This window comes from Lacticaseibacillus jixiensis (assembly GCF_042847315.1).
Classification (GTDB): Bacteria; Bacillota; Bacilli; order Lactobacillales; family Lactobacillaceae; genus Lacticaseibacillus; species Lacticaseibacillus jixiensis.
The window spans coordinates 1-57,671 of sequence record NZ_BAAFPR010000016.1 but is presented as its reverse complement, the minus strand read 5'-3'; the positions used below and the strand labels follow the sequence as shown (position 1 = coordinate 57,671).

The 57,671-nt window shown below is 50.6% G+C and carries 48 protein-coding genes (1 of these 48 running past the window's edge); 12 read left to right on the top strand and 36 right to left on the bottom strand.

Translation table 11 applies throughout. The features are described from left to right. On the bottom strand, window positions 1-93 hold the 5' portion of the coding sequence (locus tag ACGG90_RS10480) for a lectin-like domain-containing protein (RefSeq protein ID WP_390409204.1). 2,190 nt of this gene lie to the left of the window's left edge; the window shows 93 of its 2,283 coding nt (coding positions 1-93); its start codon is at window positions 91-93; its stop codon lies beyond the left edge, outside the window. A gap of 569 nt (window positions 94-662) precedes the next feature. On the opposite strand from ACGG90_RS10480, the gene ACGG90_RS10475 reads away from it, so the two are divergent. Continuing rightward, the gene (locus tag ACGG90_RS10475) at window positions 663-1,079 is read left to right on the top strand and encodes a hypothetical protein (RefSeq protein ID WP_390409202.1); all 417 of its coding nucleotides are present in this window, start codon (window positions 663-665) and stop codon (window positions 1,077-1,079) included. Window positions 1,080-1,242: 163 nt separating this feature from the next. After that, on the top strand, window positions 1,243-1,902 hold the full coding sequence (locus tag ACGG90_RS10470) for a hypothetical protein (RefSeq protein ID WP_390409200.1): 660 nt from the start codon (window positions 1,243-1,245) through the stop codon (window positions 1,900-1,902). A 58-nt stretch (window positions 1,903-1,960) separates the two neighbouring features. Here the strand turns inward: ACGG90_RS10470 and ACGG90_RS10465 are convergent, their stop codons facing one another. From ACGG90_RS10465 to ACGG90_RS10440, 6 genes are all read right to left on the bottom strand, one after another. Continuing rightward, window positions 1,961-2,527: a TetR/AcrR family transcriptional regulator gene (locus tag ACGG90_RS10465; RefSeq protein WP_390409198.1), complete on the bottom strand. Its 567-nt coding sequence runs from the start codon at window positions 2,525-2,527 to the stop codon at window positions 1,961-1,963. Between the two features lie 774 nt (window positions 2,528-3,301). Next, complete coding sequence (locus ACGG90_RS10460; protein WP_390409196.1) at window positions 3,302-4,333, bottom strand: glycoside hydrolase family 43 protein; 1,032 nt, start codon at window positions 4,331-4,333, stop codon at window positions 3,302-3,304. Further along, the gene (locus tag ACGG90_RS10455; RefSeq protein WP_390409194.1) at window positions 4,330-6,159 is read right to left on the bottom strand and encodes a glycoside hydrolase family 2 protein; all 1,830 of its coding nucleotides are present in this window, start codon (window positions 6,157-6,159) and stop codon (window positions 4,330-4,332) included. Before ACGG90_RS10455 ends, ACGG90_RS10460 begins: the two co-directional genes overlap by 4 nt. Before the next feature lie 45 nt (window positions 6,160-6,204). Next, window positions 6,205-7,038, bottom strand: a complete 834-nt coding sequence (locus ACGG90_RS10450; protein ID WP_390409192.1) for a carbohydrate ABC transporter permease — start codon at window positions 7,036-7,038, stop codon at window positions 6,205-6,207. 13 nt (window positions 7,039-7,051) lie between these two features. Continuing rightward, window positions 7,052-7,930 (bottom strand): carbohydrate ABC transporter permease, encoded by an 879-nt coding sequence (locus ACGG90_RS10445; protein ID WP_390409191.1) that lies wholly within the window; start codon window positions 7,928-7,930, stop codon window positions 7,052-7,054. Between the two features lie 69 nt (window positions 7,931-7,999). Further along, the gene (locus ACGG90_RS10440) at window positions 8,000-9,253 is read right to left on the bottom strand and encodes an extracellular solute-binding protein (protein ID WP_390409189.1); all 1,254 of its coding nucleotides are present in this window, start codon (window positions 9,251-9,253) and stop codon (window positions 8,000-8,002) included. Window positions 9,254-9,473: 220 nt separating this feature from the next. On the opposite strand from ACGG90_RS10440, the gene ACGG90_RS10435 reads away from it, so the two are divergent. Both ACGG90_RS10435 and ACGG90_RS10430 read left to right on the top strand, forming a co-directional pair. Next, window positions 9,474-10,394, top strand: a complete 921-nt coding sequence (locus tag ACGG90_RS10435) for an ArsR/SmtB family transcription factor (RefSeq protein WP_390409187.1) — start codon at window positions 9,474-9,476, stop codon at window positions 10,392-10,394. 104 nt (window positions 10,395-10,498) lie between these two features. Further along, the gene (locus ACGG90_RS10430) at window positions 10,499-10,846 is read left to right on the top strand and encodes a cupin domain-containing protein (protein ID WP_390409185.1); all 348 of its coding nucleotides are present in this window, start codon (window positions 10,499-10,501) and stop codon (window positions 10,844-10,846) included. Between the two features lie 87 nt (window positions 10,847-10,933). Here ACGG90_RS10430 and ACGG90_RS10425 read toward each other — a convergent pair whose 3' ends face one another. Further along, on the bottom strand, window positions 10,934-11,563 hold the full coding sequence (locus tag ACGG90_RS10425) for a hypothetical protein (RefSeq protein ID WP_390409183.1): 630 nt from the start codon (window positions 11,561-11,563) through the stop codon (window positions 10,934-10,936). Window positions 11,564-11,682: 119 nt separating this feature from the next. Here ACGG90_RS10425 and ACGG90_RS10420 point away from each other — a divergent pair, with 119 nt between their 5' ends. Then, entirely contained in the window at window positions 11,683-12,684 is a 1,002-nt protein-coding gene (locus ACGG90_RS10420) for a hydroxyacid dehydrogenase (protein WP_390409181.1), read from the top strand. Between the two features lie 533 nt (window positions 12,685-13,217). On the opposite strand, the gene ACGG90_RS10415 is transcribed toward ACGG90_RS10420, so the two are convergent. Continuing rightward, entirely contained in the window at window positions 13,218-13,619 is a 402-nt protein-coding gene (locus tag ACGG90_RS10415) for a PTS sugar transporter subunit IIA (protein WP_390409179.1), read from the bottom strand. A gap of 242 nt (window positions 13,620-13,861) precedes the next feature. Between ACGG90_RS10415 and ACGG90_RS10410 the strand changes: the two genes are divergently transcribed. From ACGG90_RS10410 to ACGG90_RS10385, 6 genes are all read left to right on the top strand, one after another. Further along, a complete protein-coding gene (locus ACGG90_RS10410; RefSeq protein WP_390409177.1) occupies window positions 13,862-14,566 on the top strand; it encodes a GntR family transcriptional regulator in 705 nt (234 codons plus the stop codon). Between the two features lie 88 nt (window positions 14,567-14,654). Continuing rightward, window positions 14,655-15,428: a PTS mannose/fructose/sorbose/N-acetylgalactosamine transporter subunit IIC gene (locus ACGG90_RS10405; protein ID WP_390409175.1), complete on the top strand. Its 774-nt coding sequence runs from the start codon at window positions 14,655-14,657 to the stop codon at window positions 15,426-15,428. Beyond that, the gene (locus tag ACGG90_RS10400) at window positions 15,421-16,221 is read left to right on the top strand and encodes a PTS system mannose/fructose/sorbose family transporter subunit IID (RefSeq protein ID WP_390409174.1); all 801 of its coding nucleotides are present in this window, start codon (window positions 15,421-15,423) and stop codon (window positions 16,219-16,221) included. The genes ACGG90_RS10405 and ACGG90_RS10400 overlap by 8 nt, the downstream gene beginning before the upstream one ends. 157 nt (window positions 16,222-16,378) lie before the next feature. Continuing rightward, the gene (locus ACGG90_RS10395; protein WP_390409172.1) at window positions 16,379-16,855 is read left to right on the top strand and encodes a PTS system mannose/fructose/N-acetylgalactosamine-transporter subunit IIB; all 477 of its coding nucleotides are present in this window, start codon (window positions 16,379-16,381) and stop codon (window positions 16,853-16,855) included. A 12-nt stretch (window positions 16,856-16,867) separates the two neighbouring features. Next, the gene (locus tag ACGG90_RS10390) at window positions 16,868-18,031 is read left to right on the top strand and encodes a glycoside hydrolase family 88 protein (protein ID WP_390409170.1); all 1,164 of its coding nucleotides are present in this window, start codon (window positions 16,868-16,870) and stop codon (window positions 18,029-18,031) included. A gap of 57 nt (window positions 18,032-18,088) precedes the next feature. Next, window positions 18,089-19,873 carry a glycoside hydrolase family 35 protein gene (locus ACGG90_RS10385; protein ID WP_390409210.1) on the top strand — a complete coding sequence of 595 codons (1,785 nt, stop codon included), beginning with the start codon at window positions 18,089-18,091 and terminating at the stop codon, window positions 19,871-19,873. A gap of 171 nt (window positions 19,874-20,044) precedes the next feature. Here ACGG90_RS10385 and ACGG90_RS10380 read toward each other — a convergent pair whose 3' ends face one another. The 18 genes from ACGG90_RS10380 to ACGG90_RS10295 all read right to left on the bottom strand — a co-directional run bounded on the left by ACGG90_RS10380 (window position 20,045) and on the right by ACGG90_RS10295 (window position 45,581). Continuing rightward, window positions 20,045-21,028 carry a GDSL-type esterase/lipase family protein gene (locus ACGG90_RS10380; RefSeq protein WP_390409208.1) on the bottom strand — a complete coding sequence of 328 codons (984 nt, stop codon included), beginning with the start codon at window positions 21,026-21,028 and terminating at the stop codon, window positions 20,045-20,047. Continuing rightward, a complete protein-coding gene (locus ACGG90_RS10375; protein ID WP_390409168.1) occupies window positions 21,028-22,041 on the bottom strand; it encodes an alpha/beta hydrolase family protein in 1,014 nt (337 codons plus the stop codon). Before ACGG90_RS10375 ends, ACGG90_RS10380 begins: the two co-directional genes overlap by 1 nt. Then, window positions 22,038-22,973: an ROK family protein gene (locus ACGG90_RS10370; protein WP_390409167.1), complete on the bottom strand. Its 936-nt coding sequence runs from the start codon at window positions 22,971-22,973 to the stop codon at window positions 22,038-22,040. The genes ACGG90_RS10375 and ACGG90_RS10370 overlap by 4 nt, the downstream gene beginning before the upstream one ends. Continuing rightward, window positions 22,960-24,747, bottom strand: a complete 1,788-nt coding sequence (locus ACGG90_RS10365; RefSeq protein ID WP_390409165.1) for an FAD-dependent oxidoreductase — start codon at window positions 24,745-24,747, stop codon at window positions 22,960-22,962. The genes ACGG90_RS10370 and ACGG90_RS10365 overlap by 14 nt, the downstream gene beginning before the upstream one ends. Then, window positions 24,744-25,505 carry a DUF4886 domain-containing protein gene (locus tag ACGG90_RS10360; protein ID WP_390409163.1) on the bottom strand — a complete coding sequence of 254 codons (762 nt, stop codon included), beginning with the start codon at window positions 25,503-25,505 and terminating at the stop codon, window positions 24,744-24,746. Before ACGG90_RS10360 ends, ACGG90_RS10365 begins: the two co-directional genes overlap by 4 nt. 13 nt (window positions 25,506-25,518) lie before the next feature. Next, the gene (locus ACGG90_RS10355; RefSeq protein ID WP_390409161.1) at window positions 25,519-27,654 is read right to left on the bottom strand and encodes a glycoside hydrolase family 3 N-terminal domain-containing protein; all 2,136 of its coding nucleotides are present in this window, start codon (window positions 27,652-27,654) and stop codon (window positions 25,519-25,521) included. Continuing rightward, entirely contained in the window at window positions 27,654-29,066 is a 1,413-nt protein-coding gene (locus ACGG90_RS10350) for a family 1 glycosylhydrolase (protein ID WP_390409159.1), read from the bottom strand. The genes ACGG90_RS10355 and ACGG90_RS10350 overlap by 1 nt, the downstream gene beginning before the upstream one ends. A 1-nt stretch (window position 29,067) precedes the next feature. Next, the gene (locus tag ACGG90_RS10345; RefSeq protein ID WP_390409158.1) at window positions 29,068-30,183 is read right to left on the bottom strand and encodes a glycoside hydrolase family 88 protein; all 1,116 of its coding nucleotides are present in this window, start codon (window positions 30,181-30,183) and stop codon (window positions 29,068-29,070) included. Continuing rightward, window positions 30,176-32,335, bottom strand: coding sequence for an alpha-galactosidase (locus tag ACGG90_RS10340; protein WP_390409156.1), 2,160 nt, complete (start codon window positions 32,333-32,335; stop codon window positions 30,176-30,178). The genes ACGG90_RS10345 and ACGG90_RS10340 overlap by 8 nt, the downstream gene beginning before the upstream one ends. A 3-nt stretch (window positions 32,336-32,338) precedes the next feature. Then, window positions 32,339-34,006 (bottom strand): hypothetical protein, encoded by a 1,668-nt coding sequence (locus ACGG90_RS10335; protein WP_390409154.1) that lies wholly within the window; start codon window positions 34,004-34,006, stop codon window positions 32,339-32,341. An 82-nt stretch (window positions 34,007-34,088) separates the two neighbouring features. After that, window positions 34,089-34,715, bottom strand: coding sequence for a DUF624 domain-containing protein (locus tag ACGG90_RS10330; RefSeq protein ID WP_390409153.1), 627 nt, complete (start codon window positions 34,713-34,715; stop codon window positions 34,089-34,091). A gap of 4 nt (window positions 34,716-34,719) precedes the next feature. After that, on the bottom strand, window positions 34,720-35,610 hold the full coding sequence (locus ACGG90_RS10325) for a carbohydrate ABC transporter permease (protein WP_390409151.1): 891 nt from the start codon (window positions 35,608-35,610) through the stop codon (window positions 34,720-34,722). A gap of 12 nt (window positions 35,611-35,622) precedes the next feature. Continuing rightward, complete coding sequence (locus tag ACGG90_RS10320; RefSeq protein ID WP_390409150.1) at window positions 35,623-36,579, bottom strand: ABC transporter permease; 957 nt, start codon at window positions 36,577-36,579, stop codon at window positions 35,623-35,625. A 96-nt stretch (window positions 36,580-36,675) separates the two neighbouring features. Beyond that, window positions 36,676-38,229 (bottom strand): hypothetical protein, encoded by a 1,554-nt coding sequence (locus ACGG90_RS10315; RefSeq protein WP_390409149.1) that lies wholly within the window; start codon window positions 38,227-38,229, stop codon window positions 36,676-36,678. Window positions 38,230-38,359: 130 nt separating this feature from the next. After that, on the bottom strand, window positions 38,360-39,622 hold the full coding sequence (locus tag ACGG90_RS10310; protein ID WP_390409147.1) for a response regulator transcription factor: 1,263 nt from the start codon (window positions 39,620-39,622) through the stop codon (window positions 38,360-38,362). Between the two features lie 16 nt (window positions 39,623-39,638). Next, entirely contained in the window at window positions 39,639-41,378 is a 1,740-nt protein-coding gene (locus ACGG90_RS10305; RefSeq protein ID WP_390409146.1) for a sensor histidine kinase, read from the bottom strand. 86 nt (window positions 41,379-41,464) lie between these two features. Next, window positions 41,465-43,474: a beta-galactosidase gene (locus tag ACGG90_RS10300; RefSeq protein WP_390409144.1), complete on the bottom strand. Its 2,010-nt coding sequence runs from the start codon at window positions 43,472-43,474 to the stop codon at window positions 41,465-41,467. Window positions 43,475-43,490: 16 nt separating this feature from the next. Beyond that, on the bottom strand, window positions 43,491-45,581 hold the full coding sequence (locus ACGG90_RS10295; protein WP_390409143.1) for a heparinase II/III family protein: 2,091 nt from the start codon (window positions 45,579-45,581) through the stop codon (window positions 43,491-43,493). A 416-nt stretch (window positions 45,582-45,997) separates the two neighbouring features. Between ACGG90_RS10295 and ACGG90_RS10290 the strand changes: the two genes are divergently transcribed. Then, on the top strand, window positions 45,998-47,479 hold the full coding sequence (locus ACGG90_RS10290; RefSeq protein WP_390409141.1) for a DUF4185 domain-containing protein: 1,482 nt from the start codon (window positions 45,998-46,000) through the stop codon (window positions 47,477-47,479). A gap of 81 nt (window positions 47,480-47,560) precedes the next feature. Here the strand turns inward: ACGG90_RS10290 and ACGG90_RS10285 are convergent, their stop codons facing one another. The 9 genes from ACGG90_RS10285 to ACGG90_RS10245 form a co-directional block, all read right to left on the bottom strand. Further along, the gene (locus tag ACGG90_RS10285; protein WP_390409139.1) at window positions 47,561-48,169 is read right to left on the bottom strand and encodes a hypothetical protein; all 609 of its coding nucleotides are present in this window, start codon (window positions 48,167-48,169) and stop codon (window positions 47,561-47,563) included. Between the two features lie 93 nt (window positions 48,170-48,262). Continuing rightward, complete coding sequence (locus ACGG90_RS10280; protein WP_390409137.1) at window positions 48,263-49,954, bottom strand: phospho-sugar mutase; 1,692 nt, start codon at window positions 49,952-49,954, stop codon at window positions 48,263-48,265. Between the two features lie 17 nt (window positions 49,955-49,971). Next, window positions 49,972-50,838, bottom strand: coding sequence for a glycoside hydrolase family 43 protein (locus ACGG90_RS10275; protein ID WP_390409135.1), 867 nt, complete (start codon window positions 50,836-50,838; stop codon window positions 49,972-49,974). Between the two features lie 2 nt (window positions 50,839-50,840). After that, window positions 50,841-51,887, bottom strand: coding sequence for a Gfo/Idh/MocA family protein (locus tag ACGG90_RS10270; protein ID WP_390409133.1), 1,047 nt, complete (start codon window positions 51,885-51,887; stop codon window positions 50,841-50,843). A 12-nt stretch (window positions 51,888-51,899) separates the two neighbouring features. Next, complete coding sequence (locus ACGG90_RS10265) at window positions 51,900-53,060, bottom strand: Gfo/Idh/MocA family protein (RefSeq protein WP_390409131.1); 1,161 nt, start codon at window positions 53,058-53,060, stop codon at window positions 51,900-51,902. Beyond that, on the bottom strand, window positions 53,061-53,936 hold the full coding sequence (locus ACGG90_RS10260; protein WP_390409130.1) for a sugar phosphate isomerase/epimerase family protein: 876 nt from the start codon (window positions 53,934-53,936) through the stop codon (window positions 53,061-53,063). A gap of 23 nt (window positions 53,937-53,959) precedes the next feature. Beyond that, complete coding sequence (locus tag ACGG90_RS10255) at window positions 53,960-54,547, bottom strand: SGNH/GDSL hydrolase family protein (RefSeq protein ID WP_390409128.1); 588 nt, start codon at window positions 54,545-54,547, stop codon at window positions 53,960-53,962. Window positions 54,548-54,565: 18 nt separating this feature from the next. Then, complete coding sequence (locus ACGG90_RS10250) at window positions 54,566-56,704, bottom strand: GH92 family glycosyl hydrolase (RefSeq protein ID WP_390409126.1); 2,139 nt, start codon at window positions 56,702-56,704, stop codon at window positions 54,566-54,568. A gap of 88 nt (window positions 56,705-56,792) precedes the next feature. Next, on the bottom strand, window positions 56,793-57,350 hold the full coding sequence (locus ACGG90_RS10245; RefSeq protein WP_390409124.1) for a DUF1861 family protein: 558 nt from the start codon (window positions 57,348-57,350) through the stop codon (window positions 56,793-56,795). Between the last annotated feature and the right edge of the window lie 321 nt (window positions 57,351-57,671).

The window sequence follows — 57,671 nt, the reverse complement described above, 5'->3', positions numbered from 1 at the left end:
CGTATGCCGCAACTGCCTGTCACGGCAGTTTAGCGGTGCATCTGCTCGACTCGCTGGCGTCGAAGCGTCTTTTCGTCTTTGCCGTTCTTCCATTGATATCTCCTCACCCGATTCAACTGGGGATAACGCATGTAGATTACGCAACCCCGCATAATACGGCAACACATTTTCTGTAACCCATGTGGAAAGTCACACAAGCTGGCGTAATTGGCCGCTTTGCTCGATCATGTGTCATCCCCTGATCACGGCTAACCATGCTTTACCGTGATTGGGATTTCTGCCCAATTATAGGGAATAATCCCAGTGAGTACTGAAACGCTTCACCCAAGCTGTACAATATTGGACAACTGGGCTAGACCTGTCCAACAGTTTAGCCATGATGCAGCCGCCATGGCCTTGACGGCTTCGAGTTCGGCTGGAAATTTGAGACGTCAATGACCATTTTTCATTGCGGCTCCACCATTTGCGCGGTATACTCAGCCTTAGATATCTGCAAATATTGTTCAAAAAATGACCGGCCGGTCTTCAGATTAGCTTATTGCCAATATGCGAATTGCATATATGGAACACTAACGATTCGTTAGCGCTAAGCCATCTGATTACCGACCGGTCTTTTTGCATGCAAAAAGAGCGATCACCCATATTGATTAGGAGCAGTAACAATGGATAACGCACAACCCACCGCCACTCGGCTTCATAGTTATATCGCCAGCATCAAACGCCATCACTATTCGCCATTGTTCACCCCAGTCCAGCTCATCAACCTCTTGGGCTTTGCCTTGATCATCTTCATGACGCCTGCTTTCACCAACCCCACAAGCGAACTGGGCTTGTTTATCGGCTTAGTCATCGTGGTCATGCTGGACGGCTTGTTCTACCCGCTGGCGATCCAAGCTGTAGTCAATCACCCAACTTTATCGCAATTGGTGCTGCCTAAGCATTTTGTCCAGGCGCTGCATCATATTGAACAGGCTGGAAAAGCCTGGCGCATCGCTTACTACGATTCGCCGCAAATCAGTTGTACTTTCGCTGATCCAACGGCGCAGTTTAACAATGATCAGGCAATGGCTGATCACTGAGTGGGGATCTTGTGGCGAGGCGCTTTTCGCGTTGTGCTTTGTCATGTCAGCTGGCTTGTCGGCTTGATCGTCTTCTGCTTTGGGGACAGAAGCAATCTGGAATTCTAAGGCAAACTTCGGCCCATTGCAGCGTCAAATCATGTTACTTCTGGAGGAGTTCATTATGCGTATTTATCGCGGCTTAACCACACTACTCGTTATCGCTGGATCAGCCTTGATGCTGGCCGCTTGCGGCAATCATCAGTCTTCAAGCAGCGCCGCAAGCACTAAATCAGCCAGCGTCGCCAAATCCAGCACCAAAGCTTCCAAAGCCAAAACCAGTTCTGCAGCAGCGGCTAAGGCGGCCTCATCATCAAAGGCCAAAGCTGCTGCCGAATCTAAAGCGGCAGCAGCCAGTGCCGCAAAGGCCAGCTCACAAGCGGCAGTCCAAGCCGCCTCATCGTCCAAAGCCAAAGCCGCTGCCGACTCATCCAAGGCTCAAGCCGCCAGCACTGAAGCAGCTAACCGAGCTTACGCGCTGAAACATCCCATCAACGAATATGACGAAGCATACGCGACGCTTGTGAAAGCCAACCTGCCTACGCCTGACGGTTGGCCTAAGTTTGACGCCAACCGGCAAGATGGCTCTCATATCGTTGTGATAGATTCAGACCAATCCGGAATCGATGTCTTCCAATTCTACCCACAAGCCGACCAAACCGTGAAGATCGACTGTTCCTACGTTACCCAACCGATTAGCGGCAAAGATTATGCAACGTATCCCATCAACAAAACCGTCACGATCAAGCGCGTCGGCGATCCGGGTAACGGCTATCATTACTAGTTAAAACCACAAGCGGCCACCACCTCACGAAACCTCGTGAAGCGGTGGCCGCTTGTGGTTATTGAACAGGGACAGTTTGCAAGGCCCGCAACGCCAAGAAGAATTCGTTGAGCTGTTGATACGTGACGCGCGGATCAAGATCGTTGTTAATGGTCCCCATTAAGAAACTATATGCCAATGATGCAAGATGCGCTGAAACGTCATCGGCATGCGACAACATCACACTGCGCTGATCAAGTTGACGCTTGAAGCTTCTGGCGAACTGCTGCTTCGCCAGCTGTTCGAAATCGACTTCCGGCGTGTGGATCTTAGTCAACAGCCGTAAGTGCTGGATGATCGGCTGATACTCTGGCGGAAACGGCTCGGCAAGGTGCGCCAAGTGCCCGCCTTGCGCACGCTGCATCAACAATTGATCCAGTGGCAGCAAATTGGCTTCGATCATCTTTCTGGCCAAATCATATTTATCCGTGTAATGGTTATAGAACGTCGCTTTGCCGATTTCGGCGCGCTGGGCTAACCGCGCAACGCATAGCGCAGCAAAGGGCTTTTCTGCGATTTCTTCAAAGAACGCCTCTTGAATCGCCCGGCGCGTTTTCTGAATCCTTAGATCTGTATCTTCTGCCATTTTCCCCACTCCTAAAGCACTGATTTTCCCCAATTAAAAATATATACTTTTCTCGAATCTGGTTAATTTTTATATTGTAATCTCTTATAAGTATTACAATGATTGAATATTGTCCCCCAAGAAAATATTCGCATTAATTATAACCATACCATAACTGACAAATCCACCTCAGCTGTCTAATATTAGACGATTTCTGTAAACTGTCTTATAACAATTGGCCAAAAAACTCACCTGCCATGACCAGGTGAGTTAGCCACCGCCGCTGCCGCCGCTATTTCCGGCCTTGGGGAGACGAGAAGTCAGCAGCGACAACGACAGTGGAATTTCAAAAAGGGAGTGGGGCAAGGACCCGCAATCAGATCCTTGTGTCAATATATCCTGCTTAGCAACTGATCGGGTAATCAGTTGCCGCCATCAATATTTACGTCTAATTATATAGCCCCCGCCGCGCAAGTATCGTGACGCTTCACCCAAGTTGTCAATTACTAGACTATCGGGCTGGACCTGTCCATGATCCATTTTGATCAAGCGCCAAATTCGCCGAAAGTAACACAAAAATGCCCGTGATTTCAGAGGACACTTCCCTGAAATCACAGGCACCATCAATATTCGTTTGATGATATGGTACCTACTACTGTTTCACGTGAAACAGTAGTAACCTTTTTAGCACATTTTGATACACCGCTCATCCTGCCACGGTAAAAGTCGGCACTTGCGAGGTTTCAGTAATTAAACCGACCAGCAATTGGTAAGCACCAGCGTCAAACACTTGAACTATTTGAATTCCAACTGTTTGCCAGGTGCCACTGGCTTGCCAAACTGCGGCATGCCAAATTGATTAAAGTCGAAGGGCTGCAGGCGGATGTTGCGGTCCCACCCGCTGCCTTGCTTGCGTGCGGCATGATAAACGAGATAATCTTGACCGCTTTGACTCTTGATGAAACCACAATGTCCCGGCCCAAAGACTTGGCTCGTTGCACTAAATACCGGCTCTTTGGTGTGCTTTTGCCAAGCCGCCGGATCAAGCGGATCTTTGCCAGTTAATTCCAGTTGGCCTAAACAATAATCATCCGTCCAACTGCCGCTGGCCGAATATATCACAAACGTCCGGCCGCTGTGTTGCAAGATCTGCGGCGCCTCGTTCACATGCGGTTCACCATGGCGCTCCCAAGGCTGATCTGGTGCAGAAATCAAGCGGCGTTCACCAACCAGTGCAGTGGGGCTTTTCATCTTGGCCAAGTAGAGATTCTGTGCGACGTTTGTCCGCCCAGCCCAGCCAGACCAAACGAAATACTGCTGGCCATGCAGCGTCAACACCGTGCCGTCGATCGCCCAATGATCATCTGGTGTGCTGAGCTTGCCGGCAAACTTGAACTTGCCGGCAAGCGGATCATCTCGATCAGTGCCACCGGCCAGCACAAACATCCGGTGGTTGGCATTGTCGCCATCATCAGCAGCGTAGTAGATGTACCAACGCCCAGATAAATAATGGAGTTCCGGCGCCCACAAGTTGTTGCTGTGGTCACCAGTCAGCGGTGCCGTGTAGACGTCGTGATCCGGCTCAGTCAAGACCTTAGTAGGATCTTCACTGTGTTTTAGGAACAACCGATTGCCATCTGCCGCGCCACAGTAATAGTATTCTTTGCCTACCTTCATCAGCCAAGGATCGGCGTAACTGCCGCCATCCCCTTTAAGCGGATTCGTATAAGCAATTGCTTTTGGCCGCTGGCTCAGCCACAGCCCGCCGCCAGCCAAGGTCAAGACAATTGCCCCAGCTGCAATCAGGAACCAGCCGCGGGCCTTCATGACAAATCACCGCTGAACTGACTGGCATCAAGGCGGCCAATCGGCGCTACTGCAAAGAGCTGTTGCAGCTTCTTGACATCGGCTTTGGGTTTGCGATCAGCAGTCAACAAACCATTCACCTCTTGTTCAACATCGGTCAGTTGCGTGTAGCAATAACCTGATAACGCAGGCGAAGCGGCAACGGCAGCCATCAGCGTCGCCATTTTGGTCAGATAATCCTTCTGTGAACTGGCTTCAGTATAACCCCAGCCGTCCTTGCGCTTAGAATCAAAGCCGATCCCGCCAAATTCACTCAGCACCAGCGGCTGACCTTGATAGGCAAACCCCTTGGCAAAAATGGCCCAAGCAGCAGGCGCTTGATCGATCAGCTTGGCGACTGAACCCAGCGTTTCCTTGAACTGATGATACGCTCGGCTTTCAGGATCCAGATTCTGCACATAATTGTGAATGCCGATCACATCGCCAACCGTCACGTCCCAGCCATCGTTAGACTGCACCAGCCGCGTATCATCCAAGGTATGCACGAGATGGTACAATGCTTCGGTAAAATGCTGCTGGCGCGTGTCTTCGTGAATCAAATCGACGCCCCAGCTTTCGTTGAAAGGCACCCACATCACGATGCTGGGATGGTTATAGTCTCGATGAATGGTTTCTTGCCAAGTCTTGACCAGCCGCTCAACGGTTTGCTCAGCGAAGAATGGGGCCGAGGCGGTTTCTTCCCAAACCAGATAACCTAAATGATCTGCTTGATAGAGAAACTGCGGATCTTCAACTTTCTGGTGCTTGCGGCAGCCATTAAAGCCCAATGCCTTGGCTAACTTGATATCCTTGGCAAAGGCGTCGTCATCTGGCGCCGTCAGCAGCCCCTCTGGCCAGTAGCCTTGATCCAAAACCAACCGCTGGTAGTACGGCCGGTTGTTCAACATGATCATGCCATTCTGCACGCTTACTTTACGCAGGCCGAAGTAGGCGTGAATTGTGTCTTGCACCTCATCAACTTGTTGCAGCGTCACATCGACAGTAAACAAGTTGGGATGCTCCGGCGTCCAGGTCCAGCCATCGTTATGAAAGGCGGTGCGGAAAATATGTTGCTGAATCAAATCAACACTGCGCACCAAGGTGGTCGTCGTCACTTGCAGCGAATCTTTGGCGATTAGCTGATCATGAAACTTGATCGTGTACGTCAAGGTGCTGCCAATAGCGCTGGCAGGTACCGAAGCCGCCAGCTGAACACTGCGGTGATCAAGATCCGGCGTCAGCTTCAAGTCAGCCACGTGGTTTTGATTGACCACTTCAAGCCAAACCGTTTGCCAAATGCCTGTAGAGTTCGTGTACCAGATCCCGGCTGAGCCGCCGGTCCAAGACTGCTTACCGCGCAGCAGCGTTTCGTCTTCAGTGCGATCGACCGCACGCACCGTCAAGGTCTGCTTGACCCGCTTCACATTAAGCGCCGTTGTGACGTCAAAAGAGAAGCCCACATCGCCGCCTTCATGATGACCGATGTACTCACCGTTGACATAGACATCGGCAAAATAATCGACGGCCCCGAAATGCACGATGACATGCTGATCAGTTGTTAACTCTGGCCGCTTGAAAGTCCGCTGATACCAAACGATATCGTGTTTTGCCTGCTCATTGATTCCACTTAACTTGGCTTGATAAACAAATGGCACGTTAATTTTAAGCGAGGCCGGAAAGCCTTTTTGGGCCCATTGCTGACTTTGGCCTTCGTCTTGATCATCAAACGCAAATTGCCAAGTACCATTAAGATTCTGCCATTCACCATCACGGACTAGTTCAGGCCTGGGATATGCTTGTCTTGCCATCTCAATTAACTCCTTCCAGCTCACGCCACGTGGCGCGTTATTACGTTACTTGATCCCGCTTTGCAACGACATTGATTTCAAGAAATACTTCTGGGCAAACAAGTACAGGATAAAGGTCGGTACTAAAGCGATCATCGCCCCTGCCGTTGCGATCCCAGGGAACGTCGTGTATTGACCTTGCAGAAGTTGCAGCCCTGGTGTGATCGGCATTTTCTGGACACTGCTCATGACCACAGACGGCCATAGGAAGTCGTTCCATGAACCGGTGAAAGAGAACAACGCAACCACAGCCAACACCGGCTTGATCAGTGGAAAGATGATGTAGTAGAAGATCTGCCACTCATTGGCCCCATCGATCAGCGCTGACTCGTCAAGTTCTTTGGGAATGCCCATCATGAATTGACGAACCAAGAACACATTGAACACGCCAGCAGCCCCAGGCACGATCACAGCCAAGTAGTTGTCCGTCCAACCCAGGAAATCAACGACTTTGAACATCGGAATCAAGTTGACGATCGACGGAAACATCATCGTGGTTAAAAGGAAGGTGAACAAAGCGTTGCGGCCCTTGAACTCCAAGCGCGTATAACCGTATGCGGCAAATGACACCACCACAACGTTAAGTACCGTTGAAGCAAGGCCGATGAATAACGAGTTCAGAAACCACCGCAGCACCGGTGCAGAGGAATCCGCGGCGATTTGCGTGTAGTTGCTTAAGGTAAAGTGCTTTGGAAAGAAGCTGAAGCCCATCGCGCGAATTTCGGCTTCAGACTTGAATGAGGTCAAGATGCCCCATACCAGCGGGATCAGCCACAGCACCGCCAACACAAACAACAGAATGAAGGCAATGATTTTGATTTTTCGAGTTGTTTTTGTCATACCATTACCCCCTTTAACTGTCTTTGCGCATCAAGAAGAACTGAACGACTGATACCAACATGATCACCAGCCCCAATAAGATGGCCATCGCCGAAGACACGCCTGCCGAAGAAATGCCTTGGCCGAAGGTGTTGTTTTGAATGTCCATTAAGAGCACCCGCGTTGAGTTGTTCGGTCCGCCGCCAGTCAGCATTAATGGCTGGCCGTAAACGTTAAACTGCGCAATCGTGGTGGTTACCGTGGTAAACAAGAGTTGAAAGCGAATGTCTGGCAAATAAATGTTCCAGAACTTCTGCCAAGCGCTGGCGCCATCCAGTGACGCAGACTCCAAGACTTCTTTGGAGACCCCGTTCAATGCCGCCTGATAGATGATCATGTTGCCCCCGATGATCCACCAAACGGTTACCACGATAATGGCGATCCAAGCCCATGGCTGATTACTCAACACATCGGTATGGAAGTGAAATACCGATTTCAAAGGCCCATATGATTGGCTAAACAAGAAGTTCCAAATGATCATCACCGCCGAAATCGCAAACAGGTTCGGCAAGTAGAAAATCGATTGAAAGACCTTGGCAAACCGCGGCTTGAGATTCAACAGCACCGCAATGAATAACGGGACAATGATGAGCAGCGGTGTGGTAAAGATCACGAAGATCAGCGTATTGCCAAGTCCTTGGGTAAACTGCTGATGCCAAACCGATCCATGATCAAACAAAATGGTAGCGTAATTCTTCAACCCGACCCATTGCGGCGTACTATACAGATCCCATTTGGTAAATGAGACATACAGGCCAAACAATACTGGGATCAGGAAGAAAAGGACAAATAAGATCAAGTGCGGGCCGATAAACAAGGCCGGCCACGCAAATCTGTGCTTACTTCTGTGCATATGCAGACACACCCCTTTCTATCGAAAAAGGCTGGCAACAACCTGTCAGCCTTTTTCACATGCGCTAAGTTACTGACCGAGCTTCTGATCGACCGTCTGCTGAATGGTCTTAAACGTATCCTTGACTGGCGCTTTGCCTTGGATCATGTCCCAAGCGCGGGAGTCGATTTCCCCATAGGCATAAGAGATCCCATCGTTGCGAACCACTTTCAAGGCGTCTTGACCTTGCTGGGAAGAAATCAAGAAGTACTGCGGCATCTTCTTGTAAGCCGCGACTTGTTGCATCTTCAAGGAAGGTGAGTTGACCCCGGACTTCAACCATTCAAGCTGGTTGGTTTGCAGCCAACTAAAGAACTTGACCATGCCCTTCTTCTTGGCAGCAGATTGGTCCGGCTTGGTCTTCATCAAAGCGAATTGACCGGCCCCAGTGCCGTTGACGATCTTCTTGGCGTTGACTTGCGGCGTGAAGGTCACACCCCAGTTAATGTTCTTATAGCCTTGAACCTGCGCGATCATCCAGGTCCCTTCAGGCATAAACATCAACTTGCCATTAGCAAAGTCTTTCAAGGCATCTTGGCCTTTTGGCACCATATAGCCCTTATCATACAGGCCCTTCATCAAATCCGTAGCAGCCCAAGCCGTCTTGTTGTTGACGTTGACTTTACCGGTATCGTTCAAGCCGCCGCCCATTTGCATGTAAATGTTGCTCCAGTTCTGCATGCTCCAGTCATTGCTGGTTGCATACACCCCGTCGCTTTTGGCTTTGGTGCCTGCGTCTTGAATCTCTTTGTAAGTCACGACATTGTCGTCCAAAGCATGCGGCGCATACTTGGCAACGAGATCTTTATTGTAAAACAGGATCCACGTCCCCATGTCGGCTGGAACACCGTATTGTTTGCCTTTAACCGTCCCGGTTTGCCAGGCCGCTTTGACATAATTGCTGCTCTTTACCGCAGTTCCTTTCAGGTATGGGCTCCATGATTGCACCATGCCTTGAGAAACGAACTGTCGTACTTGCTCAGATGCAATCATGGCCACGTCTGGCAGGCCCTTGCCTGATTTGCCGCCAGTCGCCAGCTTCGAGTTCATGGTTTCGCCTTTCATGGTCAGCACTTTAACTGGGTACTTTGGATCAGTCTTGTTGTACTTGTTAACAGTGTTTTTGATTTTCTGGCCATCAGGACCAGTTGAGCTGCTCCAAATCGTAATGGTTTTCGCTTCGCCACCGCCGTTGCTTGATGAACTCGAACTGCCGCATGCCGCCAGGGTAACAGTCGTCAAGGCCACCGCCGAAAGGGTAATGAGCTTTTCTCTCAATTTCATGATATTCCCTCCAAATTAGTCAACTTAGAATGCAATTACTGAGCAGGAATACAGTTGCTGTAAATAATAGCAAGCGCTTACAGTCTTCACTATAAGTGCTTGCCCAGGGCCTAGTCAATAAGGTTTAGCTGATAAACCAAAAAAGTGAACTAGTTCCATCTGCGGAGATAGTATGTTAACATATATTCAACAAAATGGTTAACTAATTGGAGATGTCATCATGGAAATTGATTACGTTCACAGTTCTTTGCCGCTGCTGCATGCGCTTGACTCCCAAACCCGCATGGATATCCTGAATTTGGTAGCCAAACAGAAACTGACCGTCACTGAAGTTGCCGATCAGCTCCACTACAGCAAGGCCATCATTTCGCGCCACGTCGAAGCGTTGCGCGCAGTCGGCTTGATCCAAGTCAGTGCCAGTGATTCCGGTGATCATCGACAGAAGCTGCTTTCAGCAGCCACAGATAACATCATCATCAATTTGCCTGAGCAGGTTTTCCCGACACTTAAGCGCTTCACATACAATATCCCTTTAGGCAATTATTTCTCCAATGACGGCATCACGCCAACTTGCGGCCTGGCCAGCAAGTCGGCGATCATCGGCGAAATGGATGATCCTAACGCGTTCTTATTGCCGCAGCGGCTGGACGCCTCGTTGATCTGGTTTGCGCATGGCAGCGTGGAGTACATTATTCCCAATCAAGTCGTGAACGACCTCCAGCCAGAAATGCTGGAGATCTCCCTGGAGCTTTCTTCTGAATTTCCTGAATCAAACAATAACTGGCCCAGCGATATCTCCTTTTGGCTTAATGATCTTAAAGTGGGCACGTACACCGTGCCTGGCAACTATTCAGATGTCCGCGGCAGGTTAACGCCGAGCTGGTGGGATTCGCGCTTCAGCCAATACGGCTTGCTTAAACATATCCGCATCCACAAAGACGACACCGGCATCGATGGCCAGCACCTGTCCGCAGTCTCACTGAAAGACCTTAACTTGGATCATAGTCAGTTTCTTCACCTGCGCATCGGCATCGACTCGAATGCGGCCAATCAAGGCGGACTGACACTGTTTGGCAAGCACTTCGGCAACACCCCGCAAGACATCAAAGTCGTTTATTACTATTCAGTCAAAAATAAATAATCGCCTGAACGTACAACGATCGAAGCTTATCCTGCAGCAACCGACAGGCACCACGCATTGAAGTTGCAAATGATTCAGATTTAACCATAAAAGGAGGCAGCACGATGTTCTTCCACCAATCCAACTTACCGATCACCCAAATCGACGCCAATTCTACCCGCCAAGTCCTCGCGCACGGCGACGGCTTGATGAATGCGTTGATTACCTTCCAGCATGCCTTACCGGAAACCGCCACGATTCCGCTGCACCAGCATCCGCATGTGCAAACCACCTACGTCCTCAAAGGTGCGTTCAAGTTTGAAATCGACTACCCTGACCACCAAGCCATCCAAGTGGTGCACCAAGGCGACGCGATCTACTTTCCTGCCAACCATCCGCACGGCTGCATTCCGCTTGAAGATGACAGTAAGCTGTTAGATTCCTTCACGCCAATTCGCGAAGATTTTCTCTAACCGCTTGTCAAATTGTTTCACGTGAAACATTAGTAACCCTATCTCAAAATATGTAGTCACGTCGCACTCAGCGGCGTGACTTTTGCGTTACAGGCGCAACTGGCTAGGCGCAATGGTTTCGGCCAATAACGACGCGCCGGTCAACTGCCACGCGTCTTCCAGCACCGTCAGCATCACTGCCGGCATCGCGCGGGCTTGTTGAATGCGTGCCAAGCGGATCAGCGCTTCACTTAATGGCGCGCCAGGCACCACCAGCGGCGCTTGGTCGCCTGTAACCAGGATCAAGCGGCGATACCAGGTGGCGGCTTTGCTGCGGCCGTAGATGAAACTGTCGGTGGCGTGCGCCAGCTGCTTGATGGCGTGGCCTTCTTGGTGACGGCGCACCCAATCCAAGGCGAATTCCGCTGTTTGCTTGCGCAGGTCATGGCTTTCTTCCGCCACCAAAGCCGCGTCGCGCACCGCAAGCACCGGGGTTTGCCGCACCGCAGTCCCAACCACACGCCAATGCTGGCCCGGCTGCCAAGTTGGCGCCAACCACTCCGGCACCAACACCAGTGGGATCTTGCGCAGATCCTTCGCGTGACTGCGGCCCACCACATCCACGCGCGTTGGGGCGATCGCCCAAGGCCGGCTAATCCGCGAGCGCCCAGCGTGGTTGACCAGCGCCATGCGGTAGCGATCGATGACCTCCCCTTCCACGAAAACTTGATAAGCCATCATATTCCCTCCTTTTCGGGTCATGGTTATTATCCAACCAAGCTGGAAAAAGGACAAAGTTTTCACTTTGACAGCCCTTGAAGGCAAGGCCATAATTGAGGCCAAAAGGGGTGTTGATCATGAAAATTTGGTGCTTGATGCCAACTGGTGAGCCGCGGGTGCGCTTTTTCCCGCCTGAATTGCAAACCGCTTTGGCCGCGCTTGGGTCGGTGACTTGGAACCCGACTGCCGCGCAATACACTGCTGAACAAGTCGCCGCTTACATCAACGATTACGACGTGGCAATCACCGGCTGGAACAGCCCAGCCATTTACGGCAGGATGCTAACGCCAGACACAAAGCTCAAGGCGATCATCCACACCGCTGGAACGATCGTGCCTTTCGTAGACGCCGCCACCTTTGCTGCCGGCGTGCAAGTCGCCAGTGCCAACGACTTGTTCGCCCGCTCTGTGGCAGAAGGCGTCGTGGCTTATATGTTGGCGGCGCTGCGCGATATTCCATATTACAACGCCGCAGTCCACGCCGGGCGCTGGCGGCCTGAACAATTCACCAACGCCGGCTTGTATCACAAAGCGATCGGCTTGGTGGGCTTTGGTGCAATCACCAAGCACTTGATCCCGCTGTTGCAAAGCTTCACCTCAGACATTCGGGTGTTCTCCCACCACCCGGATTCTGCGGCCTATGCTGCCTTGCACGTGCGCGCTGCCAGCTTGGACGAGATTTTCAGTGACTGCGACATCGTCAGCTTGCACAGTGCCTTGAACCCGCAGAATGTCCACATGATCGGCGCAGACTTGCTTAACGCGCTGCACCCAGGCGCCTTGTTTGTCAACACCGCTCGCGCCGGGTTAGTCGATGAAGCCGCGCTGCTTGCGCGCTTGCAACAAGGCGATATCAAAGCCGCCTTAGACGTCTTTGACCAAGAGCCGCTGCCTGCCGATCACCCTTACCGCGACTTGGCCAATGTGTTGTTGATCCCACATATGGCCGGCCCCACCACCGACTGGTATCCGGAAATCGGCAAACATACGATCCAGCAAATCAAGCGTCTGCAAGCAGGCCTCCCGTTGCTTGACGGCTACGACGCCACTGCCTTAAAGCGCATGACGCGGCCGCTTTAGCCCGTTGATCCCGTCAATGTAAATTTATTGTAAAAGGTTAGAAAAACGCTTGCATTTGGTTTGAGGCGGTGGTATCTTATACTTGCTCAACCGCATAGGGGAGAGGAGACGAACGAAGGCCAAGCTTGTCTGTACGCCAAACCCCCAAACAGGCCGATCTGGCACGAATGAGTTCTGCTCAGGAGTGTGGCCTGTTCCCCCAGAGCGCGCGCCATGAAGCCCGGTCACCTAGTCCACGGGCAATGCCAGGGAGTACCACGGGATCGTTTTACGACCACCTCAGCTGGAGTAGGCTTACGAAGGCTGGGTACTTAATTCAATAATAATCGGCAGGCAACACGATCACAGATAAGGCGCCTGCCCGCAACAAATACACGACAGCTGATAGGCTGATCGTGTGTTTGTGGTACCATCAACGAAATCACGACAACTAAAACAACGGCTTAGCAAATTGCTGGGCCGTTGTTTTGTTGTTCCCATTCATGATACTGATTTTCACCGTGTTGCTTACACAACGCTTGGAAGTAAATCGGTCACTCATCATCATCTGTGTGAGCAGCCAACAACGGATTGACGTACACAACCCCCTGCTTTGCCTCAGCAACATAATCTGCCGGTTCATTCACCAACTCGGCGTTGATGTAGCTGATCACCATTGGCAGATTCATCCCGGCGTACAATGAAAAATCTGCCGCCTCTTCTAACAACAAGCGCGATGCGGTATTGCAAGGCGTGCCGCCGAGCAAATCGGCAAACACGGTCACTTCACTAAGCCCAGCCAAGGTATTTTCCAACTTGGTGCGAAAAGTCTCCGGCCCATCATTAGGCAACAAGCACACCGCGTGCACATGCGCTTGCGGGCCCATGATCATTTCGGCCGTTGCTTTCAATTGTTTGCTCAGCTCACCATGGCTGATCAAGACTAATTCACTCATCCGGTTAACTTCTCCTTTTTACTTGCGTATTTACTTGCTCAATGTAACCGGATTCGTCAGCGCCGTCAACTCCAAATGAGAATTCAGAGAATTTGCAAATTAATAATTTCGGCTAAACCGCTTGTTTGGCGCTGTATCCACCCATTATGAGAAACCACAATGGAAAAATTTAGCGTTTACAAGTAACCGGTTGCATGTTATCTTCTAGTCAAGGTTAACCGGTTAAGTGGAGGACAGCGCTCATGGCATTAAAATATAAACAAGTCGAACAATTCATGCGATACAAACTCAACAGTGACGAATTTCACCCAGGTGATCGCTTCTATTCCGAAGCGGAACTCAAAGCGCGCTTTGGTGTCAGCTCTGCCACGGTGATCAAAGCCATCAACGCCTTGGTTAGCGAAGGCCTGCTTCAGCGCCAACAAGGCAAAGGAACCTTTGTGGCCGACCAAAAAGCAGGCGAACGCGTCAACTTGACGCGCGCTGCCGACCGCAATGCCGATGGCGAAGAAGTGGTCGTGTTAAGCATCCAAGCCGAACATGATACGCGGATTTTGGCGGAATTACAAACGCCTCATGCTGATCATTATTATCACATCTTGCGCTTGCGCAAAATCGGCGCGGTGCCGGTTTATGTGCAGCACACCTATTTGACTGCGGACTATTTTAACCCGAAGGCCTTGAATGACCCGCAATATTATCAGGCGCTTTATGAACGGATCAAAGCCGACAGCGACTTGGATCTGTTCTCAGCACACATGACAGAAAGCACCGAAATTACCTTTCCAATGCCCCAAACGGCAGCAAAGTTGCTGGCGATGACCGATCGCGACTATCCCGCGGCATTAATCAAGCGCCACAGCTTCTTGCCTAATGGCAGTTGCGTAGAATATGTCGAAACTTACAAGCGTTGGGATTATTTCGAAGTCGAAGTGGAGCGCCATTAAGCGTTGCTTTGCCGCAACGGCACTCCACAATACGCGCGACATCATGGCATCAAGCCACGTCGCGTCTCATTATTAGGAGGAATCATCCATGCAAATCCAATGGTGGCAGATCTTATTGATCACCTTATACGCCGGTTGGGCGATTTATGATGGCAATAACACGACTTTTGGCACGGTCAAACCAACCATGGCGGGCTTCTTCGCCGGGCTGGTGCTTGGTGACGTGCAAACCGGCTTGATTGTCGGTGGGACCTTGAACTTATTAGTGCTTGGCGTCGGCAACTTCGGCGGCTCATCAATGCCAGACTACATGACTGGCGCTTTGCTGGGCACGACTTTTGCCATTCTATCTGGTAAAGGCGCGCAGTTTGGCGCAACTTTGGCCGTACCGATCGGCTTATTGATGATCCAACTCGACGTCTTGGCGCGTTTCTGCAACACGTTCTTCCAGCATCGCGCCGAGAAATTAGTGCAAGAGAAGAAATTCAAGCAAGCCACGCACATGAACCTGTATGGCATCATTCCCACGTCCCTATCGCGAATGCTGCCAGTATTCTTGGCCCTGGTTTTCGGCTCGGCTTTCGTGCAGAATGTCGTCAACAACATGCCGACTTGGCTGATGAGCGGTTTGAAAACCGCCGGCGGAATCTTACCGGCGCTGGGGATCGCGATCTTACTTCGGTATCTGCCAATCAAACGCAATTTTGCCTTCTTACTAGTCGGCTTCTTCTTGGCCGCCTTCTTGAAGGTGCCGGTGATCGGTGCCGCCATGATCGGCTTAGCGATTGCCTTAGTCGTATTCAATGCAGATGACCATCAAGCCGCACCGCAAGCGGCCACGGAGGACGATGAAGATGAGTAAAACCAAGATCACAATGAATCACGAACTGAAATCTGCCTTCTGGCGCTGGTACTTCTTCGGCCAAGCCGGTTGGAACTACGAGAAAATGCAAGGTCAAGGCTACTACTACGCCATGTATCCTTTATTGAACAAGCTGTACGGCGACTCTGATGAAGCCGTCGCCGCGGCGATGAACGAGCTGCAATTCTTCAACACCAACAACACCATGGCCCCGCTGATCTTAGGCGTGGATGGCGCGATTCAAGAACACCAAGGCGTAGCGGCTAACGACGCAATCGCCGGGTTGAAAACTGGGATGATGGGCCCACTGGCCGGAATTGGCGATACGCTTTTTGCCGTGATCCCCAACACCATCATCGGCTCCATCGCCTCTTACATGGCGTTAAAAGGCAACCCCATTGGTTTGATCTTGTGGCTGGCGTTTGGGGTCTTGCGCTTAGGCATCATGCGTTCGTTCTTTGCTATGGGTTATCGCGAAGGCGTCAAGTTGATCGATAACTTAGGCGATCGCCTCAAGAAAATCACGAACGCCGCCAACGTCTTAGGCATGACGGTGATCGGCGCCTTGATTCCATCAGTCATCACCGCCAATTGGGCCTACAGCTTCAAAAACGGCGGGGTGAAAGTCTCCATCCAGTCACTTGCTGATCAAATCATGCCGGCTTTGGCACCAGCATTGGTCGTCTTGTTAACTTACTGGCTGCTAGGCCGCAAGAAGATGAACTCCACGCGCGTGACCTTGATCTTGATCGTGGTTGGGATTCTCGCATTCAACCTTAAAATATTCTCTTAACCAGAGCGAAACAAAGCGGGCTTAGCGGCTGATATAAGCTGGGATGACGCAAAAGCTGTCTTTGCCTTGGCGGCGTCACAGCGTATATCACTGCTGCGTTACTTTGCGCAGCCCGCCTGATCACAACCCTATCCCACAAACTCCAGGAGGTATCATCATGAAAGGTTTCGTCAACATTCGCATCGATGACCGCTTGATCCACGGCCAGGTCGCTAACCGCTGGGCCACTGGCTTGCACGCCACGCGCATCATGGTCATCGACGATCAAGTCGCCAACGATCCGGTGCAAAAGCCCGCGTTGCGCATGGCTGCGCCTGAGGGCATCGCCACGTCGATCATCACTGAAGAAAAAGCCATCGCTAACATCAAAGCCGATAAATACGCCAACCAACGCGTGCTGCTGGTTGTGAAGCGGCCTAAAGTGTTGCTAGACTTACTGGACGCCGGCCTCACCTTCGACAAGGTCAACATCGGCAACATGTCCAATCGCCCAGATACCACCCAAGTCAAGAAATCAGTCAGCTTAACTGACGACGAGCGCGCAGACATCAAAGAACTGTTGGCGCGCGGCGTGAACGTGACAGCGGTGATGGTGCCTGATGACCCTGATGTCTCCATCGAGAAGTTCCTGTAAGCGGAGGCCGTGATGAATCCTACTGCAACAACTGCGGCTACGCAACTGATCGCAGCTGGTCAGGCTGTGGATCCTGCGTGGTTGCAGACGCAACTACAATGGTGTGCGCAGCGGCTCGATGCCATGCTGCCGCGGTTTGGGAATCGTTTTCCCTCCGCTTGTACCACCGATATGCACTATCGCGTCAAACCTAACGACGACTGGACCAACGGCTTCTGGACGGCAATGCTGCTGTTGAAGAACTGGCACTGGCCAAGTACTGCCACCAATTCAACGATCCAGGCGCAACTGGCCAGCTTCAAGCAGCGCTTAGCCGACCATTATGTGCTAGATCATCATGACATCGGTTTCCTTTACTCACTGTCCAGCTACGCCGATTACACCTTCACCAAAGCCCCTGCAGACAAAACGCTGACTGTTGCCGCAGCCGACGAGTTGATCAAACGTTTCCAACCGCGTGGCCAGTTTATCCAAGCTTGGGGCCAGCCTGGCGCCGTTAACGAGTACCGCTTGATTATCGACTCACTGATGAACCTGCCGTTGCTGTTTGAAGCCAGCCGATTGTCTGGCGACGACCACTACGCCGCAATCGCGCGCGCCCATTACCACAGTGTGATTCAAAACATCATCCGCGAAGACCAGTCGACTTATCACACCTTCTATTTCGATCCGGCAACCGGTGCCCCTGACCATGGTGCAACCCATCAAGGCTTCTCTGATGAATCATGTTGGGCCCGCGGACAAGCGTGGATCTTGTTGGGGATGCCACTATACCGCAAGTTCAATCCCACTGCTGCTGAAGGTGCCCAGTATCGGCGCCTGCTCGAGTATTATCTGAACCATCTCGGCGCCGACTTGATCCCTTATTGGGACTTGACCTTCACCGCTGCCGACCAGCAGCCCAAAGACAGCTCCGCCGCTGCAATCGTGGCTTGCGGGTTGATCGAAGCGCAACGGCAAGGCTATTGCGACAACGGGGTGGCGATGGCGCGCGGCATTGTGCAGGTGTTGGCTGAGCATTATCGAACCACTGAAGGGCAAGAAGGCCTTTTACAGCACAGTGTATATGCTTATAGCGAAGGCAAAGGCGTGGATGAAGCGAACTTGTGGGGCGATTATTTCTACATGGAAGCCTTGCAACGTTTGGCTGACCCCGCTTGGGCAACGTTTTGGTAAGATATTCGGCGCGTCAACTTAACTTGGCGCGTCTTTTGCCCATTATGAAAGGATAATCTGATGTCGTTTACAATCAAAGACCAGTTCTACCTTGATGACAAGCCATTCACGATCTTATCAGGCGCAGTGCATTATTTCCGCATTCATCCCAGCCAGTGGCGCATGACGCTGGAAAATCTCAAGCGGCTGGGTTTCAACACCGTGGAGACATATATTCCTTGGAACGGGCATGAACCCCATCGTGGACGATTCGTCTTCGCTGGCCAATATGACCTGGACAGTTTCTTGGCGCTTGCTCAGTCGCTAGGCTTGTATGTGATCTTGCGCCCAACACCGTTTATCTGCGCTGAGTGGGAATTCGGCGGCTTGCCAGCATGGCTATTGAACTCACCAATGCGTCTGCGTTCCAGCGACCCACAGTTCTTGGCTGCAGTGCAGGATTACTATGACCAGCTCCTGCCACATTTGATCGGTCAACAAATCACCCATGGCGGTCCCGTCTTGATGATGCAAGTGGAGAACGAATACGGCTCTTTCGGCGAAGATAAGGCGTACCTGCAGGCGATCGCGACCATGTTGCGCAACGGCGGCATCGATGTACCTTTGTTCACCGCCGATGGCACCTGGGACGAAGCCTTGGATGCAGGCAACATTGCCGATATGGGGATCCTGACCACAGGCAACTTTGGCTCGCATGCCGATGATAATTTCGATGCGCTGGCGGCTTTTCATCGTGTTCACCAGCGCCAGTGGCCGCTGATGTGTATGGAGTATTGGGACGGCTGGTTCAACCGCTGGGGTGAACCGGTCGTCCGCCGCGATGCCAGTGACTTTGCTGAAGATATTGACCACTTGTTAAAGCGCGGCAGCGTCAATTTGTACATGTTCCGCGGTGGGACGAACTTCGGCTTCATGAATGGCTGCTCTGCGCGTGGCAGCCGTGACTTGCCGCAAGTCACCAGCTACGATTATGATGCACCGCTTACCGAATGGGGCGCGCCGACGGACAAATACGATGCCTTGCAACAAGTGATCCATCAGCGCTTCCCTGATGTTGTCCAGAATGCGCCGCTGATACCGACGACTGCCAGTTATGGTCCCTACACACCAGATGGTCAATGTCTGTTATTAAACAGTGTGTCACATATCAGCACCGCACAAACCAGTTTGTATCCGCAAACTTTTGAGCAGCTGGATAATCCTTATGGCTATGTCTTGTACCGCACGACATTGAAAAATTACCATCATGAGCAAAGCCTGCGCATCGTGGATGCCGGCGACCGCGTGCAAGTCTTCGTCAACGGTCAGCCCTTGGCCACGCAATTGTACGAAGAAATCGGTACCCCCTTGACCCTGCCTGGCGATTTGCCAGGCGATACGATCATGCTGGAGCTGTTGGTCGAAAATCTTGGTCGGGTCAACTACGGCTACAAACTGACTGCCGATACCCAGCGTAAAGGGATCCGCACCGGGGTCATGGTCGATCATCAATTTCGCACCGACTGGCAACAGTTTGGGTTACCGTTTACTCCCGAAATGGTTGACCGGTTGCCTTTTGATAAGCCAAGCCGGCAGCCGTTAGGACAACCGACATTTACGCGGTTTACTTTTGACTTGAGCGAGCCACAGAACACCTTCATCGACTGTCGAGGTTATGGCAAAGGCTGCGTGGTGGTCAACGACGTCAACATTGGCCGCTATTGGGCGCGCGGGCCGATCCACAGCTTGTATGTGCCAGATGGGGTGCTGCAGAAACACAACACCGTGATCGTGTTTGATAGCGAAGGTGCGGCGGTGAATGAGCTGCGGATGGTGGATGCGCCAATCGTCGATGAGAGTTAATAGCAAAAGGGTCTACACGTTCCGACACAGGTTTATTATTCCTGTACCGAAAGTGTAGGCCCTTTTGCATCAATATCCGAGATAACACTCAACTATGTGCAAGCTGGGTGCTGGTTCTTGTCAATTAGCGACGAACTCAGAAGCAAACAGGTTGGCTATGTACCAACATTGTTATGCAATATTGGTTATCTTCACCATCCCCCTCAACCGATCACTGAGCCGCTGGGCAATCTGAATGTGGCCTTGCAAACTAGGATGCACCAGATCCGCCGACAACCCATCGATGCCTGGTAATAATTCAGTACCTGGGACATAAACCAACGGCGCTTTTACCGCTTCTTTGACGATCTTGCGAAATGCGGCAACCTTGTCGTTAGTTGCAAAGCCTTCAGTAAAGATATCGGTGATCAACTTAGGGCGCGGATCTCGCTGTAAGATCGCAACAAAAGCCGCGACGCGCTGCTTGAATAACGCGGTATCAGCACCGAGCATATTCACACCAAACTCAAAAGTTGCAAAGTGCCAATCCTGGCGCGCCACAATGTGTTCAGCAACCGCTGCCTCAAGCCACGCGGACCCGGCAAAACCCAGATCCAGCATATCGACCCCTAACTGCTGGGCCGTCATGAACGGATAACTCGATAATGGCGTGAGTCCAAGTGAGCCATGCGTGATCGAAGAACCATACGCAAGATAACATTGCTGCGGCATCTGCTCAACAGTCGGTGGCTGGACTTGCCCTATTACACCCAGGTAATGGATCGGGCAATATGGCAAGAGAATCCGCACCACACGTGGGTCAAAACCACTATGCAGTGTCGGCGCTAAAGCGCACAACCGTTCCAGATTATCTGGGTACTCGATGGTTAAACCAGTGTCATGGGTATAGATGAGCTTGCTGCTATTCTGCCAGCTGCTTTGAAAACCGCCGTACATCAGATAAGCGACTTGCGCCTCTGCTGCCGGCTCAGCGCGCAACAAGATCCGTACAGGGCCGTGTGGCATCACGAAGCGCAGTTCAACACCAGTCGCGTATTTGGCGGTATTCTGGCCGCCTGGGGAAAGTTCTTGGCGAATACTTTCCGGAATGCGGACCAAAGTGCCGTCTTCTGCAATTGACTGAACATTATGAAACAAGATCCCGTCGCGAATCATCAACCTTCATCTCCAAACTGCCGTTGCAAGAACGCGCGAATTGCTCGCCAATCCACCACTGTCAATGCATGACCACCTGGCCGCAAGTGGAAGGCAAAATTTTCACGGTCCCAATTAACAAGATGTTGTGCAGCAAGCCGCCTTGCTTCACGTAATGACTGGTATTCAGCACGATAATCTGAATAGGGATCACTCACTGCACAAGTGAGCATCACCGCGCGCGGCGCGATTGCCGCCAACAACAATTGTTGATCATACACTGGCAGCGCATCACTGCTTAAGAAACGCGGCGCAAACCAATACGGAAATTCCGTTTGGATGTGCTTGATCGATTCGCCTTGAGAACCGCGGAATAATGACGCCCCACAGCAACCTGAAGCGTTGGCCACCACCACTTTAAACCGCGGATCCAATAAACCGACTAATAGTGCCGTTTTCCCCAGCCGTGAATGGCCAACCACCGCCGTCTTGTTCAAATCAAAGCGTCCACTGGCCACGATCCAATCCATGAGTCGTTGTGCTGCCCATGCCCACATCGCCAATTTGCCGCCGCGCCGGTCTGCCGAAACCGCCAATTCATCGCTTAAGCATGCGACGCCTGAGCAATCCGCTTGATCACGCGTAATGTCATTATGAGTAACACTAACTACCGCGTACCCCTGGCTGATTAAGGCATCAGACGCAACCCGCAGCGACAATTGCTGCTTACCAAAGTCGATCCAAACCACCACTGGATGTGGACCTGGTGTCCGCGGCTCACTACACCGAAACGGCCAACTCACCGACCGTCCTTCAGCCAACTGCACCGTACACTGATACCGCCGACTGACCTGGTTGGGCGTGGTAACGGAGCTCAATACCGTCGCCTGCACCTCAGAAACGGCAGGTACATAATGGCCATATTCCTGATTCTGAAAATACTGCCGCAAGCTTTGTTGAATCTGTGGCCACGAAGCCTGCGCGGTTTGCGGCAACACTGTTGTCAATTTCGGGAGCCACATGACTGCACTCATCTGTCTTCCTCCTGTCGTGTCGCATATACCGCACCCAATAACCCGGCGTCATTGCCCAGCAAACAAGGACGCAATGGGCCAAGCCGAGCGATTCCCACCGCCCTTAACCCTTCGTGTTGGGCGATACGAGTCGCCACTGTTTCTTGTAACAACTTCATAAACACAGAATTGGCACTGATCCCTCCACCAATCAACAGGAGTTCTGGATCCCACTGGGCATAGACGTCCACGCATAGCAGTGCGACCTCGTTAACGAAGCGTAATACGGCATGCATGGCAGTTTGATCTGATCGGTAGGCGCGGTTGATGATCGATTTGGCGTCTGTGGTCATCGATGCGGTGTCAACTTGTGCATTGTATGGTGCCACCAAACCATTGATAGTCGAAGCCGTATAGTTGATCAATGGTGGTTGCGGCGCAGTCATCCGCTCGCATTGCGGAATCATTCCCCAACCAAACTCTCCAGCCCCACCATTCTTGCCTCGGTATAGTTGCCCGTTGATCACGATGCCGCCACCAACGCCTGTGCCTAATGTAATACAGACATAATTGGCACAGGCTTGCGCTGCGCCTAACCAATGCTCAGCAAGGGCAGCGGCATTGGCGTCATTAAGAACTTGCACCGGCAGATGCACGAATCCACTTACTTCAGCAACCAGCTGACGCCCTGCCAATTCTGTCAGTGTCCCACCGGTCAGCATGGTCCCATCCGCCTGCACTAAGCCAGGCACGCTGATGCCAACCGCCGCTAATGGCTGTTGGTCTTGCATCTGGGCTACCAACTCAGCCAATACCTGATAAAGATTTGGCACGGCTTTAGGCGTCGCGACCTGATTGCGGGCCAAGATCTGCCCAGCAGCGCTGACAAGCGCGGTTTTGATCGTCGTCCCGCCGATATCAATGCCTGCATAATAATCATTATTTGCTTGCATAAGCGCGCACCTCAAAGATCGTGAACTGCTTGGCACCATTGGTTTCAAGACAATCAAGGCAAAGTTCATCTGCCAACACCGGGTCCGCTAAGTTTAATACCAAGTGCCGCTGATAATTGTCCTTGATCGGCATTGTGGCAACAACTTGTCCGGCACGCTTCAAGGTCACGGTTAGTGTCTTGATCAATGACTGTTGAACACCAACCTCTTCGCTGGCTAAGATACTCTCGGACAAGGTCGGCATGATCTGCTCTGACAAATTAGAATCTAAGGTAACGATCACTTGTTGAATCGGCTGCGGCTGTGGCCAGCGCAAGTCTAACCAAGCTGGACGATCGGCCTCAGTCCGCCAACCATTGGTGTCTTCGTGTACCGGCCGCGCGATTCCGTTGAGGACATGATCAGCTGGCCACTCAGGCAGTGCGCTAGACGCACTTACTGTTGCACGGCGGGCAATATCTTGAGGATCATCGTTGGTCACGCCGGGAATATAGAGATCATTTTGCAACGCGAGCTGTTGCAGTACTTGGATATGGGCAAGCACCCCAGCCGGCAAGCAGTGAAAGCGATCCGCTAATGCCGCAGCTAAACCTACCGCTTGGCCAATCACGGCACAAGTCGCCATGACCCGAGTTGAGCCAAAAGCCAGATGAGACACACTAATATTGCGCCCGGCAAGGAACAAATTAGCAATATCAGCTGCGTACAAACAACGATAGGGAATCTGATAGACATCCGGCAACGGGTAATAAGTTGTCGGCGCCGCACGATTGGTGATGCCGCCAACTACATGCAGATCCATCGGCCAACCGCCATAGGCAATCGCATCGTCAAACTGCCTAGTCTGCAACAAATCATTGGCAGTCAACACATAAGCGCCTTTAAGCCGTCTTGATTCACGCTTGCCCGGCAGCATCTGAACCCAGTCTAAGGCATAATTGGCAGATTCTGGATGTGCACCACTATTCTTGATATGATCCCATATGCCATATAGCGACTTAACCAATTCATCGCGAATCGCCTCATAGTCCTTGGTGGTATCGAGCTTCCCGTCGCCGCCTGCTTCGATCCACCAATACCCCGAATCAAATTGGGCGTGGTAACGGTTTGCCAATGCTGCTTCTGTATATTGCTGCGCCCACTGTGGTCTTTGGAAAGTGACTGGATGATCAAGCCGCTGACTAGTGAACATCAACGAATTGCCCATCGTTTGCGAATCGGCAACTGCTGGGGCCATTGGTTCATCAAACGTCGCTTGGGCCTCGCGTCCTTGCATGAACGTATTGCCTGCCAGCGTTCCGATCACCCCATCACCCGTCGCATCGACAAACAACTTACCAGCAGCGACAATGTGCGTTTCAGTAGTCAACTGAACGCCTGACACTTGGGTAATTTGCTGGTCGACCACTGTGACTGCATCGATGTGCGTGTTTAACAGGAGCTGTAGGTGCGGCTGCATCGTGGCAGCCTCCCACAGAACCGTATCGAACACATGAAACGAATTGTTCGAGTTAACATACTTGTTCTTCAACAACAATTCTTCCAACAACCCAGTTTCTCGCACATTTGGCCGCTCGGCGTGATGATCAGCGCCACAGATATGCATGCGGATCTCCGAACTGGCATTGCCACCAAGTACTGGTCGATTGTGGATCAACAGTGTCTCAACACCTTGTTTTGAAGCAGCCAATGCTGCCAATAATCCCGACATCCCGCCGCCAACCACCACCAAGGTCGCTTGATAATGTTTTGAAGCAAAAGCCTTCGTGCTCATTGCGGCACCTCGATCGTCTCAGGCGCCGCTTGCACCACGGCCCGGATCAATGCCAGCAGTACTGGGTCTAAACTTGGCTCTGGTGTGTAGGCAAGATTGCCGACATTCGTTTCCAATAGCGTCTTGACCCATACCAAAGCGGCGGCATATTTGCCATAATCAGTGAGGTGATAGCCGTCAATATTCAATGACTGCCCGCCTTGCCCATAAGCAAAAGGCGTGGCTTGGCGCAGACGTTGAATGGTTTGTCCAGTAGGGATAATTGCCAGGTTCAAGCGGTCAGAAACTTCCTGTGTACAGCTGGTGAGCGCTTCATACATCGTTAGTTGATCACGATCGTAAGTTGCAAATGCGCCATGGTCGCTGTCTTGCTCATAAGCCCAGGTTTGTTGCCACCACAGTCGAGCCGCTGGTTGTTCCTGACGCAGATAAGTATATAAATTCGTCGCATACGGTTCATAACTGCTGGCCACGCCGCTGTACCCGGAGACTTGCTGTGAGATGATATGATCCCAAGTCGCTTCATGCACCACCGAGTCGATATCGACTTTACCCCGCTCATCAATATGTTGACCGTTCAATTCATAAACATAATCTGCCTGGTGGTGTTCAAGGTTATCCCAATGCCGCTGCAGTGAACACCCGCCGATGTATAAATTCACGACCCGAACATCAATGCCCGCCGCCTGCGCTGCTTGATGAAAATAATGCGTCGTGTTGTTAGAGAAGCTATTGCCGATTGCCAGAACGTTTATCATTTTGAGCACCTTCTTATTGTCGCAAGTAGTCAAACTCGCCACGAACACCATCTAAATTATCGAATCCGATTAAATACCGGAACTTACCACTGTCAGCATATTCGCGCAAGTCGGCGTGAACATAGGCCAAATCCGCCTCATTCACAACAAACTTGCCGTGATAAGTCGCGCCTGGCGCTAGTGGCACACGCTGGCTTTGTTTGTATTCAAGCAATGGCCGCGTGACTTGAGTGACCATGTCTTCCAGGTATAACTGCACAACTGCCGTCCCGGCATGCGCCGACGAGTTGTCCACAGTGAACGGTAACGTCACAGTCCCATCGTCATTGTCGACCACGCTGGCTGCCTGCAGCGTGAAGTCACTATATGATAAGCCATAGCCGAATGGAAACAGCGGGGTGCTTGGCGAGTCAATATACCGCGTGACCCAGGGTTTACTTTCCGTTTCTGGCGTCAAGGGCCGGCCGGTTGAGAAGTTGCTGTAGCTGATTGGAATTTGGCCCACTGAACGCGGAAAGCTCATGGATAGCTTCGCACTCGGGTTAACAACGCCACATAACACATCGGCGATGGCATTGCCGCCTTCAGTGCCCGGCTGCCAAGCCAACAACACTGCCTGCACGTCATCAATAATTTCGGTCAAGATCAATGGTCGCCCGGTAAAAAGCACCACTACCGTATGAGGATTGACGGCAGCCACTTGCTTGATCAATGTCACTTGATCAGCAGCCAAGTTGATATTAGTCTTGCTGCGATTCTCCCCTGCTTCAACAGCCTTCTCTCCCACGGCAACCACGGCAACATCTGCAGCCGCAGCCGCTTTGACCATTGCTGCGATCGCCGCTGCATCTAGCGGTTGATCTTCCTTAGCACCAACTACGGTTGTTTCAGCATGCTGGGCAAGCAAGCCAGTTGCTAAGCTGATCGCATCAGCTTGTTCACCACAATAAGCCCAGTTGCCTAAGATATCTTGTGATTCGGCTTTGGGGCCAATCAAAGCCACCGCTTGTGCCGGCTGAAGCGGCAATGTCTGAGCTGAGTTCTTCAATAACACCAGCGTCTTAGCGGCGATGCGGCGGGCGGCAGCTCGCCGCTCTTTGGTCACCGCAGGCAAGACTTCGTGCATGCCGCGATAAGGGTCTTCAAACAACCCTAACTCATTCTTCAAGCGTAAGATCCGCATCACGCTGGTGTCGAGTTGCTTCCTTAAGGCCGGCGTCAACGCTCCTTGCAGGTAATGCTGGTAGCAATCCGTCACCATATCGATATCGACGCTGGCATCCAATGCCATCACTGCAGCATCGACTTTGTCAGCAGCTACGCGGTGTTGGATCAATTCGGCAATCGCTGCCCAATCAGAGATCACCACACCATCAAAGCCCATATCCTGGCGCAACGTATCATGCATCAACGGTTTATTGCCAGTTGGCGGCACGCCATTCAATGCGGAGAAGCCAGTCATCACCATCTTGGCCCCGGCATCGATCGCGCCTTGGTAACCTTTGAGATAGTCTTGCTTGAACGTCACCGGCGACACATCGACGTTGTTGTAATCACGCCCACCAAGCACCCCGCCATACCCGGCAAAATGCTTCACACAAGCTGCGATGCGTGCCGGATCATCCGCCAAAGATCCGCTGCCTTGATAACCGCGCACATACGCGGCAGACATGGCCTTGTTCAATACCGCATCTTCGCCGCTGCTTTCCATGACCCGACCCCAGCGCGGATCACGCACATGATCGCACATCGGCGAGAATGTCACGTGTACCCCATTCTCGGCCGCTTCCGCCCCTGATAAGCGCGCAACTTCTTCAACCAGTGCCGGATCAAAGCTTGCTGCTAAAGCCAAGGGAATGGGATAAATTGTCGAATAACCATGGATCACATCAGCCATGAACATCAAAGGGATCTTCAAGCGGCTGACTTGTAAATAGCGTTCCTGAATCTGCTTGGTTAATTGGCCATCGCGTACGCCTAATACCGAGCCCACAGCGCCCAGTTCGGTTTCGCTCATTTGCCGATCCACCATCGGTCCGGTGATTTCACCAGATAACGAGAAGAAGTCCGGCGTCACCTGCACCAGTTGCCCGATTTTCTCTTCGACAGTCATTTGCTTCAATAATGTGGTTAATTCTGCTGTTTTCATCATGAAACCCCCTGATTGCGGATGACTTGTTGATACCAGTAATATGAATCTTTCTTATAGCGCTGCAATGTGCCATTGCCAGCATCATCTTTATCGACATAGATGAAGCCATAACGCTTATCCATTTGCCCAGTCCAGAAGCTGACCAAATCAATGATGCCCCAAGCCAGATAGCCCAGTACCTTAACGCCATCGATCGCGATGGCTTGTTGCATCTGGGCGATATGCGCCTGACAATATTCGATTCGATACTGATCATGAACCTGATGCGCTTCGGTTAACTCGTCATAAGCACCCAGCCCATTCTCAACGATCATCAGTGGTATTTGATAACGATCATTCAACGTCTTAAGCAGCCATCGCAAGCCCAAAGCATCACTTTCCCAACCCCAAGCGTTCTGCGCCAATGAAGGATTGGCGACTTGGTGCGGATGGCCATCAGCTGCTGCTTGAATCGTACGCGACATGTAGTAACTAAACCCAATATAGTCACAACTGCCAGCCGCTAATGTTGCCTCATCTGTTGCAGTGAAATCCAGTTGCCAATGGTTAGCCGTCCATTGCCGACGCGCCCACTCAGGTACCTGCCCGCGAACCATCGTATCGCTATAGAAGAACGGTGCATCTTGTTGTTGCAAGGCAGCCCAAGCATCTTCAGGCGCTGAAGTCAGCGGATACACCGCCGAATATGCGATCATACAACCGATCCGTAACGCCGGATCAAACTCATGCGCCCAAGCAGCGACCTTGGCGCTGGCAATCATTTCATACAAGCTAGCTTGCATCACAGCACGCTTAGGATCGGCTTGCGCTGACACATCGATCCCGGAATTGACCCAACTCAACAACGGATCTGCACCAGCTTGGTTGTTGATTTCATTGAAGGTCAGCCAATATTGGACCTGGTGATGATAACGCGTGATCACGGTTTTGGCGAAGCGCTCAAAAGCCGTGATCACAGCCCGATCCAAGAAACCACCGTAATCTGCGACCAATCCCAGTGGTAAATCAAAATGTGCTAAAGTCACGATAGGCGTGATTTGATGTTTGGCCATCTCCGCAAACAAGTGATCATAAAAGGCCAACCCTTGCGGATTTGGCACCTGTTCATCACCATGCGGGAAAATCCGGCTCCACGCGATCGATACCCGCAAGGCATTGATCCCCATCTCAGCTAACAACGCCAGATCTTGCGGATAGCGGTGATAGAAATCGATTGCCTCTTGATTCGGGTAATACACGCCTGTTTGGATCGTCGCAGTAATCTGCCGACGGTGTTTGGCATCACCAACCGTTAACACATCACCGGTATTCAGCCCTTTGCCGCCTTGATCATAAGCCCCTTCAACTTGATTGGCCGATAGTGCCCCGCCCCATAAGAAGCCTGCTGGGACTTGTTCAAATTCTGTCATCTCACCACATCTCCTGATATTGACCACTTAGCCGCAACAGTGCTTCAAGAAAGAAATAGTCGCTATAAATCAAGCTCACATGCAAGGTATTGGCATCATGATAAGCCCCGGTGCCGAAACCAATGATGCCATCGTGTTCAGGTGTCCAATCTGCAGCCTTGGCTGAAATGGCCTGAACCAGTTTCAGTGCATGCATATGGTAGAACGCCTGCTCGGCTTCTGGCACTGCCGAAGCGATCGCTAACATCCCACATGCCGCACACAGTCCAGCACTGGTGTCATATTTCACCGGTTCCTGCGGTGCCCGAAAATCCACCAGCGGGATGTATCCGGTATTCACGACATTTGCAATGAAATAATGTGCCACGCGTTTGGCTGCATCTAAGTAACGCATTTCACCAGTATGCTGAAAGCTCAACACCATACCATAAATCGCCCACGCTTGACCGCGCGACCATGCAGACCCAGGGCCAAAGCCTTGCCCGCCGGGGGTTTCAATTGCAGTCCCAGCCTCATCGAAAATCACAATATGATTCACCGAACCATCGGCACGAATATGGTTAGCCAAGACGGTGTCTGCATGTTGCATGGCCATTTGTTTGAACCGTGAATCACCAGTAACCGCACTGGCCCAATACAGCAAGGGAATGTTCATCAAACTGTCGATGATCACCCAATGCGTCTTATCTTCATTCCAAGAACGCAAGTAATGCCCCTCTGGATTAAAGCGTCCGGCTAACAACGTTGCAGCGTGTAACGCACGTCGTTTGGCCAACGGCGAATGCGTCCGCCGATAATCCGCGACTGCCGTATGTAACCACATAAATCCAACATCATGATGCAGCCCATTAAACGCCAGGAAGGCCTGATCAAGTTGCGCCTCAAGCTGCTCGGCGCGCGCTTGGTAGCGCGGATCATCAAGTTGATCACTTAATTGCCATAAGATTCCGCCGAGAAACCCATTCGTCCACCAAGTGATGTCTTCTTTCGCCATATTTTGGTGATAGACACCGACTTTGGCATAATGTGGGATCTTCGTACCCAGGCGCGCCAGCTCGCTTTGAAATTTCTGTTCAAATAATGCTAATTGTTCTGTCACCCACTGTGTTTCACCCATGCTCGACCTCCTGAATTTGCCATACGCAAGCCGCATTATCACCTAATCCGGCGGGAATTACTAAGCCGATATGCATCAATTGTGCCCCGCTGACTAAAGCCTTTTCGTCATCGATCCGATACCAGCCTTGCGCCTTGAGCCCGCATAATCGCAGGCGCGGCGCAATATCGTTGACGCGAGCGCGCTTTTGCACATAGGTCACCAATCCTTGATCATGCCACTGCTTCTGCCAAGCATAGGCATTGGCATCTGTTATCAATCGCCAATGTATCCCATATTGCAGGAGTTGCCGCTTGGCCTTATAGTAGTCAGTTTGCGCTTCAAGCGCCGTTAATTCAGCTTCGCTGAGCTTAGTGAGATCCAGCTCATAACCAAGATTGCCAGCTTGAGCCACTGCACCGCGCAACTTTAGCGAAGCACGGCGCCCTGTTTGTTGGTTCGGCGATTCTGAAACATGTGCCCCGATAGCTACCGGCGGATAGACCAAACTTGCGCCCTCCTGGATTGCCAAGCGTGCCATCGCATCTGTGTCATCTGAGGTCCAGATCTGCGGCGTGTACGCCAACATCCCTGTATCAAAGCGACCTCCGCCGCCGGCACAGCTTTCAAACAGCACAGCCGGATAGCGCGCAGTCAAGATTCGTAACACCCGATACAGGCCAAGGATATAGCGATGCGTGATATCTTGCGGAAAGCCGCCACACACATCTGTGATGTTGCGATTCATGTCCCATTTCACGTAAGTAATTGGATTGTCGTGCAACAATTGGCTGACGGTATCGATGATAAAATCTTGGATCTCTGTGCGACTGAGATCCAAGACCCACTGATGGCGTGACTCAGCGGTTGGGTGCCTGCTTTCTCCCAATACCCAATCGGGATGTTGAGTGTATAGTCGGCTTTGCTTAGAAATCATTTCCGGCTCGATCCACAAGCCAAAATCCAACCCGATAGCCTTGATCGATTCTGCCAGGCTCTTCAGCGAACCACCGAGTTTCTTGGTATTCGGGGTCCAATCGCCTAATGCACAGTTATCAGCATCCCGCTGGCCAAACCAGCCATCATCTAAGACGAACAGTTCACACCCGATCCTTCTGCCAACTTCTGCCAGTGCCAGCAATTTCGGCCGATCAAAGTGGAAATACGTCGCTTCCCAATTGTTCAGCAATATCGGACGCGGCTTGTGCGCCATTGGACTATTCATGACGCAATCCAAGATGAAGCGGTGAAACCGTTGACTCATTTGATTCAAGCCGTGATCGGCAAACACCAATACCGCCTCTGGTGTCTCAAAGGTCGCATCTGGCGCCAATTGCCACTGAAACCCAAAGTCAGCGATCCCCAATTGCAAGCGCGTGGTATGATGCATGTCCACTGTTGCCCCAGCGTAGAAATTCCCGCTGTACATCAAGCTGCACCCATACACCTCACCCGTCATTTCATCGGTTTGAGGCGCTGCCAGTGCGGCAAAAGGATTCTGCCCATGCCCACTGGCGCCGCGCAAGCTATCGATACCTTGAAAGCCTTGGTGTAAGGCGTGGCGCTGTTGTTGAAATTCACGACCATACGCCCCGCTAAGCAGTAATAAGTCATAATCTGCTGACAACAACGAAAGATTTAATGAATAGGCTCGGTCAATCACGATCGGCTGTTTTGCCTCATTGGTGATCTTGACACTTTGCGTGATCACATCATAATCAGCAAAAGCGCTCAGGATCAATTGAACAACTAAGCCTGTACATTGGTCTTTCAAAGTAATAGTTAACGTCGCCACTTGCCCTTGCGCATGGCTGCTTGGCAATTCGTGCAAGGCTTTCTTCCCCGCCTGGATCGTGTGTGATGCGTAGCGCAGGTCGCTGATCCGCTCACCATCGGCATAGGTCACTTGGACCGCCGGATTGCGGAGATCTGGATGTCCATAGGTTGGGTAAGTGATTGGCAACAACTCTACTGCACCGCCGTCTTCTGCCGGCAATTCCGCCATATACGGGGCATTGCGCCGTTGCGCCAAGACACCGCTTAAGTCACCATGCACAAACTTAGCACCATAATACAGCGTCACCAAATGACCACTAGGCAAAACCTGCAACACCATCATCGTCGACGCAGTTGCAAGCTCGAATTGCTTTGTTTGTGCGTCATATGTGATCATGGCTTATTCCTCCTTTGTCTTTAACGTCGCCGCGACTGTGACATCCAGCGCTTCGGCTGCTTGATAGGTCAAGCACACCACATACACCGCGATACTGCGCCGATGATGATCGAGGTAATGCAGCTGGTGAACCGTGATTTGCGCGCCATGAGCCACCACGATACATGTAACATCGCGGTGCGTTATCTGCACACTATCTTCACTGATGACTGGTTGATACAAGGTCACCAGCCGCTCGCACACGGTGTTGGTGGTTTGCTTGAAGCGATAATGATCCTTGAGCACAACGCCATTGACTTGCGGCAGGTAGGTGCGCGTGAATGTTTGCAAGCCTGCCTCAGCCGGGTAAAGATCCGCTAACGCCAAGGTGAGCTGATTGCCAGGCGCAGCTATTGTGGTTGCGCCGTGCGGGCCAGGTTGTTGATCATGGTGATTGATTTCTGGAATAGAATGCCCACCTGCCGACGTTGGCAGATAATCATACCGCGTATCTTCGGTAAAATACTGGCGGGTATATTCACCGGCGCCAAGGTCCGTCAGCAACCAAGTACCATTCATTCCTAATAACCACTCACCCACGTCAAGATGGTTATGGCTTTCATCATTTCGTCCACCTTTAGCGGCAAAGACGGTCCCGTTTGGCAATCGCCGCAACCACCACTGCACGTCTGCAAAATACGCACTGTTGCCACTGGTTGCTTCAGGCAGCTTTCGCCCGTAAGCCAATGTCGTCGCGAGATGAGCGAAGCGATAACACTCGTCACCATCCAAGTCCTCAACTTGAGGGGTCAAGGGAACCGCCACATCATAAGTATCCGCACACAAGACACTCAGACCGACTGGGACAATGCTTGACGCATAGTCTGAGAATGGCAAGAATTTGCCGGCGCCCACCTGTACTTTTGCCGGGAAAGCCGCGATTGCCTTGACCTTTGGCAATGTCAAGAAGCGGTCATCATCAAATACAGCCTCATACCGCTTAGCAAAGTATAGGTAATACCCAAACCCATATACCCAATAACCCACGCCCTCAACACAAGCCCCGTCTTCTGAATAACTCGTTAAATACTCAGTCAGGATCTGATCGACCTTTGCCAAGATAGCGACTTGTTGTGGGTCATCAGGTGCCAGAAGGTCCAAAGCGGCCATACCAATTGAACCCGCAATCACTGCGCTCCAATTGTTGTGACTGTGCTCCCAGAACCAATCATGCGCTAAGAACGGCTCAAACAAGCGAGTTTGCACATTATCGCGAATTCGGGTGACAATCAGCGGATCTAATTTGGCGCCGATGTGCGACACAATGTCTGCTAAAGCTTGACCACACTCGGCGCCAAAAAGCTCGATACACCCACGCAAATCACCGGCAAACTGATCATTATGCCGCGGCAGATGAGCAGGTAAGGCCCAGGTGAATTCGTCGCAGGTCGCCCACAAGACCTCTTGCAGCAACGCCACAGTGGCTGCATCAGCTGCCTGATACGCCTCTAAAGCCAGCACAGCCATTTGGCGGCGGCGAGCAAAATACTGCGCCTCATACTGATCCCGGCGGCCAGTGGTCAAGAACTCTTGAAAATGCGCGTAGTTGATTTGCGCCACCGTACCTTGAGCAAGATAAGTTTGTGCTGCTTGGTGAACCTGTTGCGCTAATGGAACAACAAATTGGTCCATTCTACTTGATACTCCTTTGTACTCAATATGATAAATAAAGGCGGATCACGATCACCCGTGATCCGCCAGCCATCGTTAAACGTTACTGATACTCATACTGTAAGAAAACCGGATATAGCTTATCGCAAACAAAATACGCAGCAGCAGCAAACCCGAACAGCAATGTCAGCAGCGTTCCTAAGGTGAAGAAGAAGGCGCTGAAACTAAACAGCAACAAGATTGCCCCAATCACCCCGATCACCAGCAGCGTCGTCCTCAAATTCAGCAACGCGATCTGCATGGATACCTTCAAGGAATGAAAGAAACCATCTTGGTACCGCGCGGTGTAGGTGAAGACATACATAATCATGATGACGCCCACCACTGCCAGTAGCATCACCCCGATCAAGCCAATGATGTGGCTGATCCCACCTAACACTGGCAGACACGCTAAGGCCAACCACAACATCACAATCAAGGCCAATACAACACCGCTTAAAGCAAAGCCTCGCCCAAGTTCATGCCGCCAAGTGCCAAAATACGCTGACAACACATTTGGATTCTTCCCGGTCACCATCGCCATTGTCGTGGCATGCAGGGCCAACATGCTGGGCCCCAGCGTGACCAACGGCAGACTCGTGATCAAGAACAACATGTTCAAGAAGAATAGATCCAGCAATGTCGATAGAAATTTGAAACTTTTGGTTTTTGGATCAACTAAGAAACGCATTATATCATCCCTTCACAGAACCAATCATGACCCCTTTAACGAAATACTTCTGGACAAATGGGTAAATGCACAGAATCGGAATTGTTGATAAGACGATAGCCGCGTACTTGATCGATTCAGCGAAGTTGTTGACCGTATCCGAGGAGGCCCCTTGACTCAACGTATCGGTATTAGCCAACAGGACTGCCCGCAACACGTTCTGAATTGGTAACAAGGTATTATCTTTGATATAAATGGATGCACCGAACCACGAATTCCAGTGACCAACGCCATAATACAGTAGCAGAACTGCTAAGGTTGGCTTAATCAACGGTGTTACGATTTTGAACAGGATCGTAAAATCCGTTGCACCGTCCATACGGGCTGATTCAAACAGACTTTCCGGGATTGCATCGATTGCTGATTTACAAATAATCGCGTTATAGACACTCAACGCCCCAGGAATGATCAACGCCCACAAATTATCATACAAGCCCAAACTCTTCATGTTCAAATATGATGGAATTAAACCACCACTGAAGAACATGGTGACCATGATGAAGCCCACGATATATTTCTTAAACATCACATTCTTGGCAGACATGAAATAGCCGCAAAGCAGGGTCATTACTATATTTAATGGAAGCGCCAGCAGCAAGATGATAAAGATGTTACGAAACCCACTGGCAATCAAGGGATGCGTTAACGCCTGGGTATACGCGCCTAAGTTGAACGAATGCGGCCAGAAGATGATCCCACCACTTCGTGTCACATCAGCACTGTTGGATACAGATGCCATGACCACATACCAGATCGGATAGAAACACACGATCATCAAGAAGGCCATGAACAGCGCATTGACCACATCAAACGTACGGCTGCCAAACCCCTCTTTAATTGTTTTCGTTCGTTGCATGAGACTCACCTCCTAAAATAGCCCTTGTTCAGTCGTCTTTTGCGCGATTTTATTGGCCAACAAGAGAACGCAGATATTGACCACGTTATTAAATAACCCAATCGCGGTACTATAACTAAAGTCGGCATTCAAGATCCCCATCCGATACACATAAGTCGAGATAACATCGGCAACCTGATACGTGGATGGCGAATACAGCAGCAAGATCTTCTCGAAGCCAACCCCAAGGATCCCACCCATGCGAAGAATGAATAAGATGATAATCGTTGGCCGCAAACCGGGTAAGGTGACGTGCAACATCTGTTTAAAGCGCCCGGCGCCATCGATGCGTGCAGCTTCATACTGCTCTTGATCGATACCTGACAAAGCGGCTAAATAAATGATGGAATCCCAGCCCACCGACTGCCAAATCCCCGAAATAATATAAATCGGTAGGAAGAAAGCCTTATTTGCCAGCAAGTTACCTTGAATCACCCCAAAGTTAGAAATAATGTGGCTGATGAAACCATCTGATTGGGTGAATGTCTTGACCAAGGCGCACATCACAACCAACGAAATGAAATAAGGCATATAAGTAACAGTCTGAATGACGCGCTTAAAGACCTTATTGCGAATCTCATTGATCAACAATGCCAAGATGATTGGCGCTGGGAATCCAAATATGATACTCCAGATACTGATGCGGAACGTGTTCATGATGATTCGCGGTGCAGACGGATCCGCGAAAAACCGACGAAAATTCTCAAACCCTACCCAAGGACTACCTGCCATCCCTAAATTCGGCTTATAGTCTTGAAAGGCGATCAGTACACCATACATTGGTCGGTAAGCGAAGACAATGAAGTAAATGATCACCGGTAAGATCATCAAGTACTTGACTTTGTTCTGTTTGAAATCTGCCGCGACTCTAGTCTTGAAAGTCTTCTTCTTCACTTGACCGATCTTCGGTGGCGTAAGCGCTTCGTTCATTGTAATGACTCCTTTCTAATATCGATTACTACGGCGAGAGTAAAACAAAAGAGGGTGCCATCTTAACTTGCACACCCTCCCCCACTGATTGGAATATTAACGCTTCAGATAACGATCAAATGCCGCCTGACGAATTTTCTCAAGCTTCTTTAACCCTTGCTTGTTAAGTTCCTTAACAAAATCATCATATTCCGAGATTGGTTTATCGCCAGTAATGAAATTGTAGGCATTTTCGGTGACATAGGTGTTTAATGTGTTTGAAATCGTTGCAAACTCTTTGCTTTCAGCGGAAGTCATCGAAATTGGTTGATTCAAGCGGGCATCAGCGGCCGCCTTATTATTGTTGAACCAAACATCACCAGTTTTAATAGAAGAGGCGTTGGTAGCAGTAGCAGACACGTCTTGCATACCCAGTCCACTACCAGTATTCCCAGTATAGAGTTTCCGTGCTTCAGAGATACCGATCTTAGCCTTCAAGACCTTGTCAGTGTACACCGGCTTGCCATCCTTCATCGTGTAAGAGACGCCTTTGGTCCCCATGTTCCAGTACAAGTTGCCTTCCTTGGAATAGGCGTAGTCTAACCACTTCAAGGCTTTGTCGAGTTCCTTACCCTTAGCAGAAGTCGTCACGACCCAAGCATCACTTGCTACTTGTCCGTTGGCGTAAATTGAAGCAGACTTCTTGCCATCCGCCTGATTGGCATACATCACAGGTTGCCAGTTTGCTTTACTGCCAGCTTTCTTGGCATTATCGTTAAAAATCGTCAACCGTGAACCATACGTAAAGGCAATCCCAACTTTATCATTTGAGACCTTAGTTTCCAAAGCGGCATCATCCATGGTCACAACATCTGGATCGATGTAGCCTTTCTGGTACATCTTGTGTAACCAAGCCATGTAATTACGCCATTCTGGCTGAGCTTGAGCAAACTTAACGGTTTTGCCGTCTTTATCGATATACCAACTTGGTAAGGCAGTCGCGTAGGCGCCAAATGCCCCCGCTAAACCCGGATCCATCTTGTCGTTAACCCAGGCCATGGTCGCATGATGCTTTTCTTTGAAGTCCTTTAAGACGGCTTCCCACTCCTTGATATTTGTCGGAGATTTCAACCCATCAGCATCCAACCAGTCTTGTCTAATCTGAGGGCCAATGAAAATTCCTTGAGACGGGTCTTCACGGAAGAACCCAAAGCCAAAGTATTTCCCGCTATCAGTCTTAACCGCCTTATCAAATTCTGGATGACTCTTCAAAAATTTCCAGTAATTCGGTGCTTTCTTCGGTAATAATTTCGTGAGATCGTAAATCGTGCCATCTTTGATGTAAGCTTCTGCTTCACTACGCAATGTATAATGAATAATATCGGGCTTAGTTTTCTCGGACATCATTAAGTTGTAAGCTTGTGCCCAATCTGTCCCTTCAGATGGGAATTGCCAATCAACTTTAATACCGCTTGCTTTAGCTAGGCCTGTATGGAATGGAGATTTCTTCCAACTGGAAACTGTCGACGAAGGAGCTAAATAGGGATCCCAAACCGTGATATCTGCATCACTCTTGGTCTTAGTAGAGTCTGCAGATTTCTTACCACACCCTGCTACGATGCCTAAAGATGCAAGTAACGTCAATCCAATTGCTATGTACCGCCGTTTCATCTTAATCCTCCCTTTCTTCTGAACATCTTAACTTTAAGCGAACGCTTACAATTCGCAAATAACACAATTACGACATCGTAATAACAACCTTTAACAGTTTGTTTGCGCTTTCTAGTACGCTTAGGTATTCCTACAAATTAGCCCGGCGGTATTGTTGCGGCGTCATCCCATATTGTTCTTTGAATATACGAATGAAATATTGCGAAGTATGGTAGCCTACCATTTTGCCAATGTCTGACACCATCAGGGTTGACTCAAGCAGCAACTTGGCTGCTTTCTCGATGCGCCTGGTGGCTAAGTATGTTGAGAAATTCTCACCAGTGACTTGCTTGTATAACTTAGATAAATACGCTGGATGCAGGTATACCTTAGCGGCTAGCGTTTCAAGCGTCAGGTTCTGATTCAGATGCGCATCAACATATTCGTTAACCTTGGCAATGACGTCCTTGGAAGTGACCTTGGCGTTATTCACTGTGGTCCGATTCTGTAATTGAGTGATCAAAGCATGGGCCAATGTCATATCCGCACGCTTCAACTCCAACAGCCAAGCAGCGTCTAGCTTGCCTGATGCCCCGGCAATATGGGCCATCAAGGTCACTAACCATACCGGCTTTAAGTTGGTTGGTAAATCCGCAATTAAAGTCAGCATTGCCGCAGGATCGCTAGCCAGTTCACCAGAAACGGTAGTGGTGGCTGACGCATTGCCAGCGTACGGTACCCCACCAAAGAACTGGTAGAAAGCTTCCCGCAGCGTTTGCTCGTTGGCAAAGCTAAAGGGTGCCGAATACGCTAAGCCGGCCGCCGACCAACTTTGTGGCGCATAACCAAAAGCCTCTCTAACCCCGCGCCAAACACAACTGGACTCAGGCAACTGCAGAGTGGCTTCATTCGGTCCGCGAAAGAAGCGCAGCACCCGTTGCGTATCATCATTCAAGGGCGGCTGAATCAGCCCCGCTACAGCATTGATCAAGTGGACCAAGGCCTTCTGGGCTTGCTCTGGATCAGTGGTATTCAATACTAATTCCGGATATTTGGTGATGAAGTCGGTTAAGGCCTTCGCTAATCGTTCCTCAGTCAGCGGCTTCAACAAGTAGTCACTCACCCCATAGTGGATCGCTTCTTGCGCATAACCGAAATCTGAATACCCAGACAGCAACATGACCTTCGTTTGGGGATACTGCTCCATGATCTGTCTGCTCAACATTAGGCCGGTTGTTTCAGGCATCCGAATATCCGTAATCACCAAGGCAACGCTGTGCTTAGCCAACTTGGCCAACGCCTCTTCGCCGCTATGCGCCACATGCACCGTCTGAAACCCGAAGCGTTGCCAGTCGACCAAGTGTTTCAGATACTCTGTAATATATTGTTCGTCATCAACGATCAGCACTTGCATCCGAATTTAACCCCTCTCATTCTTTTGCGTCCCCCGTCATTAATGGTACCCAGAACGATACAACCAGTCCGACTTGCGACTTAACATCGGCCACTGCAAAATGCAGCCGGCTGGCCTGGCCATACTTGTTGATCAGGCGCTGATTGGCGTTCCATAACCCCACACTACCGTTAACTTCCGGCAGCGGCGCATTGATCCGTGCCTCCAAAGTCGCGATTTCACCTAAGGTCATCCCGCGGCCGTCATCTGTCACTGCAATTTGATAGCCTGCATCAGCATAGCTGACGACAACATTGACTTCATGAGCCCCGACTCGCCCTTCGATGCCATGGTAAATAGCATTCTCTGCTAACGGCTGCAGGATCAGCTGCATGAACGGCTGGTCCCCAAGTTCAGGCGGATAATCCACAAAGAAATCAATTTCCTTGCGCAGACTCATGATTGTCAAATAGTTCTCAGTGAAGGTCAACTCCTGTTCTAACGTGACTTTGCTAGTGTTCTTCTTCGTAACGTAACGATAATATTCTGCAAGATGGCTGGTCATCATCGTAACTGCTCGCGGCGATGTCTCAGCCATCGACATGATAAACAGCAAGTTGTTGTAGAAGAAATGAGGATTGATCTGCGCTTGCAATTGGCGAAATTCTGCGGTTTGTCGCAGCGCAGTTTCCCGCTTCAAGTTCTCCAATAACGTATGTGTCTGATCAGCCATGTCATTGTATTTGGCAAATACGCGCTGGAATTCACCATCATTGGTCTCGGGGATCCGTGCCGTATAATCGCCGCGCTCTGCAGTGCCTAAATATTTGAATAAGACTTTCAGGTGCCGATAGATCTTGAAATAGAACAACGCCGCGATCCCAACTGCAGATACGGCCAAGGTCAACAGCCCCAACGTTGCAAATAAAACAGTCCGCACCATCGACTGAGCGGTTTGACCAATATGGATCTGTGAGATCAACCATCCGTCTGCGCGCGTGTTCTTGATGCCAATCACTTGCACGGCACTGCCTTTGATAATCATCCGTCTGGAGAATTCAGTGACCCCTTGGTGATCATATTGCTTCAGCAACGGTTTAATCGACTCAGGGAAAGCCTTAAGACTGACGACTGTGCCGTTATGATAACTGAAGGCTGTGGTAATCCCAGCGGTGGTACTCGCGTCGTCAATTAGGTTGAATAAGTAATCTTGGCGCACCTTGCCTGCCACCAGAAAGGTATAGTGGTCTTGGCTGCGCATGATCGCATTGAAAGGATTGAAATTCACATAGTAGAAACCGACGTTCTTGACATAGTACCAACCAGGCTGATCAATCTTCTTAATGGCTTTGCGCAATGCGGCTTCTGCAGATTGATCCAGGGTATTTGCGGATATTAGTCGATCCTGCTTACGCCAATAGACACTGACGCTGCCCAGCACCTGTGAGCCTGACACCACGCCTTGCAGAGTGGAAGTAATCGTGCGTACCTGGTCGACTGCTTGGCTTGGTTTACTATCCAAGGTTGGATCAGCGACCTTATCCAGCGTTTCGTTATCCAGCAAGCTGGCCACGCCAAACTGCGCCGATTGTAAGCCGTTGTCTAAGCGATCATCCAAGTAATTGAGTTGACTTTTGGCGTTACCGATCATCGTCCGCTCGGATTGCTGGACAATATAATACGTCATCGTCCCGAACGTCACCAGAATCACGCTGACAAACAGAATAAAAATCAGCATCAAGCTGCGGATCGTTAATGAACCCTTCTTATGTGTCATAACCCCATCCCCACAAAGCGGTGCCCACCCTTGGCGGACACCGCAGAAATTCAGACTATGACTATCATAGCACGTATTACAAGCGCTTACTTAGTTGTTCTAACGGCAACCAGCGCCATGTACTGCGTCAAGCTTTGACCGGTTTCGATCACTGCTCCTGACAGCAGATCGCGCGCACCAACATATTCATCGGGTATCGGTTGGGTTTGAGCGGTGAAGTTGATCAAGAAATCATATTGTACGCCATCTTTCTCGCGTCGGCTGATTTCTAAGGCACTAGGCTGCTTGGTCAATGCGGTCACCTGCGCCACTGCACAGATCATGTCCAGGCAGTGCGCCAACGTCTGGCGATCAAGTTGAGTCGCCAGATAATAAGCTTGACCCTTGCCATAATTATTCTGTGTCACTGCCGGCATCCCGGCATAAAAATCACTGGCATAGCTGGCAACTACCGACGCCGTAGTTGCATGCGCAAGATCACACAAGAACCCGCATTCACCAGTAGTCCCATCAGCAAAGGTCACCTGATTGCGTTTATCCGGCCAAATTGCATCACTTTCTTCGACCCATAAGCCCACGACATCCCGTAACAGTCCTGGGTATCCGCCTAAGGTAACGTTATCTGAATCACCGACCATCCCGCTCATATAAGTGGTGACAAACACGCCGCCTTGGCTAGTATAAGCTTCGATCTGTTGGGCAATTTCTGGCGTGACCATGTACAAAACAGGCGCAACTACCAAAGCATAACGCGCATCAATTGCCGCTGGGCTGATTAGCTCTACTGGGATATTACGCTTGTAGAAATAATCGTACAGATATTGGATCTGTTGCACATAATGCATCTCGTTGGTCGGTCCGCTGGCGTATTCCACACCCCAGAAGCTTTGCCAATCAAACACCAACGCCACTGAGGCATGCGTTTGCGCACCAACAACCGGCGTTAGCTTCGCCAATGCCTCCCCAGCGCTGGCCACTTCATGGATCACCCGAGTATCGGTGCGTCCAGAATGTTCGATGACGGCCCCGTGGAATTTCTCTGCCCCACCAACCGAGCGACGCAATTGAAAATACAGCGACGCATCAGCCCCATGCGCGATGCCTTGCAGATTCTGGGCCCGCAACTGGCCAGGGCGCTTGAGCGCATTGTATTGTTGATAATTCTGCTGACTAGGCGTTTGCTCCATCACCATAAACGGCTGTTGCTTTAGCCCCCGCATCAAGTCGTGAACGAGCGCGACATTGCTCCAAGGCGTATCATATGCTGGGTAATTATCCCAGGAGATGATATCCAGCTCCTTAGCCCATGTCGCGTAATCGACCCACTTATAAGCACCCATGAAGTTTGTCGTGATTGGCATGGTACTGCCGCTGGCTTTGATGATGTCACGCTCCATTTTGTACAAATTAAGCATCTGTCCAGAGTTGAAACGCAGATAATCAATCGCCATTCCTGGATAATATGGCGCGTTAGGGTGTACCCCATCCCCGCGCCCGTTAGGCAGAACAATCTGATTGAAGTCAGTCAGTCGGTGACTCCAGAAAGTCATATTCCAAGCAGTATTTAACGCATCGATTGTTTGATACTTGCGCTTGCACCACAACTGGAATGCCTGCTCACAGCGTTCACAATAGCAGCGTCCGTTATACTCATTATTCACATGCCAGCAGACGATATGCGGATTATCATGATAACGTGCAACGATTTTTTCGACGAGTAATCGTGCAAAATGGCGATAAACCAGGCTTGTCGGGCAGAAATTATGCCGACTGGCAAATTTATTGGTCAAGCCTTGATAATCGACTCGTGCCACTTCTGGATACTTGTGAAACAGCCACGCTGGCATAGCGGCAGTCGACGTGGCCAAGATCATATCAATGCCTTCCCCAGAAAGCTTGGCCACGATCGCATCTAGTTCTGTGAAATCATAGACGTCTTCTTCAGGCTGGATATTGGCCCAAGAAAAAACGTTGATCGTTGCCGTGTTGATCTGAGTATTCTTGAACACCTGAATGTCCTCGTCCCATACTTTCTCAGGCCACTGTTCAGGATTGTAGTCACCACCGTACAGAATATGTTTAAATTGCGTTGTCATCTCATTACTCCTTATCTTAATACGCCCGGATGATCCCAGCCGGCGTGACCAATGCGACCCGTCCATATACCTGATGCCCATCGACGAGATACCCGCGCCGCGAATCTGCATCTTCGAAGTGGTTAATCACCAGATACCGCTCAGTACCCAGCTTGAAGGCCGATGCATTACTGCTGCGGCGATCGCTGCCATACTCATTCTGAACAGCAACCGGCGTGATCGAAATTGGCACCCCGCTTAACGTGATAAACGTGCATATCGATAACGGCGCTGATCCGCTCACCGTGTAAGTCGCCATTGGTGCTTCATGCTGCTCATTGTAGTCATCAGAAACAGCTTGGCTGCTTAAGGTGTAACTGCCATGCGCATCCGCGTTAGAATCAAACGTCGTCACATAATACGGTCGCGCCGCTTGATCGTGGTACACCAAGGTATTAGCCGCGTCGCCTAAACTCAGTTGGTTGCGTTTAAAATGGTAGAATTGCTGGTATTGATGGCTGCCTGCGCCAATGAATTCATCGACGATCACAAACAGATCCGGCTTCACATACAAGACCTTCCGATTGGTGTACAGCGCCTGCGACAAATCGAGATAACCAAGGTGCCCGCCTTCTGCAAAATCCAAGCCCGGCTTAAAGGCAGCATGTGCGTTGACGGCGTGCGTCACTTTCTTGGCATCCCAGCAGTTCGCATGTTCATTGATCGCAATACCATCAACCATCGAGGTGTTATGATACTGCGGCGACTTAAAGGCCAAGCGATGATGATGAGCGTCTTCGTAGCTATACCGCCCAGAATCAACCAGAATATCTTCACCATGGGCAAATAACGCGACGTGCAACAAATCATCATGCCCATGGCCATGCCCTAAGAAACCGCACTTGAAGCGCGCATGCAGTTGAATCTGGGGATCTTTAAACAAATAGATGCCCGCTTCATTAAACGCATACGATTGATCAAATGCTGGCACTGTTGGGTCAGGCTTAGGGACCACGCGCCCATAATGGGTCAACACCAATCGATTCGGCACCGCAACAGTATGCCGGTCCAGCAGGGTCAAACCGGTAATCTGTTCGATCAACACCAGCAAATCATCGAGATACTCACGGTCACTATCGCCATAATTATCTTGAGTACCATCAGGTTTTCTAAACCTGGCGGCGGCGATCGCCATTCTGCGCACAACCGCAGGGATCGCTACAGGCAGTCCCCGATCGTTGCGTTTGGCCAGTAATTCGATTTCCGCTAGCTTTAATAATACTTCGTTGTGATATTGATTGGACTGCTCCCAATGCATCCCTTCAGCCGTTTCTTGCGTTAAAGCAGCTTGGGCAACATAAGGCAGACACTGGGCGACAACGCCTGAGGCCACTGATAATTCCTGAAAGAACAAGCCGCCGATGTAGGCGCCGTTGGCTTCGATCACGACCCAATTGGTTTGCAAGCGATTTAAGTTCCAGCCTCGTGTTAAATATTGCAGATGTACTGCCGCAGCACTGCACATATCCGCCAAAACACGCGGATCAAAACTTTCGTCATGTAAGAAGATCTCTAACGCTTTCACCCAGTTGCGCAAGCGGATGGCCGCGTCGATGGAACGCCAGCTTGTTTGTGTGTGCCCTTCTGGCGTCGCATTCTTGCCGATCCAATCGCTGACTAGCGATTCAAACAGCCGAGTATACTTGGTATCTCCCGTCAATAAGTAGGCCTGCGCCAACACGTTCAAATAGTTCTGCCGGTTTAACATGAATGTCCATTCCGGATCATGTGCAGGATTTAACTCCCAGTCGATATCGCCAGTAAAGCGATACGGCACTTGTGTCCGCTCCATATCCCAAGGTTCTTGGAAAAGAAACTCGTGCTGCATTAATGCTTCAGCCACTTGCAGCACATGGGCCTGCTCTGGTTGTGGCAGTTGGTGCATATCAGCCACCACGCTATCATAGCTGCGACCGCCGCCGAATAGGAAACCTTTGAAATTATTCCGCTGGCGATAATACGCGATTAACGCTGCCAAGGCGTCTGGCTCTGCGCCATCGCGCACAGCGTGGCGAACCGCCTCAAGTTCAGGACGCGCTAAATCTAACTGTGTGAACACCTGATGCATTTGTTGACACCTCCATAGTAATTCACACTCACGATACTAAAGCGCTTCCAGAAGGTGAATAGTAACTTTTTGCGATAATGGTACTTTCTTAACTCGCCATTCGCAATCGCTTACAATTGTGAGCATCACGAATGCATTTAACTCAATCACCGTAACGGTAATATTCTGCACGCTTTACAATTCCTGCTTCACCCATACGATACCTTCTCCAACACCCTTGACACCCCTCTGCCGGGTGGGTTAGCGCAGCATCCCTTCCCAAGCAAATGCTATAAAACGCATATCATGTTTCACGGCTTAATCTGTAAGCGTTGACATTATATGCTGCAAGCCTATATATTAAACGCGAGCAAAACGATTCCACTTACATCTCCATTGAATTTGAGCAATCAAACAATAAGAAAGTCAGGAAAGTCATGCCAGAAGAACAATTCCCCAAGGCCAGCAATCAACAGTTTGAATGTCAATACTGGCAGCTTGATACCGCGGCGCCAGCCGAATTTGGACAAGCACTTGCACTTAAAGGTGATTTTCAATTTACTGTGCCGTTAAAGACGATCAAGCTTCAGACCCAAGCCGCTACGCATACCTTGCTTGCCATTCAAGTATCCTTTGATGGCGCACAGTGGTCAACATATTCCCGCGGTGCCGAAACAGACGCCGAATCGATCGACTTGGCTAACCAAGCAGTGCGCTATGTCCGGTTGATTGCGTCATCGAACGCAACAGATACCAACGAGCACACGATGCAGGAAAATGAGTTCTTTGACGCTGTTGGAATCAAACAAATCACTTTTGTTTCTGGAGTTGGCGTGTTGGCAGTCCCTGCCCCTGAATGGTCAGACCTATTACCGCAAAAGGAAGGCTGGACTGGCGGCGACGGTATTTATAGCTTTGATTTGACAGACCTTGATGATCAGTCACGTGTGGCTTTTGTATTTGGTGACAGCTTCATCGGCAAAGTTGATCAGCCAACGCGCCACCTTGTCAACGATGTAATGATCAATAATAGTATGGCAGTATTGGATGGTCAGCAACCCAACCCCACCAAAATCAGGTTTAGCTACCAAACCGATCAAAACCAAAAGCCGGTTAGCCTGTTCACGCCAGCAAAGAATTTGAATCTGCGCAAAGATGCCTATTTCTGGATGCAAGACGGGGTCTTGATCGGCGAACGGTTGCACTTTCTGCCATTAATTGTGGTACCAAATCCTGAAGGTCGAGAAGGTTTTGAGTTCGCTTTTGAAGGGGTGGTCCATCTGAGTGTTGCCGTTAAAGACGGGAGAATTGACTTGGACTCGGTAACACAAGAGTTTGCCCCGATGCGCTATCGAGCTGATAATGGTAAAGAAACGATTTTTACCTCTGCTTATTTGCGCAAAGCCCATTATCCGCAAGCGGATGACCTGCTTTATGCCTACGGGGTCCAGGAATGGGAAACCCATCGCCCTGTGGTGGCGCGGATGGTGGCCAAAGACTTCGCGCACTTTGACACTTGGGAATACTACAATGGCACCACCTGGGTCAAAGATCCTAAAGCTGCAGTACCGGTGGCGCCAGAAGTTTCCAGTGAATTTAGCGTCAGCTACTGTGAATCGGGTTTCTATGCTGGTAAATATGTCTTGATCTGGCAGGAATGGGGTCCAGGCGGCAGGTTGTGCATGTATACTGCCGATCGACCAGAAGGCCCGTTCACCCACAAGCTGCCGCTGTATTATGAACATGAAGCCGAACACAGCAGCACCATTTATGTGTATAACGCCAAGGCGCATTTGGCGCTTTCCTCAAATGACGAACTGCTTGTATCCTATAACGTCAATACGACCAGTTGGGATGAACATGAGGAGAATGCTGATATCTACCATCCTCGATTTGTCCGGCTGATCCAGCTTCAGTAAAGAATCGTTAAAAGGACCCCGCGATCTCAGAAATCGAGATTACGGGGTCCTTCTAGTACAGCCGATGATACCCATCAGCTTCTACGGTTCAAACAATTTTCGTACAACCTGTTTGATATTAGCTTTATGATTGTATCGTATCGGCACATACAATACTAAGTTCTTCATCTGCCATTTCCGCAATTGTGGTGACGCTTCAACGCGCACACCTAGCGCATGCCCGCGTTTATCAAACATTAAATCATCATGCAACCGGCTAAGCTGTGCTTTTGTCAAAGGCAATGGTGCCAAACCCTTGTCTTTAGCGTATTGCCGATATTGCTTTTGGTCTGAGATCACCAAATCGACATCCCCAGCTGCCAGCGTCGTGATGAATTTCTCTTGCGCCGCTGCATCGCTGGTTGTGCCCCAAATGACATTCAGCTGATGGGATCGATGATCATATTTAACCCACTTGTTAAAGGCCTTGGTCATGTCGGCTTGATGATTGGGCTGATTCTGACTGGTCAACACTGTCACATCCAGAACCGATGCTTTCTTCTTCGGGGTGGCGATCACCACCGCTCCGATGAGCACGACTGCAGCAATGATAATCGCGCCGATCCACCAATAGATCTGCAGCAAATATTGCAGTTTCTCTTTTCTGCTGCGATTGGAATGCAGCACTTCTTTAACTTGTGTTTTGATCATTGGTGATCAGCTCCCTTTGTCGTTACTCCCATTCTAGCCAACTCGCCAAGTGAATGACAGCCTTGATCAGCTCATTGCCGCAAATACCATGACTCATTTAAAATACTGGTTTAATTCTTCAGTCATCGCGGCTTCAATACCTTGCGCATCCGCACGACTGGCTGCTGAAACAGACAGATAAGTTTTCAGCTTGGGTTCGGTGCCGCTTGGCCGGATCGTCACTGAACAATGGTCTGCCAGCTTGAATTTCAGCACATCGACTTTAGGCAAACTGCCTACACCTGTGGCGTAATCGACGGCTTCAACCACCGACTTGCCGCCAAAGCTTTCGATACGCGAATCGCGCAGGTTGGCCATGATACCTTGCATCTTCGCACTGCCTGCCGCGCCATCAAATTCATAGCTATGTAAGGTATTGAGACAATAGCCATATTCGTCATACAGCTGGTTAAGCTTCTCAAGCAAGGTGATCCCGCGCGTTTGATAATAGGCAAACATCTCACAAATCAAAAACGCCGCATCGACACCGTCTTTATCGCGCACGTAGGTACCAGATAGATAACCATACGATTCCTCAAAGCCAAAAATGTACGAATCGCGGCGGCCAGCAGCTTCTAAGCGGCCGATTTCTTCACCGATAAACTTAAACCCAGTCAGTAAATTGACCGTTTTGACCCCATAATGAGCGGCAATGCGCTCAGCCATATCGATCGTTACGATCGTCTTGACCAGCTCCGGATCTTGCGGCATGGTGCCGTTAGCCAACCGCCTTGTGCAAATATAATCCAGCAGCAGCATGCCCATTTCGTTGCCAGATAACAGCACATATTCACCGTTACTATCACGCACTGCAGTCCCAACGCGATCACAATCCGGATCGTTGGCTAATAACAAGTCTGCGCCTCGTGCGGCCGCGTACTGCATCCCCAGCGCCATGGCTTCTTTGATCTCAGGATTGGGAAATGGGCAAGTAGGAAAATCACCATCTGGTTGCGCTTGTTCCGGCACCACAAAGATATTGGTGAAGCCAGCTTCTTTAAGGGTACGGGTGACCGGCTTTAACCCGGTGCCATTCAGCGGCGAGTACACAATCGCCACATCACGATCAATATGGTCATCATCAGCCACCAACGATTCGCCGTGCACCGCGGCTACGAAGCGATCATAGACGTCATCGGTGATGAACGCCACTTGGCCGGAGGCGACCGCGTCAGAAAAGGCGACTTGTTTCACATCCTCGAATGGATCGATGGCTTCAATTGCCGCCAAGATCACCGCTGCCGCTTCGGTGGTGATCTGACAGCCATCAGCCCCGTAGACCTTATAGCCGTTGTATTTGGCCGGGTTATGCGAAGCCGTGATCATGATCCCGGCGGCACAATGCAGCTCCCGTGTGGCAAAACTCAAACAAGGCGTGGGCATGATCTCGCGGTATATTTCAACTTGGATCCCATTTGCTGCGAAAACCCCTGCGGCCACTTGTGCAAACAATTCAGACTTATGCCGCGAATCGCGAGAAATTGCAATACGCCGCTGCCCCTGTGGAAAATTGGCGATGACGTAATTGGCCAAGCCTTGTGATGCTTTGGCAACCGTATAGATATTCATACGATTGGTGCCAGCACCGATCGTACCGCGCAACCCGCCGGTACCGAAAGCCAAATCTCGATAGAAAGCATCTTGGATCAACGCTTCATCACCAGCCATTGCCTTAAGTTCTGCTGTGACATCCGGATCTTCAGTTGCTTCAGCGACCCAACGCTGATAACGTGCTTTTTCATTCATGGTTAACTTCACCTCCGTCAGCTCATCTTGACTGGCAAAATATTCCCATCAGCGTCAAATTCAAGGCGATCCATGCACAAGACGCGATTAGAACCATCCTTTTCACCCAAGGCGCGACGATGGTAGATGATCCACCAATCGCCGGTTTGCCGATCTTGGACCACACAATGATGCCCTGGTGCTTCAGCGACGCGATCGTCCCCCTTTAAGATGACGGCTTCTGGAATGAATGGTCCTTCAAGCGACTGCGCCTTGGCGTACACCACTTGATAGCCTGCCATCGACCAAACCCCTTCTGACCACATGAAGTAATAAGTGCCGTCTTTCTTGATCATGCACGGTGCTTCAACATAGCCTTTAGGCGTGACTTCGCGGAAAATGGCGCCATCGGCCATCGGCTTAAATCCGGTTAGATCATCATTGAATTGCACCAGGTTGCAGTGGCCCCAACCGCCGTAATAAAGGTTAACATGATCGTCTTCGATATACACATGCGGATCGATCGGCTGCGCGCCGTTGATGAAATTGCCGATCAACGGATGACCCAAAGCATCGCGATAAGGTCCTTGTGGCTGATCCGCGACAGCTAATCCCAACCCGCCGACTTCATCATCGTTCTTGATATCGTTGGCCGCAGACACGATATAGTATTTGTCATGCCACGTAAATTGTGTCGGCGCCCACAATTCACGCTCGGCCCAAGCCACATTGGCAATGTCCAACACAGCCTTCTCTTTGGTCCAATGCTTCAGGTCTGGACTATGGAATGCGTCAAAATACGTCTGTTGCGGCCGCTGACACGAGGTAGTCGCAAACAGCCAATATTCATCCCCGTACAGCCGGATCTCAGGATCCGCATAATAACCTTCAATGATAGGGTTCAATACTACTCCTCCAATCTCTTATCCAATAAATCGCCTGACTTAGCCAGCTCGATCCAATTCCCGCTGGCACTGCTTTGATAGATCCCAGTCAATAACGCCAAGGCGTCACGCCCGTCTGTTTGAGGCAAATAACCGATCAGTGGGTCGTCGATCCCTTCGATGCGGTTAACAAAGGCGCGAAACAAACGCCGATGACCATCGCCCCAAACTGCCTTCTTCCCGGCCACGACAGCGCCGACTTGATCCTCGATCAATTCACCATTGAGCCGCAGCTCATGCATCGTCAAAGTAGCGGTTCCTTGAGTGCCGTCAAAAGTCATCACCGGGTCAGGATCACTGGAATAATCATTCGTTGCAAACACCACAGCATTGACTTGATGCGGTAAAACCACCGTGGCCATTGCGGCATCTTCAACTTCGACTGCCCCGTCTAACAAACTCGTCATGATCCGCCCTTTGACGCGTTGCGGCTGTCCGCACAGCCAACAAAGCGCATCTAAGGTATGGATCGCTTGATTGATCAACACCCCGCCGCCTTCAGTGGCCCAGCGGCCTTTCCAATCAGCCGCTTGGTAATATGCATTATCTCGATGCCACGTTAATTCACACTTCACGCCTTTCAACTGACCCAGCGTGCCTTGTGCCAGTAATTGTTTCAAAGCGACAAACGACGGATTGAAGCGATTCTGGAAGCATACCGTGTAAGTACCTTGGCTTGCTTGCGCAGCGGCCAACACCGCATCTGCTTCACTGACGGTTTTGGCCATGGGTTTCTCGCAAATCACGTGTTTATTAGCCGCCAAGGCAGCGATCGTCATTTCTGCATGGCGATAATGTGGGGTAGCGATCGTAACCACATCCACATCGCTAGCCAAGAGGTCATGATAATCTGTATACGCCTGCAAGTCGCCGTGACTTGCGGCAAAAGCTTGCAACTTTGCTTGATTGATATCGCAACACGCCACCAACTGCGCGTCTGGGATACTGGCGATCGCATCAACATGCGCATGGGCGATCGCACCGCAACCAATAATGCCAAATTTAAGCATTTGCTTTCTCCTTTAATACGTGCCTTTCGTATCAAGTGTGATCGATTGCGTCTGCTTGACTTTGGAAGTGGCGATGCGCGCCTTCAGTTCTTTCAAGAACAGTTCTTCATCGATTGGCAAATCGACCCAGCGCTTCTGCCAAGCTGAAAGATGGATCGCATTGGAAATACTCAGCCCATAAATGCCATCGCTGGCTGGTGACATCAGCGGCTCATCAAACAAGATATGATTGACGAAATTCTGCACCACTTGTTGATGCCCAGAATCACCATCGAATGGCACATTTAACGGCACCTCATGACATGGCGGTTCACCAAAGCCGCCAGTATACGTCGCATTCCACTCAGCTTCGTCGACTTCACTTTGCCACCAGCGAATCTGCTGGTTTTCAATGACGAGCTTGCCTTTGGAACCGACGATTTCGAAGCGATTCGTCCCTGGCGTTTCGGTGGTCGTGGTCACAAAAACCCCGGTGGCGCCATTGGCATATTCAACATAGGCGGTAACTTCTGTTTCCACTTCGACATCACGGCGCTTGCCAAAATACGCAAAACCCATCACACGCTTAGGCATGCCACAGATCCATTGCCACAAGTCCAGTTGGTGCGGATCTTGATTCAACAAGACCCCGCCGCCTTCACCAGCCCAAGTCGCGCGCCAGCCACCAGAATTATAGTAACTCTGCGAGCGATACCAGTCAGTAATGATCCAATTGGTACGCCGCAGTTCGCCGAGTTGGCCACTTTGCACGATTTCGCGGGCTTTCTGATACACCGGATTCATCCGCTGGTTATACATCAACGCATAGGTCAACTCTGGATGCCGCTTGGACATTTCGATCGCTTCGCGCACATTTTGGGTATAAACACCGGCGGGCTTTTCACTTAACACATGCTTGCCAGCTGCCATCGCCGCTTGGGCGATCACTGGGTGGAAGTAGTGTGGTGTGGAGATGATCACCGCGTCGATATCCGGGTCTTGCAGCAATTCGTCAGATGTTGCGTATTGTTTATATTGCGCACCGAACCGCTCGGCTGCTGCAGCCAACTTCTGCGGGTCAATGTCGCACAACGCCACCAGCTCTGCGTTGGCGATTTTACCAGGAGCCAGATAGCTGGCGTGTAGCGAACCGATATTGCCCACTCCAATGATGCCGATTCTTAGCTTTGCCATTTATTGCCACCTCTGTCCCATTGTCGCAAACAGCTTGCGCAGCGCCTCTGCAGCAACATCAAACAATACCTCGCCATCCCCGCGGGCGCGTTGGAAGGAAACGGCGCTATTCTCAAGTTCCGCGGAGCCGTCAAACATCGTCAAGTGTGGTTCAATCGAGGCAAAGCCGTGGAAGTCTTCAGCAACCAAGGCCGTCAACACGTCTTGGACTCGCCCTTCGCCTTGCCCCGCCGGTGTCACATGGCCGTCTGCATACACCGCATCTTTAATGTGCATGTAAACCACGTGTTGCTTCAACAAAGCCAACGCATGCGGAAAGACTTGGACGTTACATTGCACGAAGTTAGCCGGGTCAAAAGCCAGCTGCAACTGTGGATCATTTAGTGTGGTGACCAGATCTAAGCAGCGTTCTGGTGTATCGCCGAAGATCTCTTTTTCATCCTCATGCAGCAACGTGATTTCCGGATAAGCCTTAGCCTTTTGCAAAAATTGCCGCCACCGGGCGATGACTTCATCACGGTATTGCGCCCAGTCGCCGCCAGCTTCTGGTAAGTAGAAGCTAAACATCCGCACATATGGGCTCTTAAAGATGCGTGCAATTTGCAGCGTATGTTCAAAGCGCGCCAGATGCGGCGCAAAAGGCTCATCGATACGGATCTTGCCAATTGGTGAACCGATGCTGGACACTTGCAACCCATTGGCTGCCAGCTGCGCTTGATAGGCTTTTGCGGCCTCTAAGGTAAAATCACTGACACTGGTGTGATCGATTGCCCGCAACTCCAGGTGGCTGATGCCATTGGCCTTCAGTGCGCGGATCTGCGTGGGCAAATCAGGCGCAATTTCGTCGGCAAATGCCGAAACGGTAAAATTTTCCATACGCTTTCCTCCGCCAACCGTCATCATGCATACAGGTTTCTGATTACGGTCGCGATTTCTTCAGCAAGCACCTGATTACCTTTATCATTAAGATGAAGATGGTCTGGTGATTTGTAATAGCCCGGCTCTTGCAAGCACAGTGAATACAGGTCATTGATTGGCACATTATCCAATAGCATCACGGCTTCAGCCGCTTTGTTATAAGCTTTCACCCAATTATTCTGATAATGGATCATCGCCCCAGTGCCTGAGTTATCCACGCTTTCCCCTTCTCGTTCAACTGGCAAACTGTTGGCAAAAATCAAATGCGTCGTATGGGCTTTAAGCAACGGAACCAAGCGCAGTAAATATTTCACATACTCATCAAGCGGATGCAGTGCCTCTTGCATCGGCGCTTCGATGTTCATGTCCCAATAGCCGTTATTCCAATGGATCACATCAAACGGCGCGTCTGCGTGTTTGAAGATCTGATTGACCTGCCACAGCGTACTGGAGCAATCACACCCGTTGCCTTCTGGTGCGATCACATCAAAGTCCCCTTGCAGCAGTTGCTTAACATTATCTTGATAACCCATACGAATCGAATCGCCTAATAACAGTACTCTTTTCATTGATAAATCCTCCGCTTATCATCTATTTGAGTCACCGCCGGCTTGCTGCTGGGCGGTTTCAGCTTTAGTCATCGAGAACGGTGCATCAGCGTTATAGCACGCTTCATTAGGCACCACGCCTAAGGTAAAGGCCAAAGTCCCGCCACTGGCTAACTGCTGATGCGTGATGAAACATTGCTTCTGCTGCGCACCATTGAACACCACGTGATCGACAAACTGATGGTGCAAGTCATTCTGCGCAGCTGTCACAGTCACTGCCGGTCCATCACTCAAGTGGATCGTCGCTTGGTCAAACAGTGGAATACCTAGCAGATACTCGCCGGTTCCTGGGCAGAACGGATACAACCCCAACGAGTTGAACACATACCACGCCGCCATACTGCCATTGTCTTCATCCCCTGGATAAGCATCCCAACCGGCGTTAAACTGCTCCAACATCATGCGCTTAAGCATTGGTTGCATCGCATAGGACTTGTTGATGAAGCTAAACAGATAAGGCAAATGAAACGATGGTTGATTGCCGATATTAACCTGACCAAACTTCAACGCCTCAGCTTCACGCATTTCATGGATAATGAAGCCATAGCTGCCCACTTGATAGGCAGCAGGTTGGTTGCACAACTCCGTCAGCTGCTGATCAAATGCTTGCGGTGATGAGAAGCTTTGCCGCAAACCTTCGATATCGTGATAAACCATGTAAGTCTCTTGCCAGGCATTGCCTTCGGTGTAGTCCCCACCCCAGCGCAATGGATCAAAGTTTTCTCGGAAGTGCCCATCAATATCGCGACCAACCACGAAGTTGCGCTTAGGATCAACCAAACGCCGATAAGACTTGGCGCGTTGCCAATACTTCTTAGCCGTGGTCTCGTCTCCTAGCACGCGGGCCACTTGGCTCACGCTGAAGTCACTGTAGCTGTAGTCTAAGGTATGGTTCACTGATTCTTTGTCAGAAATTGGTACATAGCCATACTGCTTATAGTCATCGATATAATTTCGCCCGTAATTGGTAATCGAGCTTTGGTCTTCTGCGGAATGGATCATTGCCTGCAAGAATTCTGGCATATCATCCAAGCAAATACCTTTGACCGCCAAATCAGCAATTACAGTATCAAACAACGTGCCTGGCATCCCGCCGGTTTCTTCAGGTGCCAACCACTTCGGCAGGTAGCCAGACTCGCGATAACTGTTCAGAAAACCCGCCATCATTTTCTTTAATTCAGGCTGATCGATCAGCGTCAACAACGGGAACACCGTCCGCGAAGTATCCCAGAAGCCGGTATTCATATATAAGTATCCAGGCCGCACCGTGTCTGCATAAACATCGTAATGGATCGGCTGGCCTTCTTCTTCCTCCCAACACTGCATTGGAAACAGGCTGGTCCGCCATAGGTTATGATAGAAAGTTGCCACATTACCTGCATCATGATCTTGCACCGAGATCCGCGCCAGCTTGGCTTGCCAAGCGCGTTTGGCCGCAGCCAGCGATTCTGCGAGTGACGTTGTCGGCAAGTGACGAAGCGCCAATTCTGTACTGATAAACGATGTCCCCAACGAAACTTTAAGCGTTGCAGTCGTGTCGGCAGTAACAACATAGCCCTCACCATCTTGTACCAGTGTGACTGGTTGCGAGAAATGCAACACAAAGTATAAAATCAGCGGATGGCTGTGGTAAGGGTCAGCTTCTTGACTCACCCCACTGATGGTTTGCGCATCAAGCTGCTTCGCCGCTCCGTTAACCAAGCGCGTCAAATGAAACCCTTTGGTAGCTAACGCACTGGTCAACTGCAGCACAGCGCCATATTCAGTCGGGACCAAGTCGAGTGCCCACTGTCCGGCGGTGGACTGCAAATGCAAGTGATGCGGGTGAAACGCCGCTGTTTGAGGTTCATATGACGCCATCTTCAACTTTGGTTGAGCACTAAACGGCAACAGGCTTAAGGTGCAGAAGTCACGCATCCACGGACTGGCCTGATGCGTCAGACGAATTCCAGTCAGATACGGCATCGCCGGGTCGAAGAACCACGATGACGGTTGATTCTCCACGGCGAAATAATTCATCGCATAAGGCAGCCCTGTCAATGGTAAACAATTGCCATGTGACAACTCAGGCATGTTATGCGTGCCGTGCCGCGTATCAATATCCTCAATATTAAACATCATCCACCTCGTCATTGATGTTCGAATATGCAGAACGGGCCAAAACCCGAGGTCTCCGAGTTTTGGCCCACTCCACTTGTCATTAAAATCAGCCTTGGCCTACCTGATAGCCGGCACACACGATTTGCCCATGGCCTGCAAAAGGATAAGGAATCGCGGTACGCCCTTCTTGAACATCATTGATGCCACTGTACAAGTCGACCAAACCATCATCGCGAACGACCATGCCACTGGTGAAGGCACAATCGGTCAGCGCCGGCTGCTTGGCTGGGCCTTGCGGGAATGAAGCCCGCGTGGCAATCAAGTGATAATCATGGTATTCACGAGTGACTGGATCCAACACAAAGGACATGTTCATATAAACTGATGTGCCATCTTCCAGATAAGACACATGGCCTAACACCCCGATTTGCCCATCTTCTAACAAGAAGGCCTGGTTACACCCGCCCCACTCGTTATCGCTGAACAAGCCTGGCAAATACTCAGCGTCTTGGATCACCTGTGATGACAGTTGATCAAGTGAATCAATAATCGTAAAGCCTACCATCGATTCGCTGCCATATTTAGCCAGCACGTCTTTGTCCCGCGGCCGCGAGAAGATGCCGATGCGGCCATCTGCCAACTCAACCAACCGAATATCTTTCATCCTGGATTATTCATAGAATTTCAAAAAAGCAGCGCAATCCCATGATTCACACGGGACTGCGCTGCTTTGGTGTTTCACCCATTGGGTGCGCCTATATGCTAAGGTTAAGTCGACAAAAACCATCACGAAAGCGAGGCTTCACACCATCTCAACTTTAACCAGCTTATCCCTGCAATGCAATACCAATGTGACTGTGACCGCCGACGGCGGTCAACTTTCAAATGACGCCGGGCTCGTTTTGTTCCAAGAGTTTCTTCATCGTATCAACTTTAGGCAACTTGCCAATCAGTGCCTCAAGTTACCAGACCAACGACGATTCTG

Coding starts and splice junctions, on each gene's coding strand:
- ACGG90_RS10250 (WP_390409126.1), bottom strand. CDS start 56,704: ATGTTTAATATTGAGGATATTGATACGCGGCACGGCACGCATAACATG.
- ACGG90_RS10450 (WP_390409192.1), bottom strand. CDS start 7,038: ATGACAAAAACAACTCGAAAAATCAAAATCATTGCCTTCATTCTGTTG.
- ACGG90_RS10370 (WP_390409167.1), bottom strand. CDS start 22,973: ATGCAAGCAAATAATGATTATTATGCAGGCATTGATATCGGCGGGACG.
- ACGG90_RS10355 (WP_390409161.1), bottom strand. CDS start 27,654: ATGAAAACAGCAGAATTAACCACATTATTGAAGCAAATGACTGTCGAA.
- ACGG90_RS10410 (WP_390409177.1), top strand. CDS start 13,862: ATGGCATTAAAATATAAACAAGTCGAACAATTCATGCGATACAAACTC.
- ACGG90_RS10400 (WP_390409174.1), top strand. CDS start 15,421: ATGAGTAAAACCAAGATCACAATGAATCACGAACTGAAATCTGCCTTC.
- ACGG90_RS10375 (WP_390409168.1), bottom strand. CDS start 22,041: ATGAGTGCAGTCATGTGGCTCCCGAAATTGACAACAGTGTTGCCGCAA.
- ACGG90_RS10330 (WP_390409153.1), bottom strand. CDS start 34,715: ATGCGTTTCTTAGTTGATCCAAAAACCAAAAGTTTCAAATTTCTATCG.
- ACGG90_RS10290 (WP_390409141.1), top strand. CDS start 45,998: ATGCCAGAAGAACAATTCCCCAAGGCCAGCAATCAACAGTTTGAATGT.
- ACGG90_RS10335 (WP_390409154.1), bottom strand. CDS start 34,006: ATGGACCAATTTGTTGTTCCATTAGCGCAACAGGTTCACCAAGCAGCA.
- ACGG90_RS10340 (WP_390409156.1), bottom strand. CDS start 32,335: ATGATCACATATGACGCACAAACAAAGCAATTCGAGCTTGCAACTGCG.
- ACGG90_RS10320 (WP_390409150.1), bottom strand. CDS start 36,579: ATGAACGAAGCGCTTACGCCACCGAAGATCGGTCAAGTGAAGAAGAAG.
- ACGG90_RS10380 (WP_390409208.1), bottom strand. CDS start 21,028: ATGATTCGCGACGGGATCTTGTTTCATAATGTTCAGTCAATTGCAGAA.
- ACGG90_RS10280 (WP_390409137.1), bottom strand. CDS start 49,954: ATGAATGAAAAAGCACGTTATCAGCGTTGGGTCGCTGAAGCAACTGAA.
- ACGG90_RS10260 (WP_390409130.1), bottom strand. CDS start 53,936: ATGGAAAATTTTACCGTTTCGGCATTTGCCGACGAAATTGCGCCTGAT.
- ACGG90_RS10430 (WP_390409185.1), top strand. CDS start 10,499: ATGTTCTTCCACCAATCCAACTTACCGATCACCCAAATCGACGCCAAT.
- ACGG90_RS10245 (WP_390409124.1), bottom strand. CDS start 57,350: ATGAAAGATATTCGGTTGGTTGAGTTGGCAGATGGCCGCATCGGCATC.
- ACGG90_RS10465 (WP_390409198.1), bottom strand. CDS start 2,527: ATGGCAGAAGATACAGATCTAAGGATTCAGAAAACGCGCCGGGCGATT.
- ACGG90_RS10345 (WP_390409158.1), bottom strand. CDS start 30,183: ATGGGTGAAACACAGTGGGTGACAGAACAATTAGCATTATTTGAACAG.
- ACGG90_RS10255 (WP_390409128.1), bottom strand. CDS start 54,547: ATGAAAAGAGTACTGTTATTAGGCGATTCGATTCGTATGGGTTATCAA.
- ACGG90_RS10305 (WP_390409146.1), bottom strand. CDS start 41,378: ATGACACATAAGAAGGGTTCATTAACGATCCGCAGCTTGATGCTGATT.
- ACGG90_RS10460 (WP_390409196.1), bottom strand. CDS start 4,333: ATGAAGGCCCGCGGCTGGTTCCTGATTGCAGCTGGGGCAATTGTCTTG.
- ACGG90_RS10350 (WP_390409159.1), bottom strand. CDS start 29,066: ATGACAGAATTTGAACAAGTCCCAGCAGGCTTCTTATGGGGCGGGGCA.
- ACGG90_RS10425 (WP_390409183.1), bottom strand. CDS start 11,563: ATGGCTTATCAAGTTTTCGTGGAAGGGGAGGTCATCGATCGCTACCGC.
- ACGG90_RS10470 (WP_390409200.1), top strand. CDS start 1,243: ATGCGTATTTATCGCGGCTTAACCACACTACTCGTTATCGCTGGATCA.
- ACGG90_RS10295 (WP_390409143.1), bottom strand. CDS start 45,581: ATGCATCAGGTGTTCACACAGTTAGATTTAGCGCGTCCTGAACTTGAG.
- ACGG90_RS10360 (WP_390409163.1), bottom strand. CDS start 25,505: ATGATAAACGTTCTGGCAATCGGCAATAGCTTCTCTAACAACACGACG.
- ACGG90_RS10415 (WP_390409179.1), bottom strand. CDS start 13,619: ATGAGTGAATTAGTCTTGATCAGCCATGGTGAGCTGAGCAAACAATTG.
- ACGG90_RS10365 (WP_390409165.1), bottom strand. CDS start 24,747: ATGAGCACGAAGGCTTTTGCTTCAAAACATTATCAAGCGACCTTGGTG.
- ACGG90_RS10325 (WP_390409151.1), bottom strand. CDS start 35,610: ATGCAACGAACGAAAACAATTAAAGAGGGGTTTGGCAGCCGTACGTTT.
- ACGG90_RS10435 (WP_390409187.1), top strand. CDS start 9,474: ATGGAAATTGATTACGTTCACAGTTCTTTGCCGCTGCTGCATGCGCTT.
- ACGG90_RS10405 (WP_390409175.1), top strand. CDS start 14,655: ATGCAAATCCAATGGTGGCAGATCTTATTGATCACCTTATACGCCGGT.
- ACGG90_RS10440 (WP_390409189.1), bottom strand. CDS start 9,253: ATGAAATTGAGAGAAAAGCTCATTACCCTTTCGGCGGTGGCCTTGACG.
- ACGG90_RS10475 (WP_390409202.1), top strand. CDS start 663: ATGGATAACGCACAACCCACCGCCACTCGGCTTCATAGTTATATCGCC.
- ACGG90_RS10300 (WP_390409144.1), bottom strand. CDS start 43,474: ATGACAACGCAATTTAAACATATTCTGTACGGTGGTGACTACAATCCT.
- ACGG90_RS10270 (WP_390409133.1), bottom strand. CDS start 51,887: ATGCTTAAATTTGGCATTATTGGTTGCGGTGCGATCGCCCATGCGCAT.
- ACGG90_RS10265 (WP_390409131.1), bottom strand. CDS start 53,060: ATGGCAAAGCTAAGAATCGGCATCATTGGAGTGGGCAATATCGGTTCG.
- ACGG90_RS10395 (WP_390409172.1), top strand. CDS start 16,379: ATGAAAGGTTTCGTCAACATTCGCATCGATGACCGCTTGATCCACGGC.
- ACGG90_RS10315 (WP_390409149.1), bottom strand. CDS start 38,229: ATGAAACGGCGGTACATAGCAATTGGATTGACGTTACTTGCATCTTTA.
- ACGG90_RS10455 (WP_390409194.1), bottom strand. CDS start 6,159: ATGGCAAGACAAGCATATCCCAGGCCTGAACTAGTCCGTGATGGTGAA.
- ACGG90_RS10390 (WP_390409170.1), top strand. CDS start 16,868: ATGAATCCTACTGCAACAACTGCGGCTACGCAACTGATCGCAGCTGGT.
- ACGG90_RS10285 (WP_390409139.1), bottom strand. CDS start 48,169: ATGATCAAAACACAAGTTAAAGAAGTGCTGCATTCCAATCGCAGCAGA.
- ACGG90_RS10310 (WP_390409147.1), bottom strand. CDS start 39,622: ATGCAAGTGCTGATCGTTGATGACGAACAATATATTACAGAGTATCTG.
- ACGG90_RS10445 (WP_390409191.1), bottom strand. CDS start 7,930: ATGCACAGAAGTAAGCACAGATTTGCGTGGCCGGCCTTGTTTATCGGC.
- ACGG90_RS10420 (WP_390409181.1), top strand. CDS start 11,683: ATGAAAATTTGGTGCTTGATGCCAACTGGTGAGCCGCGGGTGCGCTTT.